The 57,671-nt window shown below is 46.8% G+C and carries 40 protein-coding genes (1 of these 40 cut by a window edge); 17 read left to right on the top strand and 23 right to left on the bottom strand.

Annotation, left to right across the window (positions count from 1 at the left end):
• From D0B88_RS13205 to D0B88_RS13245, 9 genes are all read left to right on the top strand, one after another.
• Positions 1–99, top strand: partial view of a glycoside hydrolase family 97 protein gene (locus D0B88_RS13205; protein WP_151057720.1) — the 3' end only. The gene continues 1,929 nt to the left of window position 1, outside the view; only the last 99 of its 2,028 coding nucleotides appear in the window; the start codon falls outside the window, past its left edge; its stop codon occupies positions 97–99.
• 327 nt (positions 100–426) lie between these two features.
• Entirely contained in the window at positions 427–1,560 is a 1,134-nt protein-coding gene (locus D0B88_RS13210) for an AraC family transcriptional regulator (RefSeq protein ID WP_151057722.1), read from the top strand.
• Positions 1,561–1,904: 344 nt separating this feature from the next.
• On the top strand, positions 1,905–3,416 hold the full coding sequence (locus D0B88_RS13215; RefSeq protein WP_225318361.1) for an alpha-L-fucosidase: 1,512 nt from the start codon (positions 1,905–1,907) through the stop codon (positions 3,414–3,416).
• A gap of 359 nt (positions 3,417–3,775) precedes the next feature.
• Complete coding sequence (locus D0B88_RS13220; RefSeq protein WP_225318362.1) at positions 3,776–6,235, top strand: exo-alpha-sialidase; 2,460 nt, start codon at positions 3,776–3,778, stop codon at positions 6,233–6,235.
• Positions 6,236–6,294: 59 nt separating this feature from the next.
• Positions 6,295–7,458, top strand: a complete 1,164-nt coding sequence (locus D0B88_RS13225; RefSeq protein ID WP_151057724.1) for a non-reducing end alpha-L-arabinofuranosidase family hydrolase — start codon at positions 6,295–6,297, stop codon at positions 7,456–7,458.
• Between the two features lie 349 nt (positions 7,459–7,807).
• Positions 7,808–10,288 carry a dockerin gene (locus D0B88_RS13230; protein WP_225318363.1) on the top strand — a complete coding sequence of 827 codons (2,481 nt, stop codon included), beginning with the start codon at positions 7,808–7,810 and terminating at the stop codon, positions 10,286–10,288.
• A gap of 355 nt (positions 10,289–10,643) precedes the next feature.
• Entirely contained in the window at positions 10,644–13,529 is a 2,886-nt protein-coding gene (locus tag D0B88_RS13235; protein ID WP_225318364.1) for a dockerin, read from the top strand.
• Between the two features lie 151 nt (positions 13,530–13,680).
• Complete coding sequence (locus D0B88_RS13240) at positions 13,681–14,979, top strand: GDSL-type esterase/lipase family protein (protein ID WP_225318365.1); 1,299 nt, start codon at positions 13,681–13,683, stop codon at positions 14,977–14,979.
• Positions 14,980–15,054: 75 nt separating this feature from the next.
• Complete coding sequence (locus D0B88_RS13245; RefSeq protein WP_225318366.1) at positions 15,055–16,014, top strand: polysaccharide deacetylase family protein; 960 nt, start codon at positions 15,055–15,057, stop codon at positions 16,012–16,014.
• Positions 16,015–16,118: 104 nt separating this feature from the next.
• Here D0B88_RS13245 and pelA read toward each other — a convergent pair whose 3' ends face one another.
• The 7 genes from pelA to D0B88_RS13280 all read right to left on the bottom strand — a co-directional run bounded on the left by pelA (position 16,119) and on the right by D0B88_RS13280 (position 27,920).
• Positions 16,119–18,107 (bottom strand): pectate lyase, encoded by a 1,989-nt coding sequence (gene pelA, locus D0B88_RS13250; RefSeq protein ID WP_151057728.1) that lies wholly within the window; start codon positions 18,105–18,107, stop codon positions 16,119–16,121.
• A 267-nt stretch (positions 18,108–18,374) separates the two neighbouring features.
• Positions 18,375–21,770, bottom strand: a complete 3,396-nt coding sequence (locus D0B88_RS13255; protein WP_151057730.1) for a HEAT repeat domain-containing protein — start codon at positions 21,768–21,770, stop codon at positions 18,375–18,377.
• Positions 21,771–21,991: 221 nt separating this feature from the next.
• Positions 21,992–23,356 (bottom strand): multicopper oxidase family protein, encoded by a 1,365-nt coding sequence (locus D0B88_RS13260; protein WP_151057732.1) that lies wholly within the window; start codon positions 23,354–23,356, stop codon positions 21,992–21,994.
• Complete coding sequence (locus tag D0B88_RS13265; protein ID WP_151057734.1) at positions 23,349–24,923, bottom strand: TolC family protein; 1,575 nt, start codon at positions 24,921–24,923, stop codon at positions 23,349–23,351. The genes D0B88_RS13260 and D0B88_RS13265 overlap by 8 nt, the downstream gene beginning before the upstream one ends.
• Before the next feature lie 35 nt (positions 24,924–24,958).
• Entirely contained in the window at positions 24,959–25,429 is a 471-nt protein-coding gene (gene cueR, locus D0B88_RS13270) for a Cu(I)-responsive transcriptional regulator (protein ID WP_151057736.1), read from the bottom strand.
• A 2-nt stretch (positions 25,430–25,431) separates the two neighbouring features.
• Positions 25,432–27,702, bottom strand: coding sequence for a heavy metal translocating P-type ATPase (locus D0B88_RS13275; RefSeq protein ID WP_151057738.1), 2,271 nt, complete (start codon positions 27,700–27,702; stop codon positions 25,432–25,434).
• An 11-nt stretch (positions 27,703–27,713) separates the two neighbouring features.
• Positions 27,714–27,920, bottom strand: coding sequence for a heavy-metal-associated domain-containing protein (locus tag D0B88_RS13280; RefSeq protein ID WP_151057740.1), 207 nt, complete (start codon positions 27,918–27,920; stop codon positions 27,714–27,716).
• Positions 27,921–28,067: 147 nt separating this feature from the next.
• Here D0B88_RS13280 and D0B88_RS13285 point away from each other — a divergent pair, with 147 nt between their 5' ends.
• The 4 genes from D0B88_RS13285 to D0B88_RS13300 all read left to right on the top strand — a co-directional run bounded on the left by D0B88_RS13285 (position 28,068) and on the right by D0B88_RS13300 (position 31,648).
• Positions 28,068–29,048 carry an HPP family protein gene (locus tag D0B88_RS13285; RefSeq protein WP_151057742.1) on the top strand — a complete coding sequence of 327 codons (981 nt, stop codon included), beginning with the start codon at positions 28,068–28,070 and terminating at the stop codon, positions 29,046–29,048.
• Between the two features lie 178 nt (positions 29,049–29,226).
• Positions 29,227–30,030: a peptidylprolyl isomerase gene (locus D0B88_RS13290; RefSeq protein WP_151057744.1), complete on the top strand. Its 804-nt coding sequence runs from the start codon at positions 29,227–29,229 to the stop codon at positions 30,028–30,030.
• A gap of 23 nt (positions 30,031–30,053) precedes the next feature.
• The gene (locus D0B88_RS13295) at positions 30,054–30,434 is read left to right on the top strand and encodes a hypothetical protein (RefSeq protein ID WP_191966433.1); all 381 of its coding nucleotides are present in this window, start codon (positions 30,054–30,056) and stop codon (positions 30,432–30,434) included.
• Between the two features lie 209 nt (positions 30,435–30,643).
• On the top strand, positions 30,644–31,648 hold the full coding sequence (locus tag D0B88_RS13300; protein ID WP_151057746.1) for a right-handed parallel beta-helix repeat-containing protein: 1,005 nt from the start codon (positions 30,644–30,646) through the stop codon (positions 31,646–31,648).
• 183 nt (positions 31,649–31,831) lie between these two features.
• Here the strand turns inward: D0B88_RS13300 and D0B88_RS13305 are convergent, their stop codons facing one another.
• The 8 genes from D0B88_RS13305 to glgC all read right to left on the bottom strand — a co-directional run bounded on the left by D0B88_RS13305 (position 31,832) and on the right by glgC (position 43,990).
• Positions 31,832–32,521 carry a response regulator gene (locus tag D0B88_RS13305; protein WP_007641264.1) on the bottom strand — a complete coding sequence of 230 codons (690 nt, stop codon included), beginning with the start codon at positions 32,519–32,521 and terminating at the stop codon, positions 31,832–31,834.
• A 78-nt stretch (positions 32,522–32,599) separates the two neighbouring features.
• Positions 32,600–34,123 carry an ATP-binding protein gene (locus D0B88_RS13310; protein ID WP_007641265.1) on the bottom strand — a complete coding sequence of 508 codons (1,524 nt, stop codon included), beginning with the start codon at positions 34,121–34,123 and terminating at the stop codon, positions 32,600–32,602.
• Positions 34,123–35,574, bottom strand: coding sequence for a TrkH family potassium uptake protein (locus tag D0B88_RS13315; RefSeq protein WP_151057748.1), 1,452 nt, complete (start codon positions 35,572–35,574; stop codon positions 34,123–34,125). Before D0B88_RS13315 ends, D0B88_RS13310 begins: the two co-directional genes overlap by 1 nt.
• Before the next feature lie 151 nt (positions 35,575–35,725).
• Positions 35,726–38,824, bottom strand: coding sequence for a glycoside hydrolase family 15 protein (locus D0B88_RS13320; protein WP_007641267.1), 3,099 nt, complete (start codon positions 38,822–38,824; stop codon positions 35,726–35,728).
• A gap of 204 nt (positions 38,825–39,028) precedes the next feature.
• Positions 39,029–39,391 carry a hypothetical protein gene (locus D0B88_RS13325; protein ID WP_151057749.1) on the bottom strand — a complete coding sequence of 121 codons (363 nt, stop codon included), beginning with the start codon at positions 39,389–39,391 and terminating at the stop codon, positions 39,029–39,031.
• A 59-nt stretch (positions 39,392–39,450) separates the two neighbouring features.
• Positions 39,451–40,965, bottom strand: a complete 1,515-nt coding sequence (gene malQ, locus D0B88_RS13330; RefSeq protein ID WP_151057751.1) for a 4-alpha-glucanotransferase — start codon at positions 40,963–40,965, stop codon at positions 39,451–39,453.
• Positions 40,966–41,004: 39 nt separating this feature from the next.
• On the bottom strand, positions 41,005–42,732 hold the full coding sequence (locus D0B88_RS13335; protein ID WP_151057753.1) for a glycoside hydrolase family 57 protein: 1,728 nt from the start codon (positions 42,730–42,732) through the stop codon (positions 41,005–41,007).
• Entirely contained in the window at positions 42,725–43,990 is a 1,266-nt protein-coding gene (gene glgC / locus D0B88_RS13340; protein WP_151057755.1) for a glucose-1-phosphate adenylyltransferase, read from the bottom strand. The genes D0B88_RS13335 and glgC overlap by 8 nt, the downstream gene beginning before the upstream one ends.
• A 377-nt stretch (positions 43,991–44,367) precedes the next feature.
• Between glgC and glgB the strand changes: the two genes are divergently transcribed.
• Together glgB and glgA are read left to right on the top strand one after the other, a co-directional pair.
• Positions 44,368–46,575, top strand: a complete 2,208-nt coding sequence (gene glgB / locus D0B88_RS13345) for a 1,4-alpha-glucan branching protein GlgB (RefSeq protein ID WP_050976994.1) — start codon at positions 44,368–44,370, stop codon at positions 46,573–46,575.
• 21 nt (positions 46,576–46,596) lie between these two features.
• The gene (glgA, locus tag D0B88_RS13350; RefSeq protein WP_151057757.1) at positions 46,597–48,039 is read left to right on the top strand and encodes a glycogen synthase GlgA; all 1,443 of its coding nucleotides are present in this window, start codon (positions 46,597–46,599) and stop codon (positions 48,037–48,039) included.
• Positions 48,040–48,081: 42 nt separating this feature from the next.
• Here the strand turns inward: glgA and D0B88_RS13355 are convergent, their stop codons facing one another.
• Complete coding sequence (locus D0B88_RS13355) at positions 48,082–48,975, bottom strand: neutral zinc metallopeptidase (protein WP_151057759.1); 894 nt, start codon at positions 48,973–48,975, stop codon at positions 48,082–48,084.
• A 205-nt stretch (positions 48,976–49,180) separates the two neighbouring features.
• Here D0B88_RS13355 and pgm point away from each other — a divergent pair, with 205 nt between their 5' ends.
• A complete protein-coding gene (pgm, locus tag D0B88_RS13360; RefSeq protein ID WP_007641278.1) occupies positions 49,181–50,821 on the top strand; it encodes a phosphoglucomutase (alpha-D-glucose-1,6-bisphosphate-dependent) in 1,641 nt (546 codons plus the stop codon).
• 58 nt (positions 50,822–50,879) lie between these two features.
• Here the strand turns inward: pgm and D0B88_RS13365 are convergent, their stop codons facing one another.
• From D0B88_RS13365 to D0B88_RS13395, 7 genes are all read right to left on the bottom strand, one after another.
• On the bottom strand, positions 50,880–51,734 hold the full coding sequence (locus D0B88_RS13365; RefSeq protein WP_007641279.1) for a pirin family protein: 855 nt from the start codon (positions 51,732–51,734) through the stop codon (positions 50,880–50,882).
• Between the two features lie 9 nt (positions 51,735–51,743).
• Positions 51,744–52,139, bottom strand: a complete 396-nt coding sequence (locus D0B88_RS13370; protein ID WP_151057761.1) for an OsmC family protein — start codon at positions 52,137–52,139, stop codon at positions 51,744–51,746.
• 33 nt (positions 52,140–52,172) lie between these two features.
• On the bottom strand, positions 52,173–52,652 hold the full coding sequence (locus tag D0B88_RS13375) for a prepilin-type N-terminal cleavage/methylation domain-containing protein (protein ID WP_007641281.1): 480 nt from the start codon (positions 52,650–52,652) through the stop codon (positions 52,173–52,175).
• A 28-nt stretch (positions 52,653–52,680) separates the two neighbouring features.
• Positions 52,681–52,935: a GNAT family N-acetyltransferase gene (locus D0B88_RS13380; protein WP_007641282.1), complete on the bottom strand. Its 255-nt coding sequence runs from the start codon at positions 52,933–52,935 to the stop codon at positions 52,681–52,683.
• Between the two features lie 105 nt (positions 52,936–53,040).
• The gene (rimO, locus tag D0B88_RS13385) at positions 53,041–54,444 is read right to left on the bottom strand and encodes a 30S ribosomal protein S12 methylthiotransferase RimO (protein WP_151057763.1); all 1,404 of its coding nucleotides are present in this window, start codon (positions 54,442–54,444) and stop codon (positions 53,041–53,043) included.
• Between the two features lie 121 nt (positions 54,445–54,565).
• A complete protein-coding gene (locus D0B88_RS13390) occupies positions 54,566–55,339 on the bottom strand; it encodes a hypothetical protein (RefSeq protein ID WP_151057765.1) in 774 nt (257 codons plus the stop codon).
• A 152-nt stretch (positions 55,340–55,491) separates the two neighbouring features.
• On the bottom strand, positions 55,492–56,664 hold the full coding sequence (locus D0B88_RS13395) for a MalY/PatB family protein (RefSeq protein ID WP_191966434.1): 1,173 nt from the start codon (positions 56,662–56,664) through the stop codon (positions 55,492–55,494).
• A 70-nt stretch (positions 56,665–56,734) separates the two neighbouring features.
• On the opposite strand from D0B88_RS13395, the gene D0B88_RS13400 reads away from it, so the two are divergent.
• Complete coding sequence (locus tag D0B88_RS13400; protein ID WP_151057770.1) at positions 56,735–57,640, top strand: amino acid ABC transporter substrate-binding protein; 906 nt, start codon at positions 56,735–56,737, stop codon at positions 57,638–57,640.
• Positions 57,641–57,671: the final 31 nt, after the last annotated feature.

The raw sequence follows: 57,671 nt of genomic DNA on the forward strand, positions 1-57,671 counted from the left end.
GTTGTTAAAAAACAGGTAAATGCGCGTTCGCATAAACACAGCCTTAAATTGTCCTTGGCTCCTTCAGGAGGTGCGGTAGTTCAACTGAAAAAGCAGTAGCTTCTCTACCTCGCCACAACCGTAACTATTGATACGGTTGTGGCTTATTTTTAGGGTTATTCGCATCTTTTAATTCCCAACCTATAATTACTTAGATCCTTAATCAGGGTTGACGGCACGGTCTGTGATGAAACGGGTTGGGTTTAGATTGGTTTAGATTAGTATATTTTTCTATATGCCAATTTGGCTTGTGCGGGTTTTCATATAATATAAAATTATAAACCTGTTCTGGATCGCCGATTCCCGGTTTTTCATCTATGAATAATATTAATAAAAGTATAGGCGGCGCTTGTTTTCTACTTCACAAGCTTCTCGTAGAGGTGAAACTTGGCAAGTAATAAGTGGTTACAATCAAAAATCTTATCTTTTTATGTTGTTCTGCTATTGGTCAGCGTGATCGGATTCTTTATTTGTTATCAATATTCATACTCAACGTTAACAATTTTTCCGGAAAAAAACTCTCCGTATAAATGGTCATTAACCTCATGGAATGATGAGTATTCAGTGATTTCACACGAGAATAATTCCTCGTCGTTAATCGCAAATTTCAAATTATCCAAAAAATCCCAGTGGTTTGGCGCGGGCATTGCTATCAACTTTGACCAAAATGTTGGTCGCGTCGTAGATTTTTCAGAATTTACAAAAGCGCGAGTGTTATTAAAGTGCTCTCCATCGAATACTTTGTATTTTGGTCTATCGATGGAGGATGAAAAAGTTACCGAGAAAGGAATCCCGCTAACCTACAGAAATGCAGGTGCGCATATAAATTGCGATAGTGAATGGAGTGAAGTTGAAATTAACCTCGACTCGCTGGAGGTTCAAGTATGGTGGTTGCATAGGTTTGGTTTTAAGGCATCTGAAAAAGCCTATGACTTGAGGAAAGTCATTCGAATTTACCTTGAGGCAGCTTATGAGAGTCCTGTGGATATAGAATCCAATCTTTATGTTTCAGGGATATCTTTTGTCGGCAGAAAAGAGGGGATATTACTAAATTTTACTTTAGTCATGCTTGCAATATGGGTGCTGAGTGGCGCTTGGATCATAAGATCACAATTAAAGCCCAAGCCGCTGGAACAGGAAATCTCACCGCAGTTGCAATATGAACCACTTGATTTTAACCCGGCAAGAGAGCGTGATAAACAAGCTATTTTTGAATACATCGCGAAAAATTTTGCTAACCCGGAGATTGATATTGAGTCTGTTACCAAGGCGGCAGGAGTAAGTCGCACCAAAGTAAATGATATTTTGAAGGCGGAATATGGAACTACTTTTACCAATCACATTAACAAACTGAGGTTGGTTGAGGCATCAAGGTTACTGGCTGAAAAACCGGATGCACACATCACTGAAATTGCCTATTTAGTCGGTTTTAAAAATATCTCGTATTTCAATAAGCTATTTAAAGAGCAGTTTGGTTCAACCCCTAAAGAAGTCAGGGGAAAAGCTGCGAAAGAAAATTAGCTGCATTGTTTATATTCTGATCTCCTTATCTTTCATCGTCTGGCCTACCTCTGTAGGCCGTGACGGTTATAAACTCCCTCCATTATTTATCCAGTAATAGACGTAAGCCATCGACACAAAAAATATTTTGTTGATTAACGTATGTTTTGTCTTTTTTTAATAACAAAAGATCTAATAAAAATAACAAAATAAAATTTTTCAAAAAAATTCTGCTGTTTTCGTTTAAATTTTAATATTAATTGCATTAAAGTCGGCGATTGATTCGATGATTGCGTCATTCGCTGTGCAGCAGCAGATGATTCCTATTATCCGTTTGTATCGCCGTTTGTAGTTTGGGGTTTTCCATGAAAAATAGATTAATAACCACCTTGGCATTAATTTCCACGGTTCTTTGTGCATCAACGAGTGTCGCTAATGACCATAAACTTCCTTCTGCTGTGGCATTTACGCCTGACACTCTGGAGAAATATGAAACGCCGTTATGGTTTAAAGATGCCAAGCTGGGTATTTGGTCGCATTGGGGGCCTCAGGCGGTTCCTCGGATTGGAGATTGGTATGCACGCTTTATGTATGTCCCCGGCACGCCTCAGTACGACCATCATGTTAAAAATTACGGCCACCCATCCAAGGTTGGCTACAAAGACATAATTCCGCTCTGGAAAGCCGAGAAATTTGAACCCGATGCTTTGATGAAGCTTTATAAAGAAGCTGGCGCAAAATATTTTGTCAGCATGGCGGTGCATCACGACAATTTTGATTTATGGAACTCCAAACACCACAAATGGAATTCGGTGAATATGGGTCCTAAACGGGACATAGTGGGTGACTGGAAAAAGGCGGCAAAAAAACAGGGCTTGCATTTTGGTGTGTCAGAGCACTTGGGTGCCAGCTACAGTTGGTTTGCGCCTAGCCACGGTTACGATCAATTCTGGCCTTTGAATGGTGTAGGTTATGACGGCGAGAACCCGGAGTACGCTGATTTGTACCACTCTGGTAAAGACAAGCCTTATCGCGATTCCAGAACCTGGTATACCGATAATCCTGAATCACAAAAGAACTGGCTGTTAAGGGTTACCGATCTTATTGATCAATATAATCCGGATTTGCTCTATACCGACGGGGGAATTCCTTTCGGTGAAGTAGGGCGCTCGCTTGTCGCCGATTATTATAATAAAAACATAAAAAAGAACGGTGGTCGCTTGGAGGCTGTCTATAACCATAAAAATATAGGCTCGGGAGAATTTATTTTAAAAGCCGGCGTTCAGGATATAGAGCGTGGTGTTATGGACGGAATTAGTCCCTATCCATGGCAGACAGATACCTCGAATGGAGATTGGTACTACAACGATAATCATGGCTACAAGAGCAGTGCCCAAGTCATCCATATGCTCACAGATATCGTTAGTAAAAACGGAAACTTGTTGCTCAATATTGTTCAGTATCCGGATGGAAGTTTGCCGCCTGAATCGCAACTTTTACTCAAAGAAATGGCGGCTTGGATTAAGGTTAACGGTGAGGCAATTTATGCAACCAGACCTTGGAAGATCTACGGTGAAGGGCCAACAGCTGCCGCTGCTGGGCATTTTAAAGAGGAAGATAACTATACGGCCCAAGATATTCGTTTTACCACCAAAAACAATGTGCTTTATGCAACCACTCTTGCAGAACCTTCTGGGCAAATAAAAATCCTTTCTTTGGGCACGAGCAGCAAACTTCTGGATAAGAAAATTAAGGATGTTCGCATGCTTGGGTACAATAAGAAGCTTGAGTGGCGTCAGGAGAGTGATCATTTATTGGTAATTCTGCCAGAAAAACTACCTACGCCTTTTGGATCAAGCTTAAAAATAAGCTTTTAAAAATTTGCGTAAATCCGAATATTAACAATAACCCCTATGTTTGACTGTTTGGGCCTGCCGGAAATATCCGGTAGGCCTTTTTTTTAGTAACAAGTTTTAGAAAAATTCTAATAATAATTTTTAGTTGTAGTTATTTTTACTTGTTTTTAATTCCGGTTGGTTTCAGTGAGGTAGCATCCTAACGTCGTTTACTGCGTAAGCGACTGGAACGATTTTCTCCCCTTAGCAGGGAAGCTGTTTTATCAGGTGTAGTTCGGATAGGTATCTATGATTTTGCTTGCTGACTACATCTGCTTTTTCTTCTGGATGTTCTGTATTTCCAAAAACGATTTGCGTTACTGAATCCAAGGATACTAATAATGAAAATGCTACAGCGACTAGTCTCTTCAATATCGATATTGGCCATCTGCACTTTTATCGCCTACAGCCACGCCGATAACTATCAGTGGGATGCGGTTTCTATGGGCGGTGGTGGCTTTGTCAATGCCGTAATTCCCAGTAAAACAGAGCAGGGCTTGTTTTACGCGCGTACCGATGTAGGTGGCGCCTATCGTTGGGATAAAACCCAATCGCGTTGGATAGCTTTAACAGATTGGGTTTCGCAAGATCAGGTTGGCTACCTTGGTGTTGAATCCCTTGCACTTGACCCTAAGGACTCCGCGAAGCTCTATATGCTCGTGGGTATTTCCTATTTTAATGGCGGCAAGTCCGCGATATTAAAATCCAATGATTATGGAAATACTTTTCAAGTTATTGATATCTCCAACCAATTCAAGGCCCATGGAAATGGAATGGGAAGGCAAACCGGCGAAAAATTGGTTGTCGATCCTATTGATAGCAACATCCTTTATACCGGTACTCGTTGGAATGGTTTATTTAAATCTACTGATGCGGGCATTACCTGGTCCAGGTTAAGTGGCTTGAACCTTACTACTACGCCTAATGAGAACGGGATCAGTTTTGTTGTGCTGGACAGTTCCACTGAGCAAGGTAGTGCAGCAAAAAATATATTTGTTGGTGTTTCCCGCTTCCCTTCAGTGGGTGCTAATTTTTACCGTTCCACCGATTCAGGCCAAACATTCACTGCCATCAGTGGAGGCCCCGCCGGGTTGATGCCTCAGCGTGCCATTTTTGATAAGCGCGGGGACTTGTTAATTACCTATGCTAATGGTGCCGGCCCCCATGGGAACAATTCCCAGCCTGAACCTATGGATCAGGGGCAAGTTTGGAAATATTCTCCGGCCGCGAATACCTGGACCAATATCACACCTGCGAATTTCTCCCGCGCTTTTGGTGGCATCACGGTAGATCCAAATGATGCTGACCGCATTATCGTTTCCAGTTGTAATACCTATATGTTTCAGTATGAAATGGATGGCCGTAGCGCTTGGGGCGATCAAATATTTTCTACTCGCGATGGTGGGAAAAATTGGACGAATTTAATTGCCAATGGGGTTTCACTCGACACCCAAGGTGTTGATTGGGTTGCTGGCCATTCTATTCACTGGGCGGGCTCCTTGGAGTTTGATCCGTTTGATACTAAAAATGTTTATGTCACCTCGGGCAACGGTATTTTTAAAGCGCAGGATGTTGATGCATCACCAATTGTCTGGTCGTTTTGGGTGAAAGGTATTGAGGAAACTGTGCCGCTGGATTTGGTAAGCATAACTGGTGGCCCAGCGGTTTCGGTGATTGGTGATTACGATGGTTTTGTCCACACCGATGTAGCCCAGTATGCGCCGATTCATAAGCCTGGCATGGGAACTTCATCCAGTATTACTTTTGCATTTAATGATCCACGCTTAATGGTTCGTGTGGGGAATTCTTTGTATTACTCCACCGATACGGCTGCAACCTGGATCCAAATAAATTTTTCAACCGGTATTCGCGGTCACGCCACACTCACTGCCGATGGCGAAACCCTGATTTATAGCCCGGGATCTACGACGGATAACAAGGAAATATTATCGAGTTATTACACTAAAGATTGGGGGCAAACCTGGACTGCGGTTCAAGGCTTATCTATGACTCACGCCAGAGTTGTTGCAGATACTGTCAACAGTCAAAAACTCTATGCACTCAATGGCAATAAAATGATGGTCAGCATGAATGCTGGTGTATCGTTCCAGCAAATGGGAACCCTACCATCGTCAAACGGTTCCAAAATTATTCGGGCGGTTCCCGGCATTGAGGGCGGCGTGTGGGTAGCGCTGGGAAATAATGGATTGGCGAAGTCTACAGATTCTGGTGCTAATTTCACAATCGTTAATGGTGTCAGTGCTGCGCAGGCAGTGGGTTTTGGAAAGGCTGCTCCGGGTAATAATTTTCCCACGATTTATATTTGGGGAACTATTAATAACGTTTCCGGCATATTCCGCTCCATTGATGGAGGAACCAGTTGGGTGAGAATTAATGATTCAACTCACCAATTTGGTGGCCCCGGCAATGGTAATTTTATACTGGGCGATATGAATACCTTTGGTACTGTGTACATGAGCACAGCGGGCAGGGGAATTATTTATGGAAAATTGGTAACCGATGGTTCTAATGATAATTCAAGCTCTTCATCGGTAGACATCAGCAGCAGTTCGTCCTCCAGCGTAGCGACAACCGGTTCATCCAGCGCTGTTTCGAGCCTTGCTGAGACAAGTTCATCCAGCTCTGCAGCGAGTACTCCTCTCAGCTCTTCCAGCTCGTCATCTCATTCAAGTACCGCTCCTGCGTCTACATCAAAATCGGGCGGGGGTTCCGTTGGTATATATTTTCTAATACTCCTTTTTACTTTTTTTGTTTCAAGAGTTTTCTTGTTAAAACAATAATTATTGAGGTCGTAGTAAATATTGGCTTCTCATTTAAATCATGGGGAGCCTTATTTTATATGTTGTTAAGTGAGAGATATCTAGTGAATATTAAACATTCATTTCCAAAAAAATCCTTGTCTAGTTATTGTTCTTTTATTAAGCCGAGTGCCTGTGTACTCATATCAATAGCCTCATTTTTAAGTGGGTGTGGGGAAGATGGGGGCGCCAGTTTTACAAGTTCCTCAAGCTCTTTAGGTTCAGGAGCGGTTGGCACTGTATCGAGCAATGCGACGAGTAAATCCTCCTCCAGTCTCTCCAGCCAGTCTCTTACAGCAAACTGTGATTTACCAAGTGAGTTTTCCTGGGTTTCTTCCGGGCCCTTGATTCAGCCCCAGTCCGCTGACCATATTTCCATTAAAGATCCAACCATCGTTTTTTACGATAACAAATACCATGTTTTTGCAACTGTGTTTGATATCAGTCGCAAAGGTTGGGGTTCGGTTTATTTGAATTTTAACGATTTTTCCAACGCTGGCTCTGCTACGCAAATATCGCTGCAAGATAAACCTACCGGCAATGCTGTTGCCCCGCAGGTATTCTTCTTTCGCCCTCACAACAAGTGGTACCTCATTTATCAATGGGGCGCCAAATATTCTACTAATACAGATATAAGCAATCCGGACACGTGGACAACTCCACAACCGCTATTGGCTAACGGCTTGAATATCGGTTTGGATTACTGGGTGATTTGTGATGAGGCCAATTGCCATTTATTTTTCTCTGGCGATGATGGCAATCTCTATCGCTCAAAAACACCTATCGATAATTTCCCTAATTTCTCTGGCTATGAAATTGTCATGTCAGACGAGGTGGGAAAATTATTCGAGGCAAGCAATGTTTATAAGGTAGAAGGCAAAGACCTTTATTTGCTGTTGGTAGAGGCCTACGGCCCTCGTTACTTTAGATCTTGGACGGCAACCAGTTTGGATGGCCCATGGACTCCCTTGGCGGATAGCCAATCAGCTCCTTTTGCCGGCGAGGCTAACGTGAGTTTTGAAGGGGAGAAGTGGACCAGGGATATCAGCCATGGCGAAATGATTCGCTCCGGTTACGACGAAACACTCACGATTAATCCTTGCAATATGCAGTTTCTTTATCAGGGTGTAGATCCAAACTCCAACGTGACCTACACGGATTTGCCTTATCGCTTGGGTTTAATCAAGCAAACTGGTAATCGCTAGGCAACCGCACGGCCCTCTAAAAGAGTCTTTTACCGGGAGGAGTTTATAACGCAAGTCCTCCTGGTAATTAGCCCCTCACAGTCAGTTAACAAGCCTTTCAACTAACAAAACTTCTAAAAAAAATAACAAGAATTTGTTAGTGCTATTAAATCATCCTGCTTGAGATACCTAAGCTGCCTTCCTTTTCTAAATCATATTGATTCGCCGTGGATGGCCCTAGCCGCATTCTCGTTGTGGGCGCGCGCGCATGAATACAACTAATGCAATGGAAGGTTTATGTCGTGATAACACGCCTAAGTGTTCAGTGCACTTCAGATGTTTACAAATAACCAATAATGAATGGTGTTTTATGATTCAAACAAAATTAAGCCTGTATTTGTGCCTGGCCATGTCAGGTGGAATGCTGATTGGATGTGGTGGCGGTTCGTCAGGCTCTTCCCAAACCAGTGCCCCTTCTGTATCGAGTTCATCCGTGTCCAGCTTGCCTGAATCCAGTTCAGCTGTTTCCAGTTCGTCTGTATCCAGTAGTTCAGCGGTGGTGTCCTCTGCAAGCTCAAGCAGCTTAATGACCGCCTCAAGTGAGAGCAGCGCTTCGAGCCTTTCAAGCAGTGCGTCAAGCTCCGAGGATGCCGGATGGACCAACGTGAAATACGGTGGTGGTGGTTATGTTCCCGGTTTGGTATTTCATCCAACCACGCCTGACCTTCTTTATGCACGTACCGATATTGGCGGTTCCTATCGTTGGGATGCAGCGGCAGCCATTTGGGCACCGCTGACCGACGGTTTTGGGATAAGGGATAGTTCCCATCAGGGCGCAGAGAGTATTGCGCTGGATCCAACTGATGACAGACGTGTGTACATGACCACGGGTGTGACTGTAAGCCTGTCTGATCTTGGGCGTTTGTATATTTCTACGGATCGCGGCGATAACTGGCAGCGGGTAGATCTGCCATTTCCTGTGGGATCTAATAACAGGGGCCGGGCAATTGGCGAGCGCATGATGGTTGACCCTAATAACCCAGCCATTCTGTTCTACGGTTCTCGCACCGCCGGTTTGTGGAAGAGTTCTGATCGTGGCCAAAACTGGCAGCAAGTGCAGTCTTTAGCCTCGCTCCAGATGAACCAGTCCCAGATTGACAACAATTCAGGCGGCACCCCAATTGGTGTGCAACAAGTTATTTTTGATACGGCCACTAGCGGAAGCGGTAGTGCGACCCAAACCATTTATACCTCCGTCGCTCCGGATTATGTCGCCCTGGCTGGCTTGAGCCACAGTGTGTACAAATCAACCGACGGCGGCGCAACCTGGACTGGTGTAAACACTCCGGTGCAGGGTTACCACATTCCCCATTGGGTGCGCGCCAAAGATGGGATGATGTACGTGGTCTTTACCAAAACTACCGGCCCAGGTGCAGAAGGGCCTGCGACGCTTTACAAATTTGATGGTACTAACTGGACCCCGCTCAAAAGCTATGAAAAAACCGAATGGACCAGCTTTGGTATAGGCGGTGTGGCAGTTTCTGGTAGTGGTTCATCCACTCGAATCGTGCTGGGTATTACCAATTCCTGGGGTGATTGGGAAGGTAAGCCAACCGTACAAATCTCCGATGACGCGGGCCTGAATTGGCGCGAAATTGGCTCAATGACGCCGCGCATTCCTGCGACTGGTTCATTTACCGGCTGGCTAGACGATATAGAGATTAACCCGGGTAACCCCGAACACGTTCTGGTGGTTCATGGAGGTGGTGTATGGGAAACCAAAAATGCCTCTGCAACCAAACCTACCTGGAGTGAAATGGTCAATGGCATTGAAGAGACGGCCACTCTATCACTCATGGCCCCACCTTCAGGTGCTTCCTATAGTTTGTTGAACAGCTCCGGGGATATAGGTGTACATGTTCATACCGATTTGTCGACCAAGCCTACTCATAGTACAGGTCACGTTTTTGCTAACGGTATCGCTACTGATATGGCGTGGGATACGCCTTCCTACATTGCGACAATCGGCAGTGCCCACTGGGGTGGCGAAAACAAAGGGGCACTTTATTCCACTGATTCGGGTGCGACCTGGACCGCCTTTCCATCGCTTCATCCGAAAGGGCTGACTAATCAAGCCGATTTTTCCAGCTTGGCCGTCTTGAAAGCCAACCATGTGATCTGGGCACCCAATAATTCAGTTCCTGCTTATACAACTAACAACGGTGCAAGTTGGACAAATTCAAACTTGCCGGCCTTGCCGGATGGTTGGGGGCGCAGCTATCGCCTTGCGGCTGATCGCAAAAATTCAAACAAGGTCTATGCCTATGATTCCGGTGGCGGTTGGTGGGGGCCTACACCCAAGTTCTTCACTTCAACCGATGGTGGTAGCAAGTTTACTGTTAGCAGTCAGTTCACCAGCCTCAATGCTCGCCCCGAGTTTTTTGGTACGGCTTCCATGGCGGTCAATCCATATGTTGAAGGTGATGTGTGGTTGGTGGATGGGCACAGTATTTATCACTCGCTCGACTCGGGTGTTACCTGGACCAAACTCAACGTTGCAGCCTCCATCTGGGGTTCCAATACCAATTCACCGGAGGTGTTTGGCGCAACCTCAATCGCACTGGGTAAAGCACCGGCTGCTTCTGCTTACTCGGCATGGATTTATCTAGTGGGTGTGATTGATGGCGTCTGGGGGCTGCATCGTTCCGAGGATGGAGGCAACACTTGGACACGTATCAACGACGACAAGCACCAGTATGCCGGTATGGGGAACCTGGCGGCGGATCACAATGTGGTTGGTCGTGTGTTTTTCAGCGGTAATGGCCGCGGCATCTTTTCACTAACTAAATAAATGGTCCCTACCTGTGTTCACTTTTGTGGTGGACACAGGTAGGGATTTTTATTAGTACATCTTGTTTTTGTAAAAAAGATTTAACTATTTTTCCCTTCATAAACTAAGAAAAAATTAAATTTTTATTGCTATGAAAAAATGTTGGTACTTATTTTCTATTTATTGCTAATGAATAGGCGAAATTCCGGGTTAACTTCAGAATGCCTGCATCTATTTCTAATAAAGACATCAGGCGTATCACCATGAGCCCTGGGAAACGCGGTCGGCGTGAATAAGAGTTTTTGCAGAAAAATAACAATAACTGTACCTCTCCAACTCATGGATATTAATCCCACTACACCTTTTCGGAGGCTACATGCGGTTCATTTCCAAACGTTTGATTAATAAGCTTGCCATTAACAAGCGCTCCATCAGCAATTTGTCTTTTTTATTTGTTTTTTTCACATCAATACCTGTCGCTTTCGCCCAGAGTAATTGTGGGACTGGTGGCGGTACTACGGTTTGCCTTTCTGCGACTGGATCAACGAGCAGTATTGATCTCTCCTGGACGGTAAGCGGATCTGTTAGTCGCATTGAATTGTATCGGGATACCGACAGTAATCCGGCGGGCCGCACCAGAATTGCAGTTCCTGCCACGTCGGCCCGGAGTTATTCCGATACAGCAGCAGTTACCGGAACCCAGTACTGGTATTGGGTTAAATTTAACGCTACTGGCGGCCAATATAATTCTGGCGCAGCGACAGCAACTCGTTTGGCTGTTGTCAGTTGTCCAACACCCAGTGTCGTTCCTTATGTGCAAGTGGGGGGAACCTGGAGCCAAACCGGTTCTGCGACTGTGGCATCCGGGACCTCGATTGGTTTGGGGCCTCAACCTATCGCGGGTGGTAATTGGGCAACGGGAACCTGGAGTTGGAGCGGCTGCGGTACCAGCGGCAGCTCACGTGAGCAGTACTTTGCGCCATCTGCAAGCTGTACCGCCTCTGCAGTATTCACCGATACCTGTGGCCAAATGGCCAGCTACAATTTTGCAATCAACACCACCGCCAAATGGACCAATGTGAAATACGGTGGTGGTGGTTATGTTCCCGGTTTGGTATTTCATCCAACTACGCCTGATCTTCTCTATGCACGTACCGATATCGGCGGCTCCTATCGTTGGGATGCAGCGGCAGCCATTTGGGCACCGCTGACCGACGGTTTTGGTGTAAGAGATGGCTCTCATCAAGGCGCGGAAAGTATCGCGTTAGACCCAACCGATGATCGTCGTGTGTACATGACCACCGGCGTCACCGTGAACTTATCTGACCTTGGGCGTTTGTATATTTCTACGGATCGCGGTGATAACTGGCAGTACATCACTCTGCCGTTCCCCGTGGGTTCCAACAATAGAGGGCGCGCGATTGGGGAGCGCCTGATGGTTGACCCCAACAACCCGGCGATCCTGTTCTACGGCTCACGCACTGCCGGTTTATGGAAGAGTTCAGATCGCGGCCAAAACTGGCAGCAAGTGCAGTCTTTAGCCTCGCTGCAGATGAACCAGTCCCAAATTGACAACAATTCGGGCGGCACCCCAATTGGTGTGCAACAAGTCATTTTTGATACGGCTACCAGCGGAAGCGGTAGTGCGACCCAAACCATTTATACCGCCATTGCGCCGGATTATGCCGCTTTGGCTGGCTTGAGTCACAGCGTTTTCAAGTCAACCAATGGTGGCGCAAGTTGGACTGGCATAAATACTCCCTTACAGGGCTATCACATTCCGCACTGGGTACGCGCCCAAGACGGCATGATGTACGTGGTCTTTACCAAAACCACCGGCCCGGGTGCAGACGGCCCAGCGACACTTTATAAATTTGACGGAACCAACTGGACCCCACTCAAGAGTTATACGCAGACCGAATGGACCAACTATGGCATAGGTGGTGTTACGGTTTCTGGCACAGGTTCATCTACCCGAATTGTGCTGGGCATCACCAATTCCTGGGGCGATTGGGAGGGTAAACCAACCGTACAAATCTCTGACGACGCAGGCCTTAACTGGCGTGAGATTGGCTCGGCTACGCCACGTATACCCGCTAATGAGGGCTTTACTGGCTGGCTGGACGACATTGAGATTAACCCATTCAACTCCGAACACATTCTGGTTGTACACGGCGGCGGCGTATGGGAAACCAAAAATGCTTCCGCAACCAAACCTACCTGGAATGAAAAGGTTAACGGCATCGAAGAGGTTGCTACCCTGGCACTTATGACACCACCGCCCGGTGCGTCTTACAGCTTGTTGAATAGCTCCGGCGACGTAGGCACCCTGGTTCATACTGACTTCTCCGTTAAACCAACCCGCAATACAGGTTCAAACTTCAAGAATGGTCTTGCTACTGATATGGCATGGGAAAACCCCTCTTACATAGCCACTATCGGCAGCGCCCATTGGGGTGGTGCGAATCCCGGCGCGTTTTATTCCACTGATTCAGGCGCGACCTGGAATACCTTCCCAACGCTTCATCCCCAAGGTCTGACTAACCAACAGGATTTTTCCAGCCTGGCGGTAATGAAAGCCAACCATGTGATCTGGGCTCCCAGCAATTCAGTGCCTGCCTATACCACCAATAACGGCGCCAGCTGGACTTACTCCAACCTGCCAGCCCTGCCAGAGGGATGGGGGCGCAGTTATCGTGTCGTGGCAGATCGCAAAAACTCCAACAAGGTGTATGCCTATGATTCCGGTGGCGGTTGGTGGGGGCCTGCACCCAAGTTCTTCACCTCAACCGATGGCGGCAGCACGTTCACTGCTAGCAGCCAGTTCGCCAGCCTCAATGCGCGCCCTGAGTTTTTTGGTTATGCGTCGATGGCCGTGAACCCGAATGCAGAAGGTCATATCTGGTTGGTGGATGGCCACAGCATTTTCCGTTCAGTCGACTCAGGTGTTACCTGGACCAAACTCAGCGCCGCCGCCTCCATTTGGGGTTCCAATACCAATACGCCGGAAGTCTACGGCGCAACCTCCATCGCATTGGGTAAAGCACCGGCTGGTTCTGCTTACTCGGCGTGGGTTTATGTGGTGGGTGTGATTGATGGTGTCTGGGGCCTGCATCGTTCCGAGGATGGTGGCAATACCTGGACACGTATCAACGACGACAAACACCAGTATGCCGGTATGGGTAACTTGGCGGCGGATCACAATGTGGTTGGTCGGGTGTTCTTCAGCGGTAATGGCCGCGGCATCTTTTTCACTAACTAAATAAATGGTTCCTGCCTGTGCGCCCTTAATGGTGCACAGGCAGGCTTTTTTATAAACGGCAACATCGAGTTTTACCCAGTGTTATCAACCAAAAGGAGCGTCACAGTTATTTATGCAATACCTTTATCAGAAAAAAAACAGCAAACAACAGATGAAAAACATCAAACAGTTAGGCAGTGCTTTTTTATTCGCCAGCGTCGCGTTATCAATGAGTGCAAACGCGGCGGACGTTATATCCATTTACAAAGATAAGCCGCTTAAAGATTCACAAATATTTCTAGAAAGCTCAGGCCAGCAACTGAAATTTAATGGCACTAATTTGGTTACGCCAAAAGGTGATGTCCAGTTACAAGCCAGCAGTAAAAAAAATGCGTCTGATGCCCTGAGATTTAGCTGGAAGGATACCTGGTACTCCAGCATGACATTGGAAGCGGCTGCGCCTTTGAATTTGGCGGGAATGATGCAAACCGGCGTATTGGCGCTGGATGTGAAAATCGATGAGCTCGATAAAGGCGGTATTTCCTTTAAAATGAAATGCAAATCCGATAACTGTAATCGCGTGGTACCTTTCACCATGGCGGCGCGAGAGTTGCGCGGTAAAGGTTGGAGCAAAGCTTACGTTCCCTTGAATTGCTTTGTGCAAGAGCAAGACGACTTTAGCGCAACGACTACCCCGTTTGCCTTGGACGTGGGCGGGCAGGGCGGTGTATCTATTGCGAATGTGGAGTTGCTCGCCAACGCACCTAAAAATGTTTCTTTGCTTGAATGCCCTGATTACAAAACTGCTTCGACTACCCCTGACATGTTGAATGAGTGGTGGTCTATTGACTGGTGGTTGCCACGTCACGAGCAAAAACGAATGGAAGCCAAAACCATTGCTGAAAAAGGCGGAAAAATAGATTTATTATTTATTGGTGACTCCATTACTCAAGGTTGGGAGGGCGATGGTGCACCCGTGTGGCAAAAAAATTATGCCAACAGAAATGCCTTTGCCATTGGCTTTGGTGGCGACCGCACAGAAAATGTATTGTGGCGCTTACAGCACGGCGCGGTTGAAAACATGTCGCCCAAGGTGGTTGTGTTGATGATTGGCACCAACAATACCGGCCATCGCTATGAAAATCCCATCTACACTGCAGCAGGTATTAAAAAAATACTGGAGGAACTGCAAGTGCGTCTGCCTAATTCCAAAGTGCTGATGCTGGCCATTTTTCCCCGTGATGAACAGCCCAACGGCGGGTTACGCCTAATTAACAAAGGTGTGAATGCGATTATTAAAGATTACGCCGATAACAAGCGGGTGTTTTTTACAGACATTAATTCCGTTTTCTTAACCAATGAGGGCGTGCTGCCAAAAGAAATTATGCCTGACCTGCTGCACCCCAATGAAAAAGGTTACAGCCTCTGGGCGGAAGCCTTGGAGCCACATTTACAGAAGCTGATGAAATAGTGGTTACAGCGGCGCCCTTGGGCGCCGTTTTTCTGTTGTAAAAAAGATATCTATAGCGTTCGAGAGGGAGTAGTTATGAATGAGGCTTATTGTATTAATTTAGCAAGAATGTCTGCAACTTACGTAAAAATAATCTTTCAGATTGTATTCATGGGGATCTTAGCGGCAACTTCACTTTGTCACGCTAAAGAGTTAGCCATCACCTTTGATGATGCTCCTACGCCAGATTCGGCTTTAATGAGTGGTAATGAGCGCACCCAGAAAATAATTGCCGCTTTGCAAAAGGCAAAAGTACCGGATGCTCTGTTTTTTGTGCAGGCCGACAGATTAAATAAATCCACCCAGATGCGTTTGGATCAATATGCGGCAGCCGGATTTCACATAGCAAACCATAGTTACAGCCACCAATCAGCCAGTGCGTTAGGGAAAAAAAATTATATTGCTGATGCCAAGAGCGCTCACTTGCTGCTCAAAAACCAAAATAATTTTTTACCTTTTCACCGCTTTCCCTATTTGGATTGCGGTAAGGATAAATCCTCCATTCTTGCAATTCGGGATTCTTTATCGGAGCTTGGCTATAAAGACGGTTATATAACTATCGCCAACTACGACTGGCACATCAGCAACCTACTTGCGAAGGCGTCGGAAAATAAAAAGAATATCAATTATGAAAATGCCAAAAAGTTTTACGTGGATACCTTGTTCAGCGCTATTGAGTTCTACGACGAAGTTGCCCGAAAAGCGTTAGGGAAGTCACCAAAGCATGTATTGTTATTGCACGAGAATGACGCAGCGGCTTTGTTTTTGGGAGATTTAATTGCGCATTTGCGAAGTAAGGGGTGGAAAATTATTTCACCGCAAAAAGCCTATGAAGATCCTATTTCTCGCGATCTAAGCAATATTTCCTACCATCATCAAAATAGAGTGGCAGCCATAGCACGGCGATCAGGTATTCCTGAGGATAAGTTGTACCATGTATCGGAGAATGTTGATTATTTGGATAAGGCTTTTGTCGAGGCAGGTGTTGTTTATTAATCGTGTAAAGGGGGAGTGCTTTTTCTTACTTTAGTCTTACCTTAGTCAATTCAAAACCAGCATAAAAATCACCCTCCACCTAAAAAACGGAGGGTGATTTTTTATTAAAGGTAACCGACTTTTTGGGCGAAACTAATTATCGATGTACCGTAAGAGCCGCCCCAGCTATAACCGGTGCGACGCTCCAGTGACATTTGGGTGATGTCATAAAATTTACTGCCATCGCGGTCACTGAAGAAACCCCTGTTGGTATTTAAATCATAAAAGCGATACCACATTTTGCTGCCAGCTTTGGGCACTATGGGGTTAGTTTCCGCTTGCGATGAATCGTAGGTATAACCTTCAAGATAAGTGTTGGGGCTATTAAACCAGGCAACACCCGCACGTACGGCTTTTTCTATCTCGGCGGTTTGTGGTTGTGTCATCAGAAACGCAAGTACACCAACGGATTCACTACCGCTCAATGATTCCAACTCATACGCGCGCGCTTTTTTCGGTAAATAATCGGTCGCACCGTGTTGTGCGCACCACGCGGTTAATACCCCATTTTGTTTCCACTGGGCCTTCAAAATATATTCTGTGCCTTTGGTTACTGCGGTTTTAAAACGTGCGCGATCTGCATCGGAAAATACATCGGTATCAAACGGCGCGCGTTTATTCGCAGCGAAATCCAATACTGTCAGTGCGTATGCCATGCCGTTATCGTTAAAGGTTGCGTGGTCTGCATAGCCACCTTTTAATGGATAAAACTGCGGCAGGGCGCCAGTGCTGTATTGTGAGCTCACCAAAAAATTTGCTGCTTTGCGCACTGCATCGCGATATTTGGTAATACCACCTTGTTTGTAAACATCCGCGAGGTAAACCATTTCGGTGATGGTTGCGCCGTTGTCGATAGTACCGCTTTCACTGCCGCCACTACCGCTGCCCACACTGTTGTAATCCAGATTTTTCGGCCAGCCGCCGTTGGTTTGCTGATAAGACAAAACTACATCAGCGCGGGAGACCGCCCATTTGGTGCGAGATTTGGTTAACCAACTGGCAGCCGGATTACCATCCAATGTAAGCATTCTTGCTGTGCCAACTGAACTTGCTACCGAACTGGTTGATGCGCTGGAGCTGGATTTCACCGACGAAGAACTACTGCCAACACCCGTACCACAAACGCCTGCTGCAGTCAGTGCACCTGCTACTGTGAGTGAATCTATATTTGCTAAACCGTCAGCAGTCAGCGATGTGAGTTTTAACAGGTTGTTACCCTGCACCAAATCAATTTCGATGCTCGCTGTTTGCCAATTTGTCCAGCCACCGGTTGGGGGCAATTGCAGTGTGTAATTGCCATTGCTGCCGCCATTAATTAACAAAGAGCCGTTGCGATTAGCGGTTCCACCATTTGCAAAGCGGAAAGTTAAGGTGTGGCGACTGCTTGAGGTAGCGTTAACAGCCCACTCGATAGCAGCGCCTTGCAGGTTGTTGCTATTGGTGTAGCCGTTACCGCTATAACCAGCATTGGTGCTCTCGGTGGCTATGCCATCCACACGGCAAAAACCAGCTTGTTCTTCTTGAATTACCAGCGACGAAATTGTCGTACTGGAACTAGCTGCTAAAGAGCTTGCGGGGCGACTACTACTGGATAGCGCAACACTGGACCTTACTGAACCCACCGCGCTGGACTGCGCAATGCTGCTGGGTGCAGATGACGCGTTGGTGCTGCCACATAAAGTGCCATTCACTTTGGGTGCGCCCGCGGTGCCATTTGCTTGAAACCCAAAACTGGCGGATGCACCCGCTGCAAGTGTTGCATTCCAACTTAAACCGGTTGCGCTATAGGGGTTGGAGCCACTGAGTGTGGCGTTCCAGGCATTGGTAATTGTTGCATTCGGTTCTTGCCAAGACACAGACCAATTATTTGCAGTTTGAGCCGTGTCGTTAGTTACTTTTATTTCGCCGGTAAACCCGCTGCCCCAGTTGTTGGTGACGGTGTAGGTGCAAGCCGCCCAGGATGCAGGTGATAGTGCAATGAGTGCCGCACTAATCAGCAGCCGCTGTTTGCTTCGAGTGGAAAGTTGTAGTGGTTTGAAAAATTTATTATTCATAGCTGTTCCCTATCATTTTTTGGATAAATGTTGTGACACAGCACCGGAAGGTGCTAGATAGGTAATGACCGAATCGTACAACTTATTATTATTCGCGCGAGTCTACGCGCGCCTTAACAAACATAAAAGTAATAACTCTGACTTTGAGATTTATTGGCGCGCTATGTTGTATTCAGTCTAATTAATCTGGATGGCAAAATTTCACAGATAAAAAAATCCCCCGGTTTAGCCGAGGGATAAAAATAAATAACGAGAGTTAGTGTGAAATTAGTGACCTTCTTGTACTTCCTCAGTGAGTGTAGACAGGTAGGCCACCACATCGCGAATCTCATCTGCTTTTAACAACATACCCATGGGCGGCATACCGGATACCGGGCCGAAGCCTGGTGCTACACGTGCCCCCGGGTCAACCAACGCTTGTAGTAATTGTTCGCGTGACAGGGTTTTGGCAATGGTCGTTAAGTTCGGGCCGACATTGGCGCCGCGAGTTCCCACCATATGGCAGCGCACACATTGTGCGGTATTGCTGTAGCGGAAAATATTCATGCCTTTTTCTGCATCACCGCCGTACAAAGATTCACGGAACATATCCAGTGGGTTGGTTTTGTCTTTGCTGTTTTGGTAAGTGGTGAGCAGTTCGGTTAATTCCGGTGCTTTAATTTTTTCCACAGCCGTAATTAATTCCAGCTGCACTTCCGGTGCAATTTTTCCGGCGATCAGTTGGGTCATTTGATCTTTAAATACCGCAACTGCTTCCGGTGCCTCTACATTGACCAGCGACAGGAGTGCTGCTTGCTGTTCACCGGTGGTGCCGTTTTTCAACAACAGGCTGTGCATTTCCACCACTTGTTGTACCGGTAAATCCAACTCGGGAACCATGGCCAGTGCCGCCATGCGTACACTTTGGTCTTTATCTTTCATGGCGACAAAAACCAGATCCCCGATATTATCGACCGAGAATTTTTTCAGTGTGTGTAGCGCGGCGATACGTGCTTCAGGTGCAGGATCTTTGCTTAGCTGGGTAACCAAATTATTTTTGGCTGCGCGGATATTTAAACCGGCAATTGCATGCACAGTGGCTTCGCGCACCTCTGCGTCACTGTCCGCCAGGAGATTGTTGTAGTTAGCACTCAGTGCTGCAATTGCTTCACTTTCCGGGTGTTTTACGGCGCCGCGATAAGCACCGGTCACACGGTCATAGGCGGAGGTTTCACCCCAGCTTGCCAAGGCATGGATCGCTTCGGCGCGCAGAACACCGGCCATTTTTTGCTGTGACGCAAAACGAATTAAACGTTCAGCATTGTCGGCGGTAGTGTTGGTTGCACTTTTGGCATAAACGTTCGCGTTGATGACACGACGTAATAATTGCTCGTTGGTAAACGTGGGTTTATCCAAATAAGCTGCCAGGGCGGGCAGGGCGTCGGTCACTAAAGTGTCATCGCTAATGGCGCGGGCGGCATTAGTCACGACGTATTCGCTCTTGTCATTAAGAAAAGCGGCGAGGGTAGGGCTGGCCATTTGTTTTAAAGCAACCACGGCAGCAATACGTACAGCTTCCGATGAGTGTGTTGCCAATTCACCAAGCGCGGCATCATCACCAATACGTGCCAGGGCGATGGCACCGGCTTGTCGCAAATACACATCTTCATCCTTATTGGCGGCGAGCATAGCAACTATAGGCGCGATAGCAGTTTTATCGCCAATGCGACCCAAGGCTTGTGCCGCATAAAGTTGCGCGCGTGGATTTTCATCGCTCAACAACGGCAATAATGATTCAGTGGCCGGTGCGTGATTGGCATCGCCCAATACTTTGGCGGCTTGCGCACGCATTTCACTGTTGGCATCTTTTAATAAAGCAATCAACACGGCATCGACACTGGCATCTTTACGCAATAATTGCCCAAGGCCCCAAATGGCATGGATGCGCGCAAATTCGTCTGTTGCACTTTGCGCCTGGGTTTCCAACACGCTGCGCTCGTTTTTATCGACCAACACAAATTGCGCTTTTTGACGCACGCGCATGTCTACATGGCTTAACAATGTTGCTAAATCGTCGGCGCTACGTTGGCGTAAATCTTCTGCCAGCAGTGCCTGGGTTTCGGTGCGGATTGCATTGCCTGCGGTGTCCGGTGTATCCAATTTCCATACACGGCCTTTTTGTTTTAAACCCCAGCCTTCAATCCAGTCGCTCATGTACATGGCGCCATCCGGGCCGAAATCCAAACCGGTCGCGAGTACACCGCGGAAAATATTTTCATCCTTATCCAATTCAAAACTGGCGCCTTTGGGTTTCAGGGTGAAGGCGTTAATACCCGCACGTGCCGCTGAACCGACAAACTCCACCACAAAGAAGTGATCTTTCCACTTATCGTTAAACGCGGTGCCGGGGTTATAGGTCATACCGGTGGGGCCAGCATAATAAGGCGCGACTGGTGGAAGAATATGCGCGGCCTGGTCTTTAAAGCGCGGGGTGTAATAGTTTTCATCCATCCAGGGTTTGTAGCTGTTGTTTTTAGGGTCTTTGTATTTACCCAGCTGCCAGTTAATGCGCCAGCCGGTGTCGGACCCTTCAATCAAATGCACTACACGCTCGTATTCACCGACGTGATCGCCGTCGTTATCCACGCTGATAAAGTTGCCGTATTTATCGAACGAAAATTCATAAATATTGCGCAGACCGTGGGCAAAGACTTCGAAATTACTGCCGTCCGGTTCGCTGCGCACAATCACGCCTTGATCCTGATAATCCCAGGTTTTACCTGTAGCATCGGTAACAACCGTACCGACATCGCCCATGCTGTAATACATTTTTCCGTCTGGCCCCATCATCGCGCCGGACATACCATGGCCACTAAAACCAATGTGCACGGCAAAACCATGGGCGAGGGATTTTTTCTCGTCCATCTGGCCATCGCCATTGGTGTCTTTCAGCTTCCAGAAATCAGGTGCGATGTTGACAAATAATTCATCCAACAAATCGCTGTAATACATACCACCGATCACATCGGTGACTTCCGTATTAAAACCTTCCACCACGGTTTGCGCAAAATCGGCTTTGCCACTGCCGGACGTATCTTCCAGGCGAATAACCGACTCTTTCATGACCGTCAAGTCGCGCCAGTCATGGCTGCCATCTTTGTTGCGATCAGGAATGCGTTTGTTTTGTGCGCTTTTTTCCGGTGCCAATTCTGCTTTGAGGAATGCACGGCGGTCTTCAATATTTCTAAACGCAACGGAAGGGTGCTCCCAGTCGGCATAGCCACGAATATCAAATTCAGAATTATTGCTGCGTTGGGTGATACCCGCCCAAATGCGGCCTTTGTCATCCACATGGATGGCCACGGTATCGCCCATTAATTTTTCAGAGGCCCAGAGTTCGCCAGTAATGCCATCTGCAAGTTTTAATTCCACTTGCGACTCAATGGTCGCGGCGTTTTTTTTGGCGTCTTCGGGGGTGATACGGGTAATGTTCAACGCAACACTGCTAACGGCGCTGCTGCTGTGCGCGCTCGTCTCTGTGGTGGTGTTGGTTGTTTTGTCGCCGCAGCCGGTTAGTAACACCAGTGCTGCTATGGAGGTTGTGAACCAGACGGCTGGTTTCATTGAGCTTTGTGACCGATAAAGATAATGCGAAAAAGGAATACCGAGTGGGCGTTTTTTCATGAGTCTCTCACGCTGGTTCTGATTATGAAAAAGGGTTAAGTGTATTGGATCGACGTTCGTCTATTTGTAGTTATAGTCATGTCGGATTATAGGTGAGTGACGCCCCGAAGGCAGTCTGAATTGACGTATGTAGACATTTATTAACACTTCACCAGCAAATAAAAAAACCTCTGTGTCACCAGCGGTGACACAGAGGTTCGGTAATACGCGTTGATAAGTTTTTAAGTGGGAATGTCGCTGGGCACCTTATCCACTTTTTTGGCTTGGGTGCCTGCAGGTGGCAGGTACATATCCGCTTGCTCACCTAGTGCGTCGCGCACGCGAATCATGGAAAACATACCGCCCATTTCCAGTTTGCCGTAGAGGCCTTCGCCCATCATCATCGGCAAGGTATTTTCCGGGCCGGGCATATGCCCCATGTCCACATGTTCCTGATGCTCAGCCATGCCATGCTCGCCCATCGCCATATAACCCGGCAGCACTTTATTAATTTGTGCGCTGGGTTGTTTTACGCCGAGCATATTGGGCACTTCATGGCCCATGGCATTCATGGTGTGATGGCTCATATGGCAGTGAAACGCCCAATCACCAGGCACGCCCACAAATTCAATATCGCGGGTTTGACCCACGCCGATAATTTCGGTCACTTCACTGCGCCATTGGTTTTCTGGCCAGCGGCCACCGTCAGAACCAGTCACGAAAAATTGCACGCCGTGTAAATGAATCGGGTGATTCCACATAGATAAATTACCGATGCGAATACGAATGCGTTCACCGGTTTGGCCGACCATGGATTCAATCGCCGGAAACACTTTGCTGTTCATCGTCCACAAATTAAATTCCGTCATGACGCTTGGGTCGGGTCTATAGGTGCCCGGATGAACTGCCCAGTTATGCAACAGCACGACATAATCGCGATCCACTTCGGGCTTGGTGATTTCTTTGGGGTGAATAATAAACATGCCCATCATGCCGGTGGCGAGCTGCACCATTTCGTCCGCATGCGGGTGATACATGTGGGTGCCGTGTTGTTGCAGAGTAAATTCATAGACAAATGTTTCGCCCGGTTTAATCGGCGCTTGGGTTAAACCACTTACCCCATCCATGCCCCAGGGCAATAAAATACCGTGCCAGTGGATGCTGGTATGCTCGGGCAATTTATTGGTGACATAAATTCGCACATGGTCGCCTTCAACTGCTTCAATCGTTGGCCCTGGTGTGCTGCCGTTGTAACCCCAAGCTTTGATTTTTGAACCCGGCGCAAATTCGTGCTCAATTTCTTCGGCGATTAAATGAAATTCTTTTACGCCATTGTTCATGCGATAGGGTAAGGTGCGGCCATTAGGCGTAATTACCGGGCGATAGCCCTGTGCCGTTAATTCCGGTTTTTTTGTGCTGACGGCAGGAATATCTTTGGTGCTTTTGCGCACCACTTTTTTTGTAGATTGATGCTGTGAGTGGTCCACTTTGGGCTCTGCCGGTGTTGGCATTTGATGTTGGGAGTGATCCACTTGCGCCTGTAAGGGCAAACTCGCGGCCACCAAACCGGCGGCGCTGCCGAGCAGTAAATTGCGGCGATTAATCATGTTGATGCTCCTGCTCTTCGCTGGTGTTTTTATCTGAGTGGTCGCTGTGAGATTGATGACTGGAATGATCCATTTCTGCATGGTCCATTGTTGAGTGATCCATTTTGGAATGATCCATCTCTGAATGGTTCATCTTTGAATGATCCATTTTGGAATGATCCATTTTGGAATGATCCATTTTGGAATGATCCATTTTGGAATGATTCATTTGCGAGTGATCTGGTTTTCCAGTGGAAATAGGCAATGTTTTGCCGATGGATAATTCCAATTGGCTGCGCGCCAGCCAATAATTTTTTAACTCTTTGGTGTAGTCGTGGGCCAATTGGATTTCATTGCGTTTAATCTCCAATAGTTCAAACGGGCTGGTGAGCATAAAATTGACTTCGCGCTGAGCGAGCGCGGTACGTTTTTCCGCTACCTGTAAACTCTGTGTGATTAACGCCAGCTGTGTTTGTGCAGTTTCAAGGGCCAGCAGCGCTTGTGCTATTTCCACATCCACCGCCAATTCATGTTGTTGTAGTTTGGCTTGCAGTTGTGTGACTTGCGCATCCAAAGCCGCCAATTTTCCTTGATTGCGATTAAAAATTGGCAATGCAAATTCCACTTCCGGTCCGATATTGTTTGCGCCATCCGCTTCTCGCTCCGCATTAATACCCACACTAATATCGCGCCAGCCATTTTCTCTTGCTAGCAATGTACGACGTTTGCTGGCCAGCGTTAATTGTTGCTGAATAATTTTATTATCCAACCTATGGCTATTGGCCTCAGCCATTAACTGGTCTCGGTCAAATGTTTCCGGTTGCAGTGCAGGCAATTGCGTAGGCAAGGTGAGTGTGGTGCTGCTGGGTAGGCCGATAAAGTTAAGCAATGTTAGTCGTGCATTTTTTGACGCTAATCGGCGCTGATTAAATTGTTGTTGCACGCGGCGCAATTCATTGTCGTAATACAAAAATTGGTTTTCTGCCATATTGCCCGCGCGATAGAGACTGAGCGCCAGTTGCATTTGCGCTTTGGCTGCGTCTAATACTTGGGTTTGGATCTGTAAATGCTGGGCGGCAGCGAGAGCGCTGTAATAGTGCGATTGGGTTTGCACTATTAATTCCTGCAACTCAGCTTGCAGTTGCAATTGTGCACGCAGCAGATTGTCTTGCGCTAATTGACGGCGCAGCGGCCGAGTAAATAGTTCCAATAGTGGCTGGCTTAAACCCGTTTCTAATTGCCAGCGCCCACCACCTTCCGGGCGCATGGCACCGATGGAAATATGTGGGTTGCTAATTAATTCGGCTTGGAGTTGTTGCGCATCGGCAATACCTAATTGTGCAAGCTGCATACGCACCTGCGGCGAATGGCTTAACAATAGTTGTATGGCATCGGTTAGTTGCAGGGGTTCTTTTATTGTAGAGCTCACTGCGTGATCCGCATCTACACTAGCACCGGGAAAGTTTTGCTCAAGTGCTGTTTGCACGGGCATCAATGAATTTTTGGGGGCTGTGCTGCTACAGGCGGTGATTAGCAAACTGCTAGCCAGCATTAATAGCAGTGCGATTTTTTTTAAGTTTGGATTCATCTTTTCACCTTATGAATTTCTCATTTTATAGCACGTTACTGTTGCTGTTGCGCCTGTTGATGGCAACAAGAAAGGCCATCTAAAATTGGGCAGTCGGGACGGTCATCGCCCTGGCACCGATTCGCTAAATCGCTCAGCGCTTTACGCATTTGTTGCAGCGCGTGAATACGTTCATCCATTTCATCAATATGTTCCATCGCCAATTTTTTTACATCGGCACTGCTACGTGCTTCGTCTTTCCACAGGCTAGACAGCTGGGCGATTTGTTTCATGGAGAAGCCTAAATCCCGCGCGCTTTTAATAAAACGCAGCAGGTGAATTTCCCGCGTTTGATAGACACGGTAATTCGCCTGAGTGCGATCGGTGGGTGTAATTAAGCCGAGCGTTTCATAATGACGAATCATTTTTGCACTGACACCAGTCAGTTTTGCGGCATCGCCAATGGTATGCAAACCCTGCGCGTGTGCACTTGCCAATTCCAGGTTTGATGAATTGATTTGATACATAGTTATTTGCCCTTTTGGTGGCCGCTAATCGGTGCTTGCCAATTGCGCAAACGCAAGGCGTTAGTCACTACAAATACACTGGACAGCGCCATAGCGCCCGCTGCAAGCATGGGCGATAACAGCACTCCAAATGCAGGGTAGGCAATACCGGCGGCGAGTGGAATTAACGCCACATTGTAAGCAAAAGCCCAAAATAAATTTTGCTTAATGTTACGCATAGTGGCACGCGCCAGCGCAATACTTTTGGGTACGCCTTCAATATCGCCGCTCACCAAAATCAGATCGGCGCTTTCAATGGCGATGTCGGTTCCGGTACCAATCGCCAGCCCCAGGTCCGCTTCGGCAAGCGCTGGCGCATCGTTAATACCATCGCCCACATAGGCGATAGCGCCATGCTCGCTGCGCAATTGTTTTACCGCGGAAACTTTTTGATCGGGCAATACTTCGGCGATCACCACATCTATATTTAATTGTTTGGCAATCACTTCAGCGGTACGGCGGTTGTCGCCGGTAATCATCGCCACTTTAAAACCGAGTGAGTGCAATGCGCTTAACGCCGAAGCGGTGCCGGGTTTAATGGTGTCGGCCAGCGCCATCACGGCGGCAATCTGATTATTAACGGCAACATAAATGGGTGTTTTTCCCTCACTGGCTAATTGTTGGGCCTTGGTGCTGAATACCGCCAGATCAATCCCGAGTTTTTCAAACAAGCGATCAGCACCAATATAAATTTCATTGCCAGACACTTGTGCTTTTAATCCGTAACCGGCCATCGCCTCAAAGGATTCCAACGTGCCAAGCGTTACTTTTTCGGCCGCTGCGGCGGTGACTAACGCTGTTGCAATCGGGTGTTCCGAGTGTTGCTCTGCCGCTGCAACCAGCGCCAGTACGGCATTTTTTTCAAACCCGGAAGCGACGATAAAATCCGTCAATTGTGGTTGACCCAACGTGAGGGTGCCGGTTTTATCAAAGGCGATGGTTTTCACTTCGGCGAGGGATTGCAGTGCCGCACCGCGGCGAAATAATAAACCAAGGCTCGCGGCGCGGCCGGTGCCCACCATAATCGAAGTGGGCGTGGCCAAACCCATAGCACAGGGGCAGGCGATAATCAGTACCGCCACGGCATTCACCAGTGCAAAACCCAGCGCAGGCTCGGGGCCAAAAAACATCCAAACGATAAACGTGAGCAGCGCCACTAGCATCACCGCCGGCACAAACCAGCGAGTGATCTGATCCACCAATGCTTGAATTGGCAGTTTTGAACCCTGTGCCGCTTCCACCAGCTGGATAATTTGCGCCAGCATGGTGTCCTTACCAGTTTTGGTGACGCGGTACTGGAAGGCGCCGGTGCTATTGAGTGTGCCGCCGACTACCTCAGCGCCCGCACTTTTACTCACCGGCATAGGTTCACCGGTCATCATAGATTCATCCACAAAGGAACTGCCTTCGGTGACTATGCCATCCAGCGGGATACGTTCGCCGGGGCGTACCAGCAAATGATCGCCGGGTTGGATGAGATCTATCGCCAAGGTTTGTTGCTCGCCATCCACCATACGTGTTGCGGTGTGCGGTTGAAGTTTTACCAGTTGGGCAATGGCATCGCTGGTGCGGCCACGAGCGCGGGCCTCCAATAATCGCCCCAGCAAAATCAGGGTGACAATCACGGCGGCGGCTTCAAAGTAAACATTCACCGTACCGGCGGGCAGGGCGGCTGGAATAAAGGTGGCAACCAACGAGTAACCCCACGCGGCCAAGCTGCCTACGGCGACCAGCGAGTTCATATCTGGCGCCATGCGTATCAACGCAGGTAAACCTTTGAGGTAAAACACACGGCCGGGGCCGAACATCACCAAGGTGGTTAAAACGGCCTGGATTATCCAACTCCACTGCCCAAGGTTGCCCATTAGCCAGTGGTGCAAAGCGGGAATGAGATGGCTGCCCATTTCCATCACAAATACCGGCAAGGTGAGCAAGAGCGCCAGCTGGAACTGGTGGGTTAATTGCTGGTGTTCCTGCTCACGGCGGTCGGCACTGTCGCCGGCATCTTCATCTTGCGCCAGTTTTGCGTTGTATCCAGCCTGTTCTACTTTCTCCACCAGGGTGTTTAGCGCCACTGGGTGGGTAAGTGTAAGGTGCGCTCGTTCGGTGGCGAGGTTGACACTGACGCTGTTCACCCCTTCAACTTTACTCAGTGCGCGCTCAACGTGGGCAACACAGGAGGCACAGGTCATACCTTCAATTGCCAGATCTAACTCGCTTGATGAGTTACTCATGATAGGCCTCTCTATTTTTCGCTAAAGGGTTGAGCCGGATAACCGGCCTCCGCAAAAATCCCGAGTAATTGCTCATTACTCAATGTTGATTCGACCCGCAGCTGACGAATCGGCGGGAACGTTTTAACGACGGCATTGGCATCAACTGCTTGTAAGGCACGCGTAATCGCGTTAGCGCAGCCTTGGCAAGTCATGTTTTCTACGTGAAATAACTGCATGATGGTCTCCTGATAATCTGTTAGTGAGATCAGGTTAAGGCTTACCATCATGGGAAGGTCAAGTATTCTATTGAGTCTAGGCTTATTTGCAGTTAGCGCTATAAACCTCTAGCATCATGCGCTTTTCTGGTGCATGGAGTATCCCCTGTGAGTATCAAACACTGGTTGCATGAAGCCCGCTTACTGCTCGGTATAGAGCGCAGTACCACCCGTCACGGCGAAAAACTGATTTCCGGGTTGGGGGCTTTTCTCGGGATTCTGGCGGTTTACTGGGGTACACGCTGGTGTTTCCCGGATGGTTTTATGCACACCGCGGGTACCCTGATTATGGTGACCTCTATGGGTGCGACCGCCGTGCTGCTGTTTGCTGTGCCGCAGGGTGCCTTGTCCCAGCCTTGGGCCGTGATTGGTGGCCATCTGCTGTCGGCCTTGGTGGGAGTTACTTGTCAGCAGCTAGTGCCGGATCAAACCTGGACACCGGCTTTAGCTGTGGGCTTGGCGGTAGCGGTAATGCACTATGCGCGCTGTATGCATCCTCCCGGCGGCGCCACGGCACTGGCCGCCGTTATTGGCGGGGCAGAAATCTACAAGCTCGAATATTTTTATCTAGTGGCACCCATCCTGATCAATGTGGTCAGCATCATGGCAATGGCTATTGCATTTAATGCTTTTTTCCCTTGGCGTCGCTATCCGGCCCATTTAACCCGTCGGCAAATTGCCAAACCCACAGTTACTGCTGAGCGTCAGTTCGAACTGACCCAGGAAGATTTTTCTGCAGCGATGGAACAGCTGAACTCCTACGTGGATATCACCGCTGAAAATCTCACTCAGTTACTGGAGCTGGCAAAGCAACACGCAGAAAAAAACATCACCCACCCGGAGCAAATTATTCCCGGGCATTTTTACAGCAATGGCAAACTGGGGAACTTATGGAGCGTGCGTCAGGTCGTAGACGCCGCCAACCATGCCAACGCCAATAAAGACCAAGTGATTTTTAAAGTGGTGGCGGGGGCGGGCGGTTATGCCACCGGGATTTGCTTGCGCAGCGAATTTCGCCAATGGGCGCGCTATGAAGTTATTCCTCAGCCTAATGGCCACTGGAAAAAGCTGACCGATGACGATGTATAAATCCCATCAAACACATGAAGAGTCTGCGTTAACTATTACAATTTCCAACAAATTTAGGGTGTGTACCCAGAGTAGTACAGGATAAGATGCCGTCATCCTAACTGGGTGTAACCACGTCCACTTAGCTATAAAAATTAATTATTTTCATTATTTATTTTGTCATCGAGGTTTATCGACCATGCGTTTCAATTCCATTGCAGTTGCACCTTCCACCTTGCTTAAACACACCATTGCCGCTGTTTGCCTGAGCGCTGGTGTATTGATGAGTCAATTAGCAGCCGCTACTACGGTTCAATTTCAAACTGTGATGGGTGATTTTGAAGTTAACCTTTATGACAAAACCACACCTAAAACCGTCGCTAACTTTTTGGCCTATGTGAATGCTAATGCCTATGCAAATACGGTTATTCATCGCTCAGTAAGCGGGTTTATTGTGCAGGGTGGTGGTTTTAAATATGTCACCACAGATAAGTTGGAAGCAATCACAAAAAACGCTGCAGTGGAAAATGAACCTGTGTATTCCAACGTGCGTGCGACCATTTCTATGGCAAAAACGCCTAACAACGCTAACAGTGCGACAAACCAATGGTTTATCAACCTGGCCGACAATTCATCCAATCTTGACAGACAAAATGGTGGCTTTACTGCATTCGGCGAAGTGACCAGTGGCATGGATGTCGTGCTCGCCATCGCAGGTGTAACTCGTTTCAACTTTAATTCCGACTTTACTGAGCTTCCTTTGCGTAATTATTCTGCTGATGATTACAAAGCGAAAAAACCGGTAAGCGACCAAAATTTTGTAATGATCGAAAATGTCGTCGTGTTAAATGCGGACCCGGATACTGCAACCAGCCTTAATCCACCTAAAAACACCCTCATAACCGAAAAGGATGATGGCGGTAGCGGCAGCTTGGGTTTACTTTCCCTGCTTGCACTGGGTTTGCTTGCGCTGGGCCGTAAAACCCTGTTGAATAAGGCCTAACTTATCAACAAGAGGGATGCAGTGTGATTACATACTTGTATTGGATAACGGTTATCGCCGTTGCTGTTTTTGTTTTCTGGGGAATCGGCCGCTACTTTAAATGGAAAGCGGGCGCCATCGGCGGGCTGACAATACTGATCATCGGCTGGGGGATGTATTTCTTCCACTATGAGCAGCACTTTGTAAAGAACTTTGGTGGCGTGATGTCGATTGACGTTCCCAAGGGTCAAATGCACATGGCGGCAACCTGGAAAGACGATAACCTGTGGATCGAAAACTACGACCCGGCAACTAATACCTGTATTTTTAGTGAATATTCAAAGGGTAGTTTGTTGGAAGGTCGGGTAACGATTAAAAACTGTAATCCACTGATGCCAAAAGCAGAGGCACCTGCCGCTGAGTAATTCACTGCGCTAATAAATGAAACACAAAAGGGGCCTTGCGCCCCTTTTGTGTTTCCAGAATACACAGTCTTATCACCGATGAACTGGGCGCCAAGCATAATTAGATTTTTTTAAAATATAAGCCACAGTTTTTCTTGCGAGAGAGTGTTTTAGCACTAGCCTTCAAGCATGAGGAGTGTAAATTCTCCTGTTGTTATAGAGGGTAAACTATGAGTTTTATTCATAGCATGCGGCAGTCTCTGATCTTGTTTTTATTGATTCTTGCAAACAGTGCTCCAGCAGCATTTGCAGCGCAAACGGTCACTGAAAAAACCTGCACGGCAATCCAAAATGCAATCAATAAATTGCCTTCGGCTGGCGGTGAAGTGTTGTTGACCAGCGGCACTTATACCTGCACCCATCCCATCGTGCTCGATAAAAGTCACGTCACCTTACGTGGTCGTGGTACCGCAACAGTACTACGCCTGGCTGATGGAATTAACGCACCTGTCATTGTGATGGGGCAAACTGAAAACGTTCCGAGCAGATCAATTCATTTTGTGAGCGTTAGCGATTTAATGATTGATGGTAATAGAGCAAACCAATCATCAGAATGTATGGGTGGCCCCTGCAGTGACCAGTTTCCTTTGCGCAATAACGGCATAAGTATTCGCCGCTGTATTGATTGCAGTGTGCAGTCGGTAGTCGTTTTTGGTGCTATGTCGGGCGGCTTGGTGACAGAACTCGGTTGTCGCCGTTTGCGAATTCGCGATTACACCTCTTATGACAATGAATTTGATGGCTTGGCAGGCTACGAAACCGAAGACAGTAGTTTTTCCGGTATTTACCTTTACAACAATCAAGCTGCTGGGATATCTACCGATATCAAATTCAACAATAATAAATTTTTTGATGTCACTATCACTAACAATAAAACGGTCGGCATTTTTATGCGTGATTCATTGGATAATTCGTTTACCAATTTGCATATAAGCGACAGTGTGCAGCATGGAATTTTTCTGGCACAAGTAAACCATGACCCGACGACAGGTGCGACTGGCAATACATTTACCGGTGTAGTGATTAGTCGCTCCGGAGGGGCTGGCATGATCGCGAACGATGCATCCTGTGTAAATAATATGATGGTTGGTGCGCAGTTTATTAATAATCGCCACGGCTGTATCAGTGAGGCATCGTCGGGATTGGTGGAAAACGTTGGAACTATTTGTCGTTAGTAGAAAACTAACAGTAGATTAAAAATTATTTTTGCAAGCTATGGCTTAGCCATCAACGCAATCGCCCTGTGTGTGTAAATGGATGTACGTTGAGTCAGCGCGCGACCCTATTGGTCGCGCGTTTTTTTGCAGAAATTGAGCAAATGAAATTATCTTTTGGGGATTATTTGAATCAACGGGGGCTTAGTTTTCTACGCTAGGGAGAAAACGATAGCCAACACCGGGTTCTGTTTCGATATAGCGGGGGTTGGATGGGTCATCACCGAGTTTGGTGCGCAAGCGAGCGATAAAAATACGCAGGTAATGGGTGTCTTCCACATGAGTGCCGCCCCATATTTCGCGCAGCAATTGTTGTTGGGTTACCAAACGTCCAGCGTTATTAATCAAGCGCTTTAATAATTCAAATTCTTTGCGCGATAGCTTGGTAGCCTCACCATCCACCGTTAATTTACGCTCTTGTAAATCGATCACTACCCGCTCATCCTGAAATGTATGCACACTTTCTACGCTTGGGCCAAAGGCTTTAATCAACCCGCGAATACGGGCCAGCAATTCCTGAATGCCAAAGGGTTTCACTACGTAATCATTGGCGCCAGTATCAAGCGCCTGCACAATTTCAGATTCGCGGTTACGTACAGAGAGCACAATAATTGGCTGGTGGAAAAAGTCGCGCAATTTTTTCAGCACTACCTGACCATCCAGATCGGGCAACCCCATATCCAGAATAATCAAATCCGGGCCAATTTCAGCCGCCAATGCCAAACCTTGGCGCCCCGTATCGGCCTCAAGAATAGTATAGCCTTGGGCGGTGAGGCCGATTTGTAAAAAGCGACGAATTTGCGGTTCATCGTCGATAATCAATATTTTACTCATGATGGCTCCATTGCAGTGAGGCAAAGTATAAACAGCACTGCGCTGAATCAGTGTTATATCGCTGTTAAATTTAGCGGTTTAATGCTCTTGTTGATCTTTTTTGTCTTCGCTTTCAGTGATGGGCAGTTCGATTCTAACGCAGCAGCCTGGATTTTTTTTATCGGCCAATCGGCGTGGGTTAGCATGAATACTGACTTTGCCACCGTGAGCCATGATCATACCCTGGCATATCGTTAAGCCCAAGCCGCTGCCAGATCTACGTCTGTCACCTTTTTCGGCCGTATGGAAACGCTCAAATACCTTTTCACGTTCATCCTCGGGAATGCCTGTTCCCTGATCGCAAATCGTAATAATTATTTTGTCTTGTTCTTTAAAGCAATCTACATCAATGCTGGCGCCCTTGGGTGAGAATTTGATTGCATTATCGATAACATTGAAGATTGCCTGTTCAAGGAAGGCAGTGTGCACATACAGCGGTGGCAGGTTAGGGCTGATGTCGTACTTTAAATCATTGTGTATTAGCAAAGGTTTCAAGCGTTTTTTAACAACACTGATGATCTCTTCAACACTAACCCAGTCACATTCCAGTTGGAGATGACCAAAACCAAGCTTGGTCATATCCAATAAATTTTGTGTGTATCGGTTGAGCCGCTGCGCTTCTTCCAAAACTGTTTTTAGCAGCTCTGTTGTCTCTTCTTTATTCAAATGATCGCCAAACTCAATTACCGTAGAGGTGGCGCCAATCATGGTTGTTAGTGGAGTACGAAAGTCGTGTGATACCGAGGATAATAGCGCAGAGCGCAGTAATTCATTTTCTTTGGCAATTTTTTCCTTTTCCAAATCGGCGGCAAGTCGTGTTCGCTCCAAGGATATATTTACTTGATGCAGAAGTAGCAGAAAAATATCTTTGGGTAAATATTGAATATTCTCGATAGAAATTTTTAACAGCCCGATAACTTGTCGGGTGTTATAGAGAAAGTACACATCATGCTCTTGTTCCAGCTCAGGGATTTTTTTAATCATCTCTGGCGTTAAGCGTAGCTCTAACAATTCCTCAAGATAAGTTTTGCGCAGGTTGGTCATACGCCGGATCATTGGGTGGGTAGCCCAATTATCACCATGAATAATCAGTACACAATTTTCTTTCCACGGTTGCAATGCCTCGCGCATTGCATTGACAACATCGTCGGTATTCAGGGCTTTTGGCAGTTTTTCGAGCAATTCCAATTCAATGTCTGTCATAAATTCGCGCATACGAATTTTTTGCACATTTTTTTTGTGTTTGGTGGCCATGTAACCAACAAGCACTGAAGTAAGCAAAAATAACAGAATCGTTAATAGATCCTCATCCTGATGGATCATTATTGATCTATGAGGAGGCGCAAAGAAAAAACTAAACGCAAAGAAACTTGATAGGGCATTAATAATTGCCAATTCCACCGTTACATTGATGGCAATAAAGACCACCATCACAATGTACAGCAAGGGCACATTAGTTTTTGGTAGGTAATCGGTAATAAGAAATGCGAGCGGTGTTAATAACCAGGGAAATAAAATCCCAATGGGGTATGCAAAGCGGCGTAGGGTTTTTTCAATGATCATTATGCCCGCCAAAATGCAGGGGTGAACAATACAATTATCGTCAAGAACTCAAGACGCCCGAGCAGCATTCCGGCAGACAAGGCCCACTTTGCGGTATCGCTCAGGCTGGAGAAGTTGCCCGCAGGCCCAATTATGTCGCCCATGCCGGGGCCAACGTTCATGACTGCCGTAGCAGCGCCTGAAATACTTGTCACCATATCCAATCCGGTAAATGCGAGAATCACAGCAATAACGACCAGGCAGGCCGCCATTAAGCACATGTATGAAATGGAGGAGGCGATAATTTCCGAGCTAATTAATCGGCCGTTATAACGTCGGCTGATAATTGCTCGGGGGTGAATGGCGGTAATGATTTGCTCTTTTACCAGCCCGGCAAAAATCTGCAAGCGGAAAACCTTAATACCACCGCTGGTTGACCCGGAACAGCCGCCAACAAACATTGCAAAATAAAATACTACGAATGCAATTGGCCCCCAGAGTTGATAATCACCTGAAGCAAAACCTGTTGTGGTGACAATAGATACCAAGTTGAAACCTGCCATAGTCAGTGCCTGAAATGGCGACATCTGCTCAGTAATAATCAATTGGATGGTAAGCAGCAGTGTCATGATGACCACAATCAATAACAGGCCGCGCACTTGAGTGTCTTCCAGCACGATAAAGCGGTGATTAATTAACATGCGTACAAAAAGCACAAAAGGAAATGCACCGGCGAGCATAAAAATAATGGCGATCCAGTGCAGTATCAAGCTATCAAATTGGGCAAAGGACGAATCCGATGTGGAGAATCCGCCAGTCGATACAGTTGCCATTGAATGGTTGATAGCGTTAAAAAAATCCATTCCAGCTAACCAATAAGCGAGGCAGCAGAGAATAGAGAGGCCAATATAACAATAGATGATCATCGCCATTAAGCTGCGTGCACGGGGCATGGCTTTGTCAGACCAGTCTGAGGATTCGGTTTTAAACAAGCGCATCCCGCCCACTCGCAAAAAAGGTAAGACGGCAATCGCCATACCAATAATACCTACACCACCAATCCAGTTGAGTAGGGAGCGCCAGAGCAATATGTCTTTGGGTAATTGATCCAGTCCCACCATTACCGAGGAGCCTGTAGAGGTAACACCGGATACCGCTTCAAAAACAGCATCAGCCAATGTCAGTGGGTGATCGATCATAATAAAGGGTAGTGCGCTAAACAGTGAGACACCAGTCCACGCGGCGCTAGTAATTAAAAACACCTGGCGTGGCTGCATAAAATCCAGGCGCGATTTTTTACCGATCAGAAGAAAAACAATACCGACAAGGCTGGTAATGGTCGCCGAAGAGAAAAAAGCCAGTTGGTTGTCGCTATTGTAGGCAATGGAGAGCGCCAGAGGCACCAGCATGAACAGCGCAAGAATATTAAGGATTGCACCCAGAATAAGTAGTGTTGGCCCCAGTAATTTCATAGTTCTCAACTTTAGCAAAGTGAAGTGCCACAAGACGGCGCATTCTAAACGCTATGTTGTCGGGAGCCTATGGCCGGTTACTATATATTTCGTAAAAACCGCGTCTTAGAAAATACAAAGTAAATACCGGCACAGGGCTTCTGGATATAGATTAGTAGGGTTGGGTAATCTCCGCAAAAATCAGCGTGACATAAAGGTTAACAATGTGGGGGGATTGCTCAAGGAAGATCATCAGGTCGCTGTCCACACCACGGTTATGTACAGGTGCCCTACGATCACGTATATAGCGCTCAGCAGCTAGCTCTAATACTTCAAGGAACACCACCGGTTCACGAAAGCGCACCTGTGGGTTGGTAATACAGAATTGGGTATAGGCATAGAGCGCCTCTATTACTGCACATTTATAGAAAGCAGGGTAGAGCTGATGGGTGAGTTGATCGATATGGTGGGCAAAACTTTCTTCGCCGGGCGTCATAGAACGGCGAATGGTTTTACAGTCCAAATAAAAACAACTGCCATCCGGGTTACAAAATACCAGCTGTTCGGCAAACATAAGGCTGTGCCATATGTCTTTCAGGAAGTTATCGTCAAAATGGGTGATCAAGCCACGTGCGGTACGCCACTCTTGCCAATCATTGTCTACCGCATCAGAAAGTATTGAGTTTTCATCATTGGGATCTGCCAAATGATGGATAGGGTAAGGTGTAATATGGTTAATTTCTTGCGAGAATACTTTTTTACGCGATGTCAGAATCGCACGGATTTTTTTATAGAGCCGCGCCGGGGACTGAAGCCCTAACCACTCCACCATGCTCACATCTTCAGCATCACCTTTATCCATACCGCAGAGCAGCATAAAGTTCCGTAATTGCACAGAGTGCAAACCATCAAATAATTTTGGCTCGGCGCGAATTAACGAGCCAATACCGGAAATTAATTCTTGCACCAAGGTGCGCTCTAATAAATCTGGAAAAAGTTCACGTACACTTTCAAAATAAGTTGCATTTGAAAATGATTGGTCAACTTTAATTTCCGTATGATCATTGTCACCCACAGAGATAATCAGGTTGCGCGCTGCCAGTAAAGTAAGGCTATCGGCAAGGTCAATCAGCGTATAACTTAATTGTGAAAAGCAAAAACGCGATAACAGCCAATAGTTCATTTTTTGAGAGCGATAGAAAAAGTCACGAATCAACTCTTTTAGTGTAATTACAGTGCCACTTGCGCCCACGTTGTCGGTTAATTTTTTGGTGCTCACATAGGCCGAAAACTTTCTAAAAGTAATAATGTCGCTTTCGGTATAGAAATGTTCGAGCAATGCGGCGGCAACCGGCTCAAGCTGTGATGGCTGCAGCGCATCATCTGTTGAGTAGCTGGCCAAAACCTGTTGGCTCATGGATGGAATATGAAAGTGCGGGATGGTTAGTGTATTTACGCGCGATGCACGATAAGCCAAATTGGCAGATGCATATCCAACATATTCTTGTTCATTCCGCAATTGATAATTGCGCAAGGTTTGAAATAATAATTCACTGTTTGGCACCTTATTCAGACGGTGATCTACCAACAAAGTAAAAACAGCAACTTCCGAACTCAACCAGTTCTTGTGAATAAATGCAATTTCTTGTGTGAGTGTTTCAATAATCCACTCGGCATCGTACCGACGATAATCTTCACGTTCACTTTGCAGCCATGACAGGCTCAAATAAACCTTGTTATTAATTTCATAGGTCTGCGATGAGGCCAAGCTTTGCACACGTCTACGTGGCCTGCCGGTCAAGCCCAAAGCTTTGTTTTCACCGACATGTGCATAAGCCTCCATCAAGCTCGATGCAGATACCACTCCCATAGGTTTAATATCCTGCAGGCTTTCAGCAATAACACCGTGCTTGGATAAGTTTTGTTTAATTGCCTCATTTTCTGTGAGCACAACCAAAGCAATATTGGATTTAATAAAGCGGGTAGAGCGACGACGCATTTTTAACGGATCAAGATCATCCGGGCTCACTAAACCTTCATCAAGCATTAACCCGGTCAAAAATAAACTTTGGGCCCAGACCAAAGGGATATTTTCGTTAGGGACCCGTGTTTGTGAGCGTGGATTACGTTTTTCCGCCTCAACATTTTCCAATGGTAAGTAATAAAGTTCAGGCAATAGACCTATACCATTTACATCCACCATGAGCGATTCAAGTTTTTTACGATAATATTTTGCTGTCGCTTCACTGCCATCAAACAACGCGGTGATATACAGATAGGTAAAAAACAACGGCCATTCGGATTCTACATGGGCAAAATTTCCCAGCTCGTCGTGTTCGTAATAAATACGTGAGCTTTCTTCCAGCACAGTTTGGTGGCCGTCCCATAAAAAACGCTTGCAACCGTAGTTTCCGCCGAGCTTGGTTAAAATCGAATCGCGGGTTTGGGTCGCCAGGGTTTCTTTACCAACGGCAAATGCTGGAAACCCGATAATGCTGAGCAGTGCACTGTCAGTTTCCTTGGATAAGGACTCGCGAGGCAAAAGGGAGGTGAGGGTGGTTCTGGCAAGTGAAATTGCATCTGCAATTACATGAATAGTTGCACGCGGATCGCCATGCTTGCCAAACAGATTAAATTTATCCAGCGCCTGTAGCGCCGCTTTGGCCATTCCCACAGAACTGGCATTGATTTCAGTTTTACCATTATTAACTTTGTTGCCGCGCTCCCAAATCCCATAGTCGGGTGTTCGATAAGCACTGGCGATGTAATAAACAAGATTTTGGACAAAATCCACTTCATCGTAGGTGCAGACAATCCGTAAACCGGACGCACTCATTTGTGCCAACATCAATAGAAAAACAGAGGTTGCATCTATCTGCAAATGTCCCCATGCGTCATCTGCTACAACGGGTAAACCCGTGGCGGTATCATATTTCGCGTGTAATGCATCACCGTTATCTAACGAGTGCTTGAAGGCCTCAACTTTATTGGCCTGGCGCATCATGGACTGCAATAGTCCACGCATCAGTTTTATGGTGGATTGCTCGAGCAGATCGCTTTTATAGGTTTCGCCTTGGTGTTTGAAGGCCATCGCTAGCGACCAGACGCTGATAATGGAGTACACGTTATCGCGCACCCAGGCGTCGGTGTAATCGCCGTGGCTGGTAATTGCCGTACTGGCAGGTAAGAGTCCGGTAACCGGGTGCTGCTTACTCAAGATGACTGTTTCGACCTCAGCGTACAAACGCTCTAACAGTTGTTTATGCTTCATAGAAACGCAGTGCCATCGCAAAAAGTATAACCATGAGAAATGGCCACATTTCCCGCGTGTAAACCTCACAGGAGTGCACGCGGTTGTTGATACCCCATCCATTTTTACGATTTAACATAATATACATTATGCGCAATCATGTGTAGGGTAACTGTGGCCATCGATAAGATGCTTGAACGGCTTTAAAGCTCTGCCGTGCTTGTCTCAAGCATTGGCTACCATAGCAAATAACTCGTCCGCTTGGGGAGTTGCTGGCTCCGCCAGCAGCATTTCTATGAGTTGATTGCCGGCCTCTTCATTGGAGGAATCAATCTCGACACCGAATCCGCGTCCATTTTTGTGTGCAACTATGGATTCAAACTTGTAGCGCTGGAGTTTTTGCGTCGTGCGATAAACCAGAACCTCAATGCCTAGCTGTTGTAACGGATGCACATCCGCCAAGTCTGACTCGATAAATAAACCGTATCTGTTTCCATTTTTGATACGGCCTATAGCGACCGGAATACCGTAGCGATAAATGAGGATTTTAATATCGGCTGTATAACGATCGCTGCATCTGTGTTCCATAATGATTCCTGCGTTGGTTGAGTGATAATGTGCCATCACCAATTCTGGCTATTCATTCTTTAGCCAAGACGATGATAGATTGTTAACAGCTGCCGGACACGCCCAGCCAATGTTGGATCAACCTGATCCCACAAAAACGTCCACACCCAATTTTTATCCGTTGTACCGGGCATATTCATCCTGTGCCCTCCATCCAGTTCCAAAAGGTCTTGCATCGGAATAATCGCCATACTTCCGACAGATGCCAGCGCCGCCTCAACTACCAGCCAAGGCATTGGCTCCGATGAATTAAAGAAATACTGTTTTAATTGTTGGCGATTTTGATCAGCCAATGTTTCATACCAACCCAGCGTTGTGTCGTTGTCGTGGGTTCCGGTATAGATAACCTCATCGCGACTGTGGTTGTGTGGTAAGTGCGGGTTATTGGTGTTGCCATCAAAGCCGAACTGCAATACCAACATACCCGGTAGATTGAATTGCCGACGCAGTGTTTCAACCTCGTCGGTTATCACACCAAGGTTTTCAGCAACCAACGGCAATTCAGGGTACGCGTTAAAACAAGCCTGTAAAAATTCTTCGCCTGGTGCTTTTACCCATCTGCCAGAGCGAGCATCTTCACCATCAGCAGGGATTTCCCAAAAAGCCTCAAACCCACGGAAATGATCAATCCGAATCAAATCAAATAAATATAGTTGGGTTTTCAATCGTGCGAGCCACCATTGAAAACCATCTTCACGCATTTTTTCCCAGTTGTAATGAGGGTTTCCCCAATGTTGTCCCGTCTCGGAAAAATAATCAGGTGGTACGCCAGCAACGGTTAACGGATGTCCCTTGTTATCTAGATTAAAATAATGCTGTTGGGCCCAAACATCGGCGCTGTCGTGACCAACAAAAATAGGCATGTCGCCAAATAAATAAATACCCTTTTCATTCGCATATTTTTTCAGCGCGTGCCATTGACTAAAAAATGAAAATTGCTCAAATAATATTTGATCAATTTCTTTTTTTAACTGCTGGCGAACCTCGCTCAATGCTATTGGATCGCGCGTGCGAATTGCTTCTGGCCAATCCACCCAGGATGCATTTTTTGTACTGGTGCGCAACGCACTAAACAGTGAAAAATCATCCAGCCAATAATTTTGCTCAGCGCAAAAATTTAAAAAAGCTTGGTTTAACGCTGCCCCGGACTCACTTGAACATTGTTCATAAAATTGCACTGCCGCAGCTATGCGTAACTCCTGTACTGTCTGGTAATTGTGAGGGCTCACCTGCCCCCCATTAATCCAATTGTTCTCCACCAACCAATCCAAACTGATTAAATCCGGATTACCTGCATGTGCAGAAATAGATTGATACGGCGACATATCTGCTTGTGTTGGCCCTGTTGGCAACATTTGCCAAATCGAGAAGCCTGCATCCGCCATAAAATCTACAAACGCATAGGCATCTTTGCCCAGAGTGCCAAATACTTTTTTTGTATCATCACACCGATAAGATTCAGTACATGGTAGTGACGTAGGATGTAACAAAACACCAGCTGTACGACGTTGGAACAATGGTGATTTGTTAACCATCAGTAAGTGCCCTTCCCTTTAATACAATATTTTTGAGTGTTAATTGGCATGACCTTGTCGCATCACTCCACCTGTTGCAGGATCACCGCCGCCCACGCTGATTACTTGATGTAAATAAGCTGGCGCCGGTTGATCGATCAGCGCGTACAGATTAATCAGGTGACGACGGAATAGGTATTCAAAATCACTCACACTTTGTGCAGGGTTATAATCGCCGAACCACCAGAACCAATCTGACCCTTCACACAGCGCTAATTGCTTTTCAATTTGTGCTAATTGTGCCGCCGTAAAACTTCGTTTGCTAAGCGCAGCATCGACTTGTTGTTTTGCATCGCACAACATATCCCAACCGCGATTTTTATCTTTGTCACCAATCCAGGTGGAAAAAGTACCATACACCCAGCTACCCGCCACTAAGTGTGGCATAGCAACCGGTATTGGTTTTTGTTGATCTAATAAGTTGCTATAAGTGGTTAGTTCCAATTGTGGATGGTTACTTAAACGTTCATAGAGCGTGTGCAAAAAATGATAGGCATTTTCAGGGAAATATTCCCACGCATTTTCGCCATCCATAATGACCGAAATTACGGTGTTTTTAGTGTCTTTACCATGTTGTGCAATATTCACCATATGGCTAATCAAATCACCTACGGCATCGTCTGAATGCCATGTTGCATATTTAAATCCAATCAAGTCAGACAGCCCGTCATCGCGAAAAAACGTATTGATACGTGTGTTGTGAAAGTTGTAAGCGCGATGTAAGGATTGATGTGTGGCATGCAGGTGACTGGCAGCGGCATGATTTTCAGGGGCACGTAAACTATTGTGTAAAACTGAGTCGCCGGTAGCGGCCCAATCAAATTTTTCTGCATCGAGTAGCTGCAGTGTTTCATCGCTCAGCGCGCCTTCAGATGCCCAACAGCCGCGGGGCCTTACCCCAAAATAATGCTCAAAAACCTTGAGCCCTTCATGCAAATGCCAACGTGCTCGATTGCGGCCATCGGGATAAAAGTCGGCATTCGGCAAAGGGACATTGGGCATTGCTTGCTTCGCGCTATTGAGGTCAAGCAACAAGGGGACAATAGGATGTGCATAAGGGCTCATGCACAGTTCAATCTGCCCTGCTTCCGCTAATTTTCGGTAACGCGGGCCAATAGATGCGACCAATTCCCCGATGATTGTTAGTAGCTCTCGCCTATCTGCCATTGAATAATTGCGTTCTTTTTCTTGCAGTTTCTGAATGCGAGAATCGGTACGGCGTGGAATTTCTGCGAGCCAACTGATGTGATACCAAACGCATAAATCAATAATAAATTGCTCATTGAGGTAGCGACTAATAAATGGCTTCTCATCAAAGGTTCCAACAACATCGGCAAGTTCTTTATAAACAGGAAAGCGCTCAATCATTCGCTCGCGATTTGCGCGCAAATATTTTCGTGCGAGATCGGAAAACGCCATAGTGCCTGGCGCTGGTAAGTTAGGTTCTACCAATGAGGCAAGAACGGCATCTTTTATTTTTTCTCCGCGCGACAAATGCGCAGTAATTTGCTGCACATAGTCGTCGAGTTGTTCAAGCAAGATGGGGGCAAAGTTAACCACTGCTTTTGCAGCAGGCTGCGCCTCAATATGCGCAGCCATGTCTACATAATCTTTAATGGCGTGAAGGTATGTCCATGGAAAATAATATTCTCCTGTCACTATGTCGCGATAATCCGGTTGGTGCATGTGCCAGAGAAAAACAACCTTCGTTTTGCCATGATTAACCATTGACTTCATCCTGTCCTAACATGTCGGGAGTAACCAAGACGACACCTTTGGGCGATACGTGGAAGCGCTTTCTATCTTCTTCCAGGTCGTATCCAATAATAGTGCCATCCGGAATTTTGCAGCGGCGGTCGATTAATGCTTTGCGAATTTTGCAGTTTCGACCTACGTCTACACTTGGGAATAAAACGGAATCCTCAATTTCGCAATAAGAATGTACACGAACACGCGGGAACAACAGTGAATGCTTTACGGCAGAGCCTGAGATAATACAGCCGCCTGCAATTAATGAATCAACTGCATAACCACGGCGCCCTTCGTCGTTGAAAACAAATTTTGCGGGAGCCACTTGTTCTTGATAAGTCCAGATTGGCCATTCGGCGTCGTACAAATCCAGCTCGGGCGATATGCCGGTTAATTCCAAATTTGCTTCCCACAATGAATCAACGGTACCTACGTCACGCCAATAAGCATCGCCACCGGAAACTGGATCGCGGAATGGAAATGCGGTCACGCGATGGGTTTTGATCATTGAGGGAATAATATCTTTACCAAAATCATGTGATGAGTTTGGGTCATCACGGTCTTTCAGCAGTTCGCGAAATAACACTTTGGTACTAAAAACATAAATACCCATGGACGCCAATGCTTTGTCTGGTTTGCCATGAATAGGTTCTGGATTTTTCGGCTTTTCAGTAAATTTCACAATTCGAAAATCCTTATCGACATCCATCACTCCAAATGCATGGGCAATTTCTAATGGAACTTCGATACAACCTACGGTGATATCGGCGCCGCGTTCAACGTGGGCGGCAATCATGGTGCCATAATCCATTTTGTAAACGTGATCGCCGGCAAGAATGAGTACATATTCGGGGTTATGGCGGCGAATAATATCGATGTTCTGTACCACAGCATCAGCAGTACCCACGTACCAGGATTCACTCAAACGCTGCTGTGCAGGTAAGAGTTCTACGAATTCACCAAGCTCACCACCAAGAAAGCCCCAGCCGCGCTGCACATGTCGATCCAGAGAGTGCGACTTATATTGAGTGAGAACGCTAATACGACGAATACCCGAGTTGACACAGTTAGACAGAGGGAAGTCGATAATGCGAAATTTTCCGCCAAAATGAACCGCTGGTTTTGCTCGCCAGTCGGTAAGTTGATGTAATCGGGAGCCACGCCCGCCTGCAAGAATTATTGCCAGTGTTTCACGAGTAAGCCGACTTACAAAACGACCCGATGATTGTGTACTCATTAAATCTTCTTCCTTATGGCTATTGTGTTTGCAGATTATGAATTTTTTGTGACTGCGATGACTATAGCGAGAGCAATATCAGTGCCAATACATTGATCTGGCTCAAGGATTCAATTGTCACAAAAAACTTATGGTGCAATTAACAGTAAGCGAGTGCTTATTCTAAGTGCAGAGATAAGTGTAGCCTCAAGTTTGGCATTGAACCTGCAAATGCCAATTTTGGATGAAATTTTTTTTAAAAATTCGTGCAACAAAATAAGCAGATACTGGCTAAGCTAGCAGAGTAGACTCGGTTGATATTTTTTATGGCTATTTAGGCCGTCTCGGGTTTCGCTATGAAATGCTAAAGCCGCAACAATTAGACAGGAATTGATTGAATGATACATGCACAACAGGATAATAACTTGAGTCACGAGATGTTACGCATAGTGACTGCAACCCATCACGATCCATTTGAGGTACTTGGACGACACCCGCTGGGTGATAAAGCGACCGCCGATATGGATACACTGGTTCGTATTTATATTCCTGGTGCGCGTTCTGCGGCCTTGTTAATTGGTAATCAAGCAATTTCTATGGTGCGTGTTGAAGGCACGGATTTTTTCGTGTGGCGAGGCATGTCAAAGGATTTACCAATTCATTATCAAATTCATTGGTTTGATCGTCACAACCTGCCCCATACTGAATTCGACCCTTACTGTTTTGCCCCACAATTGGGCGATATTGATATGCACCTCTTTGCTGAGGGGCAACATTGGAACATCCACGAACATCTTGGTGCACACCCGCGCACGGTCGAGGGAGTTGACGGAGTGGTGTTTGCAACATGGGCTCCAAATGCTGAGCGCATTAGTGTGGTGGGTGATTTTAATGACTGGGATGGCCGCGCTCACCCCATGCGTGTGCGCGGTGGTAGTGGTTTGTGGGAATTGTTTATTCCCGGTGTTAAAGCTGGTGCTATTTATAAATTTGAGATTCGCAATCGCGCGTCAGGGGCAGTGTTTTTAAAATCTGACCCTTATGGTCAGGCGTTTGAGTTGCGCCCCCAAACAGGCACTATCGTCAAATCCTCATCGGAATATAAATGGCAAGATACTCAGTGGATCAATAAGCGGGAACACTGGAATTGGCAGGCATCGCCTATGTCTGTTTATGAAATGCACTTGGGGTCATGGCGCCGCGGCTGGGTGGGCGAGTTTTTAAACTATCGGGAAATCGCTCATCAGTTGGTGGACTATATAAAGCCGCTAGGTTTTACCCATGTTGAAGTACTGCCGGTTAGTGAGCATCCGTTTGACGACTCCTGGGGCTATCAAACAACGGGTTATTTTGCCCCAACCAGCCGCTTCGGTTCACCGGATGATTTCCGCTACTTTGTCGATTACCTGCACCAGCACGATATCGGCGTAATTCTCGATTGGGTTCCAGCCCACTTCCCCAAAGATGCCCATGCCCTCGCCCGCTTTGATGGCTCCGCACTTTATGAGCATGAAGACCCGCGCTTGGGTGAGCATCGCGATTGGGGTACCCTCATTTATAACTATGGCCGCAATGAAGTGCGCAATTTCTTGCTTGCCAGCGCGCTGTTTTGGCTGAAGGAATATCATCTGGATGGTTTGCGTGTGGATGCTGTGGCGTCGATGCTCTATCTCGATTACTCGCGCGAACACGATCAATGGCTACCCAATAAATACGGTGGCAATGAAAACCTGGAAGCTATGGATTTTCTTAAGCAGTTAAATGAGGTGTGCCACGGCCAAGTGCCTGGCGCATTAGTCATTGCGGAGGAGTCAACCTCCTGGCCGCAAGTGACACGCCCTACGTGGGTGGGTGGATTGGGCTTTTCCATGAAATGGAATATGGGTTGGATGCACGATACGTTGGATTATTTCAGTAAAGATCCAATCCATCGCCAGTACCATCACAATCAATTAACTTTTGGGATGATTTACGCGTTTACTGAAAATTTCCAATTGCCTTTCTCGCACGATGAAGTAGTGCATGGCAAAGGCAGTATGCTCAATAAAATGCCGGGCGATGACTGGCAAAAGTTCGCTAACTTACGTTTGCTCTACACCTATATGTACACCTACCCCGGCACTAAATTATTGTTTATGGGGTGTGAATTTGGCCAGTGGAGTGAATGGGCCGCTGGGCGCAGTCTGGAGTGGCATTTAATGGACTTCGCGCCGCATCAGGGTTTGCATGGCTTGGTCAAAGACTTAAATCACTGCTACAGAAATATGCCGTCACTTTATGAGCGCAGTTTCCGGCATGATGGCTTTGAGTGGATTGATTGCCACGACAGCACGCAGTCCATTATTAGTTACATTCGTAAAAGCGATGAGGGCTTTTGTATTGTTGTGTTGAATTTCACGCCTATCGCACGTGCAAACTACAGAATTGGCGTACCCGTTGCAGGCACCTATCACGAAGTGCTGAACTCGGACTCCAGTTTTTACGGCGGCAGCAATTACGGCAATAGTAGCCCCTTGGCTACACAAGAGGTGCCGTGGATGAACCATCAACAATCACTGGATATAAATTTGCCGCCGCTCGGTGCATTAATTCTCAAGCTTTCTTAAATAGTTAAACAAGGACCACTCATGCAGAAAATTCTCTTTGCAACCAGTGAGGTTTATCCACTTATTAAAACTGGCGGCTTGGCTGATGTGGCGGCCAGCTTGCCGCGTGCATTGTTAAAACTGGGCCAAGACGTAAAAATTTTACTACCGGCTTACGCCAGTGTGATGCAAAAATTAACGAGCGGAGTGAAAGAAGTTGCGCAGCTTCAAATTGAAGGGCGCATAGTTTCGATAAAACAAACACGCCTGCCCGGTTCACGGGTCACTGTGCTGTTGGTTGATATTCCAGAGTTTTCCGCGCGCGACGGTAATCCATACTGTGGTCCCGATGGATCTGATTGGTTTGATAACCACAGTCGCTTTTATCTCTTTGCCAAAGCAGCGGAATTAATTGCGCTGGATGAGGCGCAATTGGATTGGCGACCGACCATAGTGCATTGCAATGATTGGCAAACCGGTTTGATTTCTGCCCTGCTCTCTTTGCACCCCGAACGCCCAGCCACCGTTTTTACTATCCATAATCTTGCTTATCGCGGTCTATTTTCTTATCAAGCATTTGCAGAGTTAAACCTGCCACCCGTTTTTTGGCACCACGAGCGCTTGGAGTTTTACGGGCAATTGTCATTTATGAAAGGTGGTTTGGCATTTGCGGATTACATCACTACTGTCAGCCCAAGTTATGCGGCAGAAATCCAGCGCCCGGAATTTGGTTGTGGCCTGGATGGGCTTATGCGCTATCGCAATGAAACTCTGGCTGGAATATTAAATGGCATTGACATGGATGAGTGGAATCCGGGTAACGATGCTCATATCACCGTCAATTACAACCGCCGCACCTTGGGTAACAAGGTAAAAAACAAGGTGGCGCTGCAGGTTGATCTTGGCCTGACTGTGGACGAAAAAATCCCCTTATTGGGGTTTGTGGGCCGCTTGGTGGATCAAAAAGGTATAGACCTGATTCTGGCTCAAATGCCACAGCTGCTGGCCGCTCCTTGTCAATTAGTCATATTGGGGAGTGGCTTTCCTCATTACGAAGCGGCATTGCAAAAGATCGCTGCTGAAAACCCTGCACGGGTTTCCGTCACCCTGGGTTACAACGAAAGTTTTGCGCATCGCATTGAGGCCAGTAGCGACATGTTCCTGATGCCATCGATTTTTGAACCTTGCGGCTTAAATCAGCTTTACAGCCTGCGCTATGGCACCCTACCCATAGTGCATGCGGTAGGTGGGTTGCGCGATACTGTTTTTGAACAGCAAGGCGATGAACCCGATGATCAAGCCAATGGATTTGTTTTTGAGCACCCCACGCCGGCGCTTTTATTTGCGGCCATCGAGCGTGCAATTGCTGCCTATAAAGATCCTTTGCTATGGAAACAGTTGCAGCTAAATGCTATGAGCAAAGACTTTTCGTGGGATGTTAGTGCGCAGAAGTATCTCGCTATTTACGACAAGCTGTTGCAATAGGTTGATGTCTGGCGCTACGAGTTAACAAACTGCTACCGCCTGTTATTTGAAAGTGTTACAGGCATCGACACTTCCTTGTTCGAAGCCTCGTTTGAACCACTCTACCCGTTGTTTTGAGCTGCCATGTGTAAAGCTCTCGGGGCGTACAACTCCCCCCGCTTGTTGCTGTAGTTTGTCATCACCAATGGCGGCCGCAGCAATAAGCGCTTCTTCAATGTCGCCATCTTCCAGCATTTGCCGCTCCGTATTTGCATAATGACCCCAAATACCTGCATAACAATCTGCTTGAAGCTCTTGTTTGACGGATAACTGATTAGCTTGCTCTTTTGAAGCTCGGTTTTGCGCCTGGCTAACTTTTGCAGAAATCCCGAGCAATGTTTGTACGTGATGGCCTACTTCGTGAGCGATCACGTAAGCTTGTGCAAAATCTCCGGGAGCGCCGAGCTTGGTTTTCATATCTTCATAAAAGGCTAAATCGATATAGAGCTTGTGGTCTCCGGGACAATAAAATGGCCCCATCGCCGACTGCGCATAACCGCAGGCTGAACTCACCGCATTGCGGAACAGCACCAACGTTGGCTCTTGATAGGTCAACCCCCGTTTTTTAAATTCCTGATGCCAGGTGGATTCGGTATCAGCGAGAATTACCGAAACAAAATCTGCCAGCTCTTGATCTTTTGCTGAAAGTTGTTGGTTGTTGGACTGGCCCATGGTACTGGGCGGCGTGGCGAGCTGTAGCAAGTCATAACCCATAAACTTGGCACCAAAATAAACCACAACAGCTACCACCAATAACGTTCGTCCTGTTTTAGTGCCTAATAAAATCGGTAAAATTCTGCCCACTGCCGATAGACCACCCATCGCACCCATGGAAGATGAACTGGCGTTGCGTCTATCCTCTACATTGTTACTGCGACGACCTTGTTTCCAACGCATAAATATTTCTCAAGTAGTTAACTTCATGAGCTTTAATTGGCTGTAAGTTAATAGTTAAATGAATTCAAAGCGCGATACTATAGACACTGCAACCAATCAGCGTCAGATCACCTGCTACCGTTGATTACCGTCTAGTGTGGGCAGGTAATACCATAATGACAACAGTTTATTTCAAGCAGTAAATTCGTATAACTCAGGAGTTTTTATGTCTACAAGCCCCTTGGCTGGCCAACTCTTACCGGCAGACCTGTTGGTAGATCTTCCCAAATTAATTGATGCCTATTACACCAATACGCCTGATGTAGGTATCCCTGAGCAGCGTGTCAGTTTTGGTACCTCCGGTCATCGTGGCTCCGCATTCAATACTAGTTTCAATGAAAACCATGTGCTCGCGATTAGCCAGGCAATTTGCGATTACCGCAAACACGCCGGTATTACCGGCCCTCTCTATGTCGGAATCGATACCCACGCACTTTCTGAACCTGCACAAATCAGTGCAGTTGAAGTGCTGGCCGCCAATGGTGTTGAGATCATGCTCGCTCATGGTGGCGAATACACACCAACGCCGGCGATTTCCCATGCTATTTTGACTTACAACCGTGGTCGTACCAGTGGGTTGGCCGATGGTATTGTTATTACGCCGTCACACAATCCACCAGACAACGGCGGCTTTAAATACAACCCGCCCAATGGTGGCCCTGCGGATAGCGATATCACTAATTGGATGCAGGCACGCGCAAATGAGTTGCTGGAAAATAATCTGCGTGATGTTAAACGTATGGATTATCACCAGGCACTCAAAGCAGCCACTACGCACCACCACGATTATGTTCATCACTACGTGAAAGATTTGATTAACGTTATCGACATGGAAGCCATTCGCAGTGCAAATGTGTACATGGGCGCAGATCCACTCGGTGGCGCAGGTGTTAATTATTGGAGTGCGATTGCCGACCACTACCAGCTGAATTTAAAAGTACTCAATACCAGTGTTGATAAAACCTTTTCATTTATGACTGCTGACTGGGATGGAAAAATCCGTATGGACCCATCCTCTGCCTACACCATGCAAGGTATGGTTGATCGCCGTAATTTATTTGATGTCGCATTCGCTTGTGATGCGGATCATGATCGCCATGGTATTGTTGCGCCCAGTTGCGGTCTGTTGCCACCCAACCACTATTTGGCGGTAGCGATTGAATATCTTTTTCAAAATCGCCCGCAATGGGGTGCAGATACTGCGATTGGCAAAACCGTTGTCAGTAGTGCAATGATTGACAAAGTGGCGAAAAAAATTGGCCGCCGTTTATACGAAGTGCCTGTCGGCTTTAAATGGTTTGCACCGGGTTTATTTGATGGCTCACTTGGTTTTGGCGGTGAAGAAAGTGCTGGTGCATCTTTCCTTCGCATTGATGGTAGTGTGTGGACAACCGATAAGGACGGCATTATTCCATCGCTATTGTCGGCCGAAATTAAAGCCAAAACCGGGCGCGACCCTGGTGAGTGCTACAAATTATTAGCCGATGAATTTGGCCATGCAGCAGAGGCCCGTGTAGAAGCTCCAGCGAATAGCGCACAGAAAAAAGCGTTGTCAAAATTATCCCCTGAGCAAATAACTTCAACTGAGTTGGCCGGTGATGCTATTGAAAGTATTTTGACACACGCCCCTGGCAACAACGCTGCATTTGGCGGCATTAAAGTGATGAGCAAAAATGGCTGGTTTGCCGCACGCCCATCGGGCACTGAGGAAATTTATAAAATTTACGCAGAAAGCTTTAAAGGCAAAGAACACTTGCAACAGCTGATTGCCGAAGCACAAGTAATTGTCGATAAGGCAATTACCTAAATAAACAGCAGTTGCTCGAATAAAAACGCCCGAGTAATCGGGCGTTTTTATTTATTTCTTATGGCTTGGGCAGTGGGATAAAATCACTCTCCCCTTCCACCATCGCAAAACCTTTGTTTTCCCAACGTTCAGCGGCAGCGCGTATTTTTTCGCGTGATGACGCAACAAAGTTCCATAAAATAAATCGCTCACCAGACAATGGCTCGCCGCCGAGCAAGAAGACACGCGCATCGTGAGTGGTTTCGATGACTGCATTTTCCTCCAATACCGCCAAGTGAAATTCAGGCACCTCTTCACCATTCACAGTAACATTGCCCCAAGCGACATAAATAGCCAATTCTTGCTGGGGGAAATCTGGCACGTAGCGTGTACCCGCTCCCAAGGCTAAATCCAGATAAGTTGTTACACTCGCCGTTTTTACCGGTGATTCAACTCCAAACGCATTTCCAATAAGCACTTGAGCACTCATCGTGGGTAAGTTGACTGATGGAATAATATCTGCCGGATAATGCGCAAAAGAAGGGGCGCAATCTTCAGTGTTAGTGGGCAGCGCCAACCAAATTTGAATTCCCTCAACCGGAATACTGCCCGCGCGTATATCTTCAGGCAAACGCTCGGAGTGAACAATTCCACTCCCCGCCGTCATTAAATTAATAGCGCCCGGTTCAATGCGCTGATGAAAACCCAGGCTATCTTTATGCATCATGGCGCCGGAAAATAAATAGGTCACTGTCGCTAGACCAATGTGTGGATGCTGGCGCACATCATCAGCGGTGGTGCCCACACTAAACTGGGCAGGTCCCATATGATCAACAAAAATAAACGGGCCAACACGTTGCTGCAAACGTGACGGCAATAAACGTTTGACAGTAAAACCAATATCCTGAACGCGCGGTGGAATGATGAGTGTCATAACCTGCTCCTAAACGACCTGAGTGTTTATGCTAATGATGGCGTGGGATAACAATTTGTGAATCGGACATTTCTCAACAATAGCTAAAAGTTGTTGGCGCTGCTCTTCAGTTAAGTTGCCAATAAATTCCAGTTGGAGTGATAAATTATATTCGCCGGTTTTTTCTTTACTGCTATCGCGCACAACCTCCGCATTAATCGACTCCAGCGGCATGCCGCGACGTTTGGCAAACATTGTCAAAGTGATTGCTGTGCAAGCGGCGAGAGATGAATCCAGTAAATCATGCGGGTCTGGTGCTGAGTCTTCGCCACCTACGTCTGTGCCAACGTCGGCAAAAAACTGATGGCTATTTACGCTGATACGTTGACGGTAAATTCCGGTTAAGTCTTTTTGTAATGTAATCATTTAAATTTACTCGATTTATTCAAATCTTAAGGGTCAAATTCGACAATTGATTGGCAGATCTTTTAATTCCACATCGGTGCGATTCTCTCCCACTGCGTGCATACCTGGAGGCACTGCGCCTTTACCACATAGCCAGGATATAGGGCTTTGTGGTGAGTCTTTTACAATAATGGGTTGCACACTAAGAATTTTATCTTTAATGGAAGGGTGCGCTTTGTTACCAAAATGTATGTGGAATGCGCCGTCTTTTAATTCAATCCAATCCACATAGTTGCCTAACAATTTTTCCGGTTCCGGAATACCTGCCTCTTTATTGTTCTTTAAAAATACCAGGGTGCTTTTGTGATAATAGACAACGAGTTTTTTGTAGTCCTCAATTAGCTCCATTGACTCCAAAACCTGACGGCGTGCAATGGTCGGGTCGGCTTTTGGGATAGCCATTAATGCCAATATTGCAATAATCGCCACCACTACCATCATTTCAATTAGAGTAAAGCCACGCGTTTTTTTCACACCGATTCCTTCTTTTACACAAGGGATATTAACGAATAAATTTTGCTACATACCAACAGCTGGCATGCAGTTCATAGCCTTGGGACTTTGCCCATGTGAGCCCTGCGCGCACCAGTTTCTCTGCAAGCCCCTTGCCACGGAATTCAGGTGGCACATAAGTGCTGGTGAAATCGATAGCCGCTGTAGTGCCATTGGTGAATAACCTATAGGCCAATATCGCTTCACCGCCTTCATAATGAATTACAAATCGCTGTTGGTCTGTCAGGTGCTGCACATTTGTCATTAGCTGCTACTCCAAGGTAAGTGCCTAGTGTAGAACACACGGCATAAAAAAATCCCCCAGTGTGCGTACAGCTGGGGGATTTTCCGGCGACAGATTATGGGTTATTTAAACCTTGGTGCCCCACAAATCGTACTCATCCGAGTGCTCGATCAATACATTGATCAAATCACCGGCTTTTACATTCTCTTCGCCGTTTAAATAAACACAGCCGTCGATTTCCGGTGCATCCGCAAAGCTGCGGCCAATGGCGCCCTCTTCATCAACTTCATCAATCAATACCTGCAATACCTGCCCTACTTTCTGTTTTAAACGCTCAGTAGAGATTTTTTGCTGTAATTGCATAAAGCGATCATAGCGCTCTTGTTTGATCTCATCCGGCACGTGATCTGGCAAGTCGTTGGCTTTGGCGCCTTCAACGGGCGAATACTGGAAACAACCAACACGATCCAATTGCGCTTCTTGCAGGAAGTCGAGCAATTGTTGGAAGTCGTCTTCTGTTTCACCGGGGAAGCCAACAATAAAGGTCGAGCGAATGGTCAGGTTCGGCACCTGTTCGCGCCAGCTCTTGATGCGCTCCAGGGTTTGTTCAACCTGACCTGGGCGGCGCATTTTACGTAACAAGGTTGGGCTTGCGTGCTGGAACGGAATATCCAAATAAGGCAGTACCTTGCCCTGCGCCATCAGTGGGATCACGTTATCTACATGCAAATAGGGGTAAACATAATGCAGGCGAACCCACACGCCCAATTCGCCCAGTGCAGCGGCTAACTGGTACATATCGGTTTTGAGTGGTCGGCCATCCCAGAAATCCGTGCGGTGTTTGATATCTACGCCGTAGGCAGAGGTGTCTTGCGAAATCACCAATAGTTCTTTAACGCCGGCTTTAACCAAGCGTTCCGCCTCACCCATTACTTGGCCAATCGGACGGCTCACAAGTTTGCCGCGCATGTCGGGGATAATGCAAAAGCTGCAGGAGTGATTGCAGCCTTCGGAGATTTTTAAATAAGCATAGTGACGCGGAGTGAGCTTGATGCCCTGCGGCGGCACCAGATCAGTAAACGGGTTATGGCTTGGATTGGGTGGCAAGTGTTCATGCACTTGCGACAGCACCTCTTCATAGGCGTGTGCGCCGGTAATGCCCAGAACATTAGGGTGAACTTGAATGATTTCGTCCTTTTTAGCGCCCAAACAACCGGTCACCAGCACCTTGCCATTTTCCGCCAAGGCCTCACCAATTGCTCCCAGCGATTCCTGTACCGCGCTATCGATAAAACCGCAGGTGTTTACAATCACCATATCGGCATCGTTATAGGTGGGTACTATGTTGTAACCCTCGGTGCGTAACTGGGTAAGAATACGCTCTGAATCCACCAGGTTCTTAGGGCAGCCGAGCGACACAAAACCAATAGTATTGCCTTTGCTGCTACCAGTTTGTGCTTGGCTTGCCAACGTTTTGGCTGGAGTATCCAAGGTGGTGGTTTGTGAAGGGTCGAAGGTATTTACAGTCATAGTATCTCAAGGGATAGGTCGGTCAAAAAAGGCGGCTATTGTAGGGGGTTGCAGGCTAATTTGCATGCAGCAGGGTGATTCTTCTGCAAAATTTACATTGGCTGTAATGTGTTTGATGGATCTAGTTGATCTGGGGCTGAATTTCTACAAAACGGCTATATAAGCCATTGGTGTCATATGCGGCAATTTCGAAGGTCAATTTACCTTCAAGATGATTGAAATAATAAGTATTCACATAACCGCCCTCGACAACAACCGAGGTGTAATCAGCTTCATTATCTACCTTGTAACGCAGTTCATAACCCCCAATTTCATCCGTTGCCAGTTGCTCGCCATTTTCACGCGCGGATGGCACTGCCCATTTCAATAACACAGGCCCGTTTATGAGGTTGCCCAGTCCAACAGATGACGACGACTGTTGCGATGAAAACGAAATAGCTGACGATGCGCTGGAGGATTCAACCGGTGCAGATGTTATTTCACTGCTAAGACTAGAGCTGGATGTTGGAGTCAGCGAAATCGCAGAAGAAGATTGCTCCACCATCACTGAGGACACTGCAGTATTGTTAGTCGTTTTGTTGCTGTTCGTTGTATTCGTTGCACCGCCACCGCCACCGCATGCCGTCGTCAATATAGGTGCAACAAACGACATAACCAGAGTGGCTTTACGCAAGCGGCTTTGCCACCCTAAAGTCTGCTTCAATTGCCGCCGGTTGATATACCCCAGCTCTACCAGTATTTCCCCAAGTGGCCCTGGCGTGCAAGCTTTTCCAGTTTCACTCAATACTTGACGAGCTTGCTGAATCTCGATGGCTTCGCGGAGTTGTTGCCGTGTAATCACGCCGCGCTCAATCAACATGTCGCCTAATCGCGTCAGTTTGTTCTGATTGGACATATTGATAACCCTACCCTATTAAATGCAAAATTTGTCATGAATGATTCAGCAAATTAAGACCATTTTAATACCAATTAATTTAGGCAAACTAAAAAAATTTCATCAACAGACGCCTCCATCTCCATATCAAGTTCTGTTCTATACAGAGCCAGCTAGCTCTGATGAATTATATTCTCCTTAATACTAACTAGCGCTTCCATAATAACCGATCTGCGGCAACCAATATTCATTCGCATAAAGCCGCTTCCACCTTCTCCAAACACTGAACCAGGGTTCATGCCCAGCTTGCAATCCTTAACAAAAAAATCGCGCAGCGCACTGTCATTTAAACCCAAGGCGCGGCAATCTAACCATAGCAGATAAGTCGCTTCTGGTTTTATTAACTTAATTTGTGGTAACTCGCGTGCGATAAAGTCAGCAGCAATATCGCGAGTTTGCTCCAAATAAATCATCAGCGCATCGAGCCATTCATCACCATCGCGATAGGCGGCCTCAAAAGCAACCATACTGAGCGGGTTGTAATTACCAACGTGCAAACGCTCAAAAACCTGTTTCATCGCATTTCGTTCTGCAAGGTTGGGAATAATCAAGGCTGACAAGCCCAAACCGGGAATATTGAAACTTTTATTGGGTGCAACTGTAGTGACAATTTTATCGCCCGGTTGTGACAGTCGGCCTAACATAGTGTGAGTTACGCCCGAGTAAACTAAATCGCAGTGAATGTCATCAGAGAGAATAGTTAAATTGTAGCGACGGCTAATGTCCAAGAGGCGTAGTAATTCGTCTTCTCGCCATACACGGCCAACCGGATTATGAGGTGTGCAGAGCAGCAACAAGCTCGCGCCCTGTTTTGCGCAATCCTCCAAATGCTCAAAATCAATTTCATAACGGCCATTCACTTCGCGTAGCGGGTTGTTGAATAATGTTCGATGATTGGTTGTTACTGCAGAAAAGAAGGGAAAATAGACCGGTGATTGCACTATCACGCCCTCACCTTCTTTAGTAAACGCCTGCACAGCAGCAAACAGCGAGGGTACAACCCCAGGGGCAAATACGATCCACTCGCGTTCAATTTTCCACTTGTGCCTGCGCACAAACCAATCGACAACAGCCTGATAAAGGCTTTCGGGGTAAAGCGTATAACCAAATACGGGGTGATTGATTCGTGTTTGCAATGCGTGTGTCACACATTCAGGGACTGCAAAATCCATATCGGCAACCCACAGCGGCAGCACATCACTGGTGCCAAAGTATTGCTGGCGACCATCAAACTTCACGCAACTGGTCTGCTCTCTATTAATGTATTGGTCAAAGTCAACCGTCATAAAATTATCCTGATACACTTAAAAAATATTGAATAGACTACCCGACATTCACCACAGAACACGCTACAGAATGATACGAATTTTCCTGGCATTAGTCTTTGTTGTTGCGGCTATACCTTTGCACGCAGAGAACAGCCTGAATGATACCCTCGTCGTTCGCATTCCCTACATGGAGCGCGAAGCGGCTCACCGTGTCTACGCGGATGAATTATTGCGTTTAGCGCTTGAGTTATCAAAGGACAAATACGGGCCTTATCAAATTGTGCAACAACGACAGGAAACCGTTATTCGCCGTCAGCTACTGGAAGTTGAGGCGGGCAAAAACCTCTCTCTCGCAGTATCCATGCCTACACCTGAGTGGCTGGAGAAAACCCAAATCGTTCAAGTGCCGATCATGAAGGGTCTTGCCAGTTATCGATTATTTCTTGCCAGCGATAAAAATCAGGCGATGCTTAAAAACATCAATACCTTAAAAGAATTGAAAGCATTAACTATCGGGCAAGGACAAGGTTGGTCTACAGCAAAAATTCTGGAGGACAACGGTTTCAACGTTATGCACGGTGGCCCCTACGCAACGCTAATTCCCATGTTAAAAGCAAATCGTTTTGAATTATTAATGCGCAGTATTTATGAAGTAGGGCCTGAACTGAATGCCTACAAACGTACAATGCCGGACTTAACGATTGTCAATAATTTTGGTTTGTACACTTATCTGCCTATGTATTTTTTTGTTTCCAAAAACCAACCACTGTTGGCCGAGCGATTAACGTATGGCCTGCATAGTGCTCATAAAAATGGGCAACTGAATAAACTGTTTGAATCACATTTTACTGAAGCCCTCAAACGCCTGCGCAATAAACAACGAAAAACGTTCTTTTTAACTAACACCAATATCGATAAAAGTTTCTTTGAGCAAGATAAACCCTACTTGCTCAAAGAAATTGTCGAGCTGGAAAAACAAAGCCGGAAGAAATGATTATAAGGATTACGGCAGAATACGAGACTAC

This window comes from Cellvibrio sp. KY-YJ-3 (assembly GCF_008806955.1).
In the GTDB taxonomy this organism is placed as follows: Bacteria; Pseudomonadota; Gammaproteobacteria; order Pseudomonadales; family Cellvibrionaceae; genus Cellvibrio.

Bases quoted from the DNA above. Each gene is read 5' to 3' on its own strand.
- malQ (WP_151057751.1), bottom strand. From the start codon at position 40,965: ATGGTTAACAAATCACCATTGTTCCAACGTCGTACAGCTGGTGTTTTG.
- D0B88_RS13355 (WP_151057759.1), bottom strand. From the start codon at position 48,975: ATGCGTTGGAAACAAGGTCGTCGCAGTAACAATGTAGAGGATAGACGC.
- D0B88_RS13255 (WP_151057730.1), bottom strand. From the start codon at position 21,770: ATGAAAAAACGCCCACTCGGTATTCCTTTTTCGCATTATCTTTATCGG.
- D0B88_RS13290 (WP_151057744.1), top strand. From the start codon at position 29,227: ATGCGTTTCAATTCCATTGCAGTTGCACCTTCCACCTTGCTTAAACAC.
- D0B88_RS13395 (WP_191966434.1), bottom strand. From the start codon at position 56,664: ATGACGGTTGACTTTGACCAATACATTAATAGAGAGCAGACCAGTTGC.
- D0B88_RS13235 (WP_225318364.1), top strand. From the start codon at position 10,644: ATGCGGTTCATTTCCAAACGTTTGATTAATAAGCTTGCCATTAACAAG.
- D0B88_RS13370 (WP_151057761.1), bottom strand. From the start codon at position 52,139: ATGATTACATTACAAAAAGACTTAACCGGAATTTACCGTCAACGTATC.
- D0B88_RS13280 (WP_151057740.1), bottom strand. From the start codon at position 27,920: ATGCAGTTATTTCACGTAGAAAACATGACTTGCCAAGGCTGCGCTAAC.
- D0B88_RS13260 (WP_151057732.1), bottom strand. From the start codon at position 23,356: ATGATTAATCGCCGCAATTTACTGCTCGGCAGCGCCGCCGGTTTGGTG.
- D0B88_RS13335 (WP_151057753.1), bottom strand. From the start codon at position 42,732: ATGGTTAATCATGGCAAAACGAAGGTTGTTTTTCTCTGGCACATGCAC.
- pgm (WP_007641278.1), top strand. From the start codon at position 49,181: ATGTCTACAAGCCCCTTGGCTGGCCAACTCTTACCGGCAGACCTGTTG.
- glgC (WP_151057755.1), bottom strand. From the start codon at position 43,990: ATGAGTACACAATCATCGGGTCGTTTTGTAAGTCGGCTTACTCGTGAA.
- rimO (WP_151057763.1), bottom strand. From the start codon at position 54,444: ATGACTGTAAATACCTTCGACCCTTCACAAACCACCACCTTGGATACT.
- D0B88_RS13220 (WP_225318362.1), top strand. From the start codon at position 3,776: ATGAAAATGCTACAGCGACTAGTCTCTTCAATATCGATATTGGCCATC.
- cueR (WP_151057736.1), bottom strand. From the start codon at position 25,429: ATGTATCAAATCAATTCATCAAACCTGGAATTGGCAAGTGCACACGCG.
- D0B88_RS13365 (WP_007641279.1), bottom strand. From the start codon at position 51,734: ATGACACTCATCATTCCACCGCGCGTTCAGGATATTGGTTTTACTGTC.
- glgA (WP_151057757.1), top strand. From the start codon at position 46,597: ATGCAGAAAATTCTCTTTGCAACCAGTGAGGTTTATCCACTTATTAAA.
- D0B88_RS13230 (WP_225318363.1), top strand. From the start codon at position 7,808: ATGATTCAAACAAAATTAAGCCTGTATTTGTGCCTGGCCATGTCAGGT.
- glgB (WP_050976994.1), top strand. From the start codon at position 44,368: ATGATACATGCACAACAGGATAATAACTTGAGTCACGAGATGTTACGC.
- D0B88_RS13275 (WP_151057738.1), bottom strand. From the start codon at position 27,702: ATGAGTAACTCATCAAGCGAGTTAGATCTGGCAATTGAAGGTATGACC.
- D0B88_RS13225 (WP_151057724.1), top strand. From the start codon at position 6,295: ATGTTGTTAAGTGAGAGATATCTAGTGAATATTAAACATTCATTTCCA.
- D0B88_RS13320 (WP_007641267.1), bottom strand. From the start codon at position 38,824: ATGAAGCATAAACAACTGTTAGAGCGTTTGTACGCTGAGGTCGAAACA.
- D0B88_RS13380 (WP_007641282.1), bottom strand. From the start codon at position 52,935: ATGACAAATGTGCAGCACCTGACAGACCAACAGCGATTTGTAATTCAT.
- D0B88_RS13400 (WP_151057770.1), top strand. From the start codon at position 56,735: ATGATACGAATTTTCCTGGCATTAGTCTTTGTTGTTGCGGCTATACCT.
- D0B88_RS13265 (WP_151057734.1), bottom strand. From the start codon at position 24,923: ATGAATCCAAACTTAAAAAAAATCGCACTGCTATTAATGCTGGCTAGC.
- pelA (WP_151057728.1), bottom strand. From the start codon at position 18,107: ATGAATAATAAATTTTTCAAACCACTACAACTTTCCACTCGAAGCAAA.
- D0B88_RS13245 (WP_225318366.1), top strand. From the start codon at position 15,055: ATGAATGAGGCTTATTGTATTAATTTAGCAAGAATGTCTGCAACTTAC.
- D0B88_RS13240 (WP_225318365.1), top strand. From the start codon at position 13,681: ATGAAAAACATCAAACAGTTAGGCAGTGCTTTTTTATTCGCCAGCGTC.
- D0B88_RS13390 (WP_151057765.1), bottom strand. From the start codon at position 55,339: ATGTCCAATCAGAACAAACTGACGCGATTAGGCGACATGTTGATTGAG.
- D0B88_RS13305 (WP_007641264.1), bottom strand. From the start codon at position 32,521: ATGAGTAAAATATTGATTATCGACGATGAACCGCAAATTCGTCGCTTT.
- D0B88_RS13325 (WP_151057749.1), bottom strand. From the start codon at position 39,391: ATGGAACACAGATGCAGCGATCGTTATACAGCCGATATTAAAATCCTC.
- D0B88_RS13215 (WP_225318361.1), top strand. From the start codon at position 1,905: ATGAAAAATAGATTAATAACCACCTTGGCATTAATTTCCACGGTTCTT.
- D0B88_RS13300 (WP_151057746.1), top strand. From the start codon at position 30,644: ATGAGTTTTATTCATAGCATGCGGCAGTCTCTGATCTTGTTTTTATTG.
- D0B88_RS13315 (WP_151057748.1), bottom strand. From the start codon at position 35,574: ATGAAATTACTGGGGCCAACACTACTTATTCTGGGTGCAATCCTTAAT.
- D0B88_RS13310 (WP_007641265.1), bottom strand. From the start codon at position 34,123: ATGATCATTGAAAAAACCCTACGCCGCTTTGCATACCCCATTGGGATT.